Origin of the sequence: Sphingosinicella sp. YJ22 (genome assembly GCF_011320075.1) — a bacterium.
Classification (GTDB): domain Bacteria; phylum Pseudomonadota; class Alphaproteobacteria; order Sphingomonadales; family Sphingomonadaceae; genus Allosphingosinicella.
The window spans coordinates 1-40492 of sequence record NZ_JAANPA010000033.1; the positions used below are offsets into that span (position 1 = coordinate 1).

General features: G+C 69.1%; 37 protein-coding genes, 1 tRNA gene and 3 pseudogenes. 25 read left to right on the top strand and 16 right to left on the bottom strand.

Annotated features, from left to right (window positions below):
* Positions 1 to 952: exodeoxyribonuclease VII large subunit (gene xseA, locus G7B71_RS11715; RefSeq protein WP_207774781.1), on the bottom strand; the 952-nt coding region annotated here is incomplete at its 3' end.
* On the opposite strand from xseA, the gene purD reads away from it, so the two are divergent.
* The 3 genes from purD (at position 951) to G7B71_RS11730 (ending at position 3369) form a co-directional block, all read left to right on the top strand.
* Positions 951 to 2234 (top strand): phosphoribosylamine--glycine ligase, encoded by a 1284-nt coding sequence (gene purD, locus G7B71_RS11720; protein ID WP_166041087.1) that lies wholly within the window; start codon positions 951 to 953, stop codon positions 2232 to 2234. The two genes, xseA and purD, sit on opposite strands and share 2 nt — an antisense overlap.
* 36 nt (positions 2235 to 2270) lie before the next feature.
* Entirely contained in the window at positions 2271 to 2582 is a 312-nt protein-coding gene (locus G7B71_RS11725) for a hypothetical protein (protein ID WP_166041089.1), read from the top strand.
* 256 nt (positions 2583 to 2838) lie between these two features.
* Positions 2839 to 3369 carry a helix-hairpin-helix domain-containing protein gene (locus tag G7B71_RS11730; protein WP_166041091.1) on the top strand — a complete coding sequence of 177 codons (531 nt, stop codon included), beginning with the start codon at positions 2839 to 2841 and terminating at the stop codon, positions 3367 to 3369.
* Here the strand turns inward: G7B71_RS11730 and G7B71_RS11735 are convergent.
* Positions 3366 to 3857 carry an STM3941 family protein gene (locus G7B71_RS11735; protein ID WP_166041093.1) on the bottom strand — a complete coding sequence of 164 codons (492 nt, stop codon included), beginning with the start codon at positions 3855 to 3857 and terminating at the stop codon, positions 3366 to 3368. The two genes, G7B71_RS11730 and G7B71_RS11735, sit on opposite strands and share 4 nt — an antisense overlap.
* A 32-nt stretch (positions 3858 to 3889) precedes the next feature.
* The gene (locus tag G7B71_RS11740; RefSeq protein WP_166041095.1) at positions 3890 to 5218 is read right to left on the bottom strand and encodes a hemolysin family protein; all 1329 of its coding nucleotides are present in this window, start codon (positions 5216 to 5218) and stop codon (positions 3890 to 3892) included.
* Positions 5219 to 5359: 141 nt separating this feature from the next.
* Here G7B71_RS11740 and G7B71_RS11745 point away from each other — a divergent pair, with 141 nt between their 5' ends.
* On the top strand, positions 5360 to 6031 hold the full coding sequence (locus tag G7B71_RS11745; RefSeq protein WP_166041097.1) for an OmpA family protein: 672 nt from the start codon (positions 5360 to 5362) through the stop codon (positions 6029 to 6031).
* Between the two features lie 128 nt (positions 6032 to 6159).
* Here G7B71_RS11745 and cysC read toward each other — a convergent pair.
* The 3 genes and pseudogenes from cysC to G7B71_RS11760 all read right to left on the bottom strand — a co-directional run.
* Positions 6160 to 6696 (bottom strand): annotated as a pseudogene (cysC, locus tag G7B71_RS11750) (adenylyl-sulfate kinase); the annotation flags it as partial.
* A gap of 48 nt (positions 6697 to 6744) precedes the next feature.
* A complete protein-coding gene (locus G7B71_RS11755; RefSeq protein WP_243406223.1) occupies positions 6745 to 7176 on the bottom strand; it encodes a nucleoside deaminase in 432 nt (143 codons plus the stop codon).
* 48 nt (positions 7177 to 7224) lie between these two features.
* Positions 7225 to 7446, bottom strand: a complete 222-nt coding sequence (locus G7B71_RS11760) for a hypothetical protein (protein WP_166041103.1) — start codon at positions 7444 to 7446, stop codon at positions 7225 to 7227.
* 181 nt (positions 7447 to 7627) lie between these two features.
* On the opposite strand from G7B71_RS11760, the gene rpmB reads away from it, so the two are divergent.
* Positions 7628 to 7924: a 50S ribosomal protein L28 gene (gene rpmB / locus G7B71_RS11765; RefSeq protein ID WP_166041105.1), complete on the top strand. Its 297-nt coding sequence runs from the start codon at positions 7628 to 7630 to the stop codon at positions 7922 to 7924.
* A 4-nt stretch (positions 7925 to 7928) separates the two neighbouring features.
* On the opposite strand, the gene G7B71_RS11770 is transcribed toward rpmB, so the two are convergent.
* The 4 genes from G7B71_RS11770 to G7B71_RS11785 all read right to left on the bottom strand — a co-directional run bounded on the left by G7B71_RS11770 (position 7929) and on the right by G7B71_RS11785 (position 12526).
* Positions 7929 to 8900, bottom strand: coding sequence for an esterase-like activity of phytase family protein (locus G7B71_RS11770; RefSeq protein WP_166041107.1), 972 nt, complete (start codon positions 8898 to 8900; stop codon positions 7929 to 7931).
* Positions 8901 to 8907: 7 nt separating this feature from the next.
* The gene (gene cobT / locus G7B71_RS11775; RefSeq protein ID WP_166041109.1) at positions 8908 to 10737 is read right to left on the bottom strand and encodes a cobaltochelatase subunit CobT; all 1830 of its coding nucleotides are present in this window, start codon (positions 10735 to 10737) and stop codon (positions 8908 to 8910) included.
* An 11-nt stretch (positions 10738 to 10748) separates the two neighbouring features.
* Positions 10749 to 11759 (bottom strand): cobaltochelatase subunit CobS, encoded by a 1011-nt coding sequence (cobS, locus tag G7B71_RS11780; protein WP_166041110.1) that lies wholly within the window; start codon positions 11757 to 11759, stop codon positions 10749 to 10751.
* A gap of 62 nt (positions 11760 to 11821) precedes the next feature.
* Entirely contained in the window at positions 11822 to 12526 is a 705-nt protein-coding gene (locus tag G7B71_RS11785) for a winged helix-turn-helix transcriptional regulator (RefSeq protein WP_166041112.1), read from the bottom strand.
* Positions 12527 to 12602: 76 nt separating this feature from the next.
* Between G7B71_RS11785 and G7B71_RS11790 the strand changes: the two genes are divergently transcribed.
* The 7 genes and pseudogenes from G7B71_RS11790 (at position 12603) to G7B71_RS11815 (ending at position 16630) form a co-directional block, all read left to right on the top strand.
* Positions 12603 to 13061 (top strand): VOC family protein, encoded by a 459-nt coding sequence (locus G7B71_RS11790; protein WP_166041113.1) that lies wholly within the window; start codon positions 12603 to 12605, stop codon positions 13059 to 13061.
* 26 nt (positions 13062 to 13087) lie between these two features.
* A complete protein-coding gene (locus tag G7B71_RS11795; RefSeq protein WP_166041115.1) occupies positions 13088 to 13582 on the top strand; it encodes a VOC family protein in 495 nt (164 codons plus the stop codon).
* A gap of 115 nt (positions 13583 to 13697) precedes the next feature.
* Positions 13698 to 14372, top strand: coding sequence for a glutathione S-transferase family protein (locus tag G7B71_RS11800; protein ID WP_166041117.1), 675 nt, complete (start codon positions 13698 to 13700; stop codon positions 14370 to 14372).
* A 36-nt stretch (positions 14373 to 14408) separates the two neighbouring features.
* Positions 14409 to 14756: pseudogene (locus tag G7B71_RS15705) on the top strand (DUF1428 family protein); the annotation flags it as partial.
* Entirely contained in the window at positions 14748 to 15140 is a 393-nt protein-coding gene (locus G7B71_RS15710) for a DUF1428 domain-containing protein (protein WP_279338405.1), read from the top strand. The pseudogene G7B71_RS15705 and the gene G7B71_RS15710, both read left to right, overlap by 9 nt.
* A gap of 13 nt (positions 15141 to 15153) precedes the next feature.
* The gene (locus G7B71_RS11810) at positions 15154 to 15972 is read left to right on the top strand and encodes a VOC family protein (protein WP_166041121.1); all 819 of its coding nucleotides are present in this window, start codon (positions 15154 to 15156) and stop codon (positions 15970 to 15972) included.
* Entirely contained in the window at positions 15962 to 16630 is a 669-nt protein-coding gene (locus tag G7B71_RS11815) for a dihydrofolate reductase family protein (RefSeq protein WP_166041122.1), read from the top strand. Before G7B71_RS11810 ends, G7B71_RS11815 begins: the two co-directional genes overlap by 11 nt.
* A gap of 1 nt (position 16631) precedes the next feature.
* On the opposite strand, the gene G7B71_RS11820 is transcribed toward G7B71_RS11815, so the two are convergent.
* The gene (locus G7B71_RS11820; RefSeq protein ID WP_243406224.1) at positions 16632 to 17222 is read right to left on the bottom strand and encodes a J domain-containing protein; all 591 of its coding nucleotides are present in this window, start codon (positions 17220 to 17222) and stop codon (positions 16632 to 16634) included.
* A 42-nt stretch (positions 17223 to 17264) separates the two neighbouring features.
* Here G7B71_RS11820 and G7B71_RS11825 point away from each other — a divergent pair, with 42 nt between their 5' ends.
* The 13 genes from G7B71_RS11825 (at position 17265) to G7B71_RS11885 (ending at position 28040) form a co-directional block, all read left to right on the top strand.
* The gene (locus G7B71_RS11825; protein ID WP_166041125.1) at positions 17265 to 17552 is read left to right on the top strand and encodes a BolA family protein; all 288 of its coding nucleotides are present in this window, start codon (positions 17265 to 17267) and stop codon (positions 17550 to 17552) included.
* A 22-nt stretch (positions 17553 to 17574) separates the two neighbouring features.
* Entirely contained in the window at positions 17575 to 18474 is a 900-nt protein-coding gene (locus tag G7B71_RS11830) for a pirin family protein (protein ID WP_166041127.1), read from the top strand.
* Positions 18471 to 19364 (top strand): alpha/beta hydrolase, encoded by an 894-nt coding sequence (locus G7B71_RS11835; protein ID WP_166041129.1) that lies wholly within the window; start codon positions 18471 to 18473, stop codon positions 19362 to 19364. The genes G7B71_RS11830 and G7B71_RS11835 overlap by 4 nt, the downstream gene beginning before the upstream one ends.
* A gap of 183 nt (positions 19365 to 19547) precedes the next feature.
* Positions 19548 to 20003, top strand: a complete 456-nt coding sequence (gene nusB, locus G7B71_RS11840) for a transcription antitermination factor NusB (protein ID WP_166041131.1) — start codon at positions 19548 to 19550, stop codon at positions 20001 to 20003.
* Between the two features lie 21 nt (positions 20004 to 20024).
* Complete coding sequence (gene thiL / locus G7B71_RS11845) at positions 20025 to 20996, top strand: thiamine-phosphate kinase (protein ID WP_166041133.1); 972 nt, start codon at positions 20025 to 20027, stop codon at positions 20994 to 20996.
* 99 nt (positions 20997 to 21095) lie between these two features.
* A complete protein-coding gene (locus G7B71_RS11850; RefSeq protein WP_166041135.1) occupies positions 21096 to 23213 on the top strand; it encodes a sodium-translocating pyrophosphatase in 2118 nt (705 codons plus the stop codon).
* A gap of 261 nt (positions 23214 to 23474) precedes the next feature.
* On the top strand, positions 23475 to 25280 hold the full coding sequence (locus G7B71_RS11855) for a prolyl oligopeptidase family serine peptidase (RefSeq protein WP_166041137.1): 1806 nt from the start codon (positions 23475 to 23477) through the stop codon (positions 25278 to 25280).
* A gap of 3 nt (positions 25281 to 25283) precedes the next feature.
* A complete protein-coding gene (locus G7B71_RS11860; protein ID WP_166041140.1) occupies positions 25284 to 25889 on the top strand; it encodes a glutathione S-transferase N-terminal domain-containing protein in 606 nt (201 codons plus the stop codon).
* 76 nt (positions 25890 to 25965) lie between these two features.
* Positions 25966 to 26184, top strand: a complete 219-nt coding sequence (gene infA / locus G7B71_RS11865; protein WP_166041142.1) for a translation initiation factor IF-1 — start codon at positions 25966 to 25968, stop codon at positions 26182 to 26184.
* A gap of 13 nt (positions 26185 to 26197) precedes the next feature.
* On the top strand, positions 26198 to 26773 hold the full coding sequence (locus G7B71_RS11870) for a nucleoside triphosphate pyrophosphatase (RefSeq protein ID WP_166041144.1): 576 nt from the start codon (positions 26198 to 26200) through the stop codon (positions 26771 to 26773).
* Positions 26774 to 26775: 2 nt separating this feature from the next.
* On the top strand, positions 26776 to 27753 hold the full coding sequence (locus G7B71_RS11875; RefSeq protein WP_166041146.1) for a ribonuclease: 978 nt from the start codon (positions 26776 to 26778) through the stop codon (positions 27751 to 27753).
* Positions 27731 to 27940 carry a DNA gyrase inhibitor YacG gene (yacG, locus tag G7B71_RS11880; RefSeq protein WP_166041148.1) on the top strand — a complete coding sequence of 70 codons (210 nt, stop codon included), beginning with the start codon at positions 27731 to 27733 and terminating at the stop codon, positions 27938 to 27940. The genes G7B71_RS11875 and yacG overlap by 23 nt, the downstream gene beginning before the upstream one ends.
* Before the next feature lie 24 nt (positions 27941 to 27964).
* Positions 27965 to 28040: transfer RNA gene (locus tag G7B71_RS11885), tRNA-Phe, on the top strand.
* A gap of 14 nt (positions 28041 to 28054) precedes the next feature.
* Here G7B71_RS11885 and G7B71_RS11890 read toward each other — a convergent pair.
* The 5 genes and pseudogenes from G7B71_RS11890 to G7B71_RS11910 form a co-directional block, all read right to left on the bottom strand.
* Positions 28055 to 28501 (bottom strand): NUDIX domain-containing protein, encoded by a 447-nt coding sequence (locus G7B71_RS11890; RefSeq protein WP_166041150.1) that lies wholly within the window; start codon positions 28499 to 28501, stop codon positions 28055 to 28057.
* A gap of 129 nt (positions 28502 to 28630) precedes the next feature.
* Positions 28631 to 32917: a translocation/assembly module TamB domain-containing protein gene (locus tag G7B71_RS11895; RefSeq protein WP_166041152.1), complete on the bottom strand. Its 4287-nt coding sequence runs from the start codon at positions 32915 to 32917 to the stop codon at positions 28631 to 28633.
* Positions 32917 to 35088 (bottom strand): BamA/TamA family outer membrane protein, encoded by a 2172-nt coding sequence (locus tag G7B71_RS11900; protein WP_243406225.1) that lies wholly within the window; start codon positions 35086 to 35088, stop codon positions 32917 to 32919. Before G7B71_RS11900 ends, G7B71_RS11895 begins: the two co-directional genes overlap by 1 nt.
* A gap of 66 nt (positions 35089 to 35154) precedes the next feature.
* Positions 35155 to 38223 (bottom strand): CHAT domain-containing protein, encoded by a 3069-nt coding sequence (locus tag G7B71_RS11905; RefSeq protein WP_243406226.1) that lies wholly within the window; start codon positions 38221 to 38223, stop codon positions 35155 to 35157.
* Positions 38216 to 40492: pseudogene (locus G7B71_RS11910) on the bottom strand (hypothetical protein); the annotation flags it as partial. The pseudogene G7B71_RS11910 and the gene G7B71_RS11905, both read right to left, overlap by 8 nt.

Consider the following 40492-nt stretch of genomic DNA (forward strand, 5'->3'; position numbering starts at 1 on the left):
TTATTGCATCGGCTTCCTGGCCCAGGCCGTCGCTCTCGCGCTCGGCGCGATGGCCCATCTGGCGCACCTGGGCGAGCAGGTCGGCGCGCACCGGCACCGCGAGCTCGGCGGCGGCGGTCGGCGTCGGCGCGCGCATGTCGGCGGCGAAATCGCACAAAGAGGTGTCGGTCTCGTGGCCGACGGCGGAGATGGTCGGGATCGTCGAGGCGGCAACCGCCCGCACCACCACCTCCTCGTTGAACGCCCACAGATCCTCGATCGAGCCGCCGCCGCGCGCGACGATGACGAGGTCGGGGCGCGGCACCGGCCCGCCGGGCTGGATCGCGCTGAACCCGCTGACCGCCGCGGCGACCTGCTCGGCGGCGCCGTCGCCCTGCACCGGCACCGGCCACAGGATCACCTCGGTCGGCCAGCGGTCGGCGAGGCGGTGGAGGATGTCGCGGATCACCGCGCCGGTCGGCGAAGTGATCACTCCGATCACCTTGGGCGCGAAGGGCAGCGGCCGCTTGCGGTCGGCGTCGAACAGCCCCTCGGCGGCGAGCTGATGGCGGCGCTTGTCGAGCAGCGCCATCAGCGCGCCCTGGCCCGCCAGCTCGAGCCGCTCGACCACCATCTGGTAGCGCGAGCGCGCCGGATAGGTGGTGATGCGGCCCAGAGCGACCACCTCGATGCCGTCCTCGGGGCGGAACTTGAGACTGCCCGCGCTGGTCCGCCAGATCACCGCGTCGAGGCAGGCGTCCTGGTCCTTGAGGGTGAAATAGCAATGGCCGGAGGCGTGGCGCTTGAAGCCGCTGATCTCGCCGCGCACCCGCACCTGGCCGAACGAATCCTCGATCGTGCGTTTGAGGGTCGCAGCCAATTCGGAAACGCTGAGCGCGGGGGCATTGTCGCCGGGCATCACATTTGCCAACAGGCCGGTCGAACTATTCGCGGCGCCTTGAGGATCTGTCATGAACATACTGCTGCTGGGATCGGGCGGGCGCGAACATGCGCTGGCATGGAAGCTGGCGCAATCGCCGAGCTGCGCAAAGCTGTTCGCCGCGCCCGGTAATCCGGGCATTGCCAAGCACGCGCAGCTGGTCCCGCTCGACGCGGCCGACCACGCGGCGGTCGTCCAATTCTGCCGTGCCGAGCAAATCGGGCTGGTGGTAATCGGTCCCGAGCAGCCGCTGGTGGACGGCCTCGCCGACAGCCTGCGCGCCGAGGGCATTCCCGTGTTCGGACCAGGCAAGGACGCGGCGCGGTTGGAAGGCTCCAAGGGCTTCACCAAGCTGCTCTGCGCCCGCGCCGGCATTCCGACGGCGCGCTTCGCCCGCGCCGAGACCCGCGCGGAAGCCGAGGCGGAGCTCGACCTGTTCGGCCTGCCGGTGGTGATCAAGGCCGACGGGCTCGCGGCGGGCAAGGGCGTGGTCATCGCGACCAGCGCCGAGGATGCCGAGGCTGCGGTCGCCGACATGTTCGCCGGCGGCTTCGGCGCGGCCGGCGCGTCGGTGGTGATCGAGGAGTTTATGGACGGCGAGGAAGTGAGCTTCTTCGCGTTGACCGACGGCAAGACGGTGGTGCCGTTCGGATCGGCCCAGGACCACAAGCGCGTCGGCGACGGCGACACAGGCCCCAATACCGGCGGAATGGGCGCCTACAGTCCGGCGAGCATCTTCACGCCGGACCTTCAGCAGCGCGTGCTTGCCGAGATCGTCCAGCCGACCGTGACCGCGATGGCCGCGGCGGGGACGCCGTTCGTCGGCGTGCTCTACGCGGGGCTGATGCTGACCGAAGAGGGCCCGAAGCTGGTCGAGTATAATGCCCGCTTCGGCGACCCGGAATGCCAGGTGCTGATGGCGCGGCTCGACAGCGACCTTGCCGAGCTGATGCTCGCCGCCGCGACCGGGCGCCTTGCCGGGGCCGCGCCGCCGCGCTTCCGCGACGAGGTCGCGCTCACCGTGGTGATGGCCGCCGAGGGCTATCCCGGGACGCCCCGCAAGGGCGGCGCGGTCGCCAGGCTCGAGGCCGCGGAGGCGGAGGTGGAAGGCGTGCGCGTCTTCCAGGCGGGGACGGCGGAGGCCGACGGGCGCCTCGTCGCCAATGGCGGCCGGGTGCTCAATGTGACCGCGACCGGCGGCGACATCGGCGAGGCGCAGGCGCGCGCCTATGCCGCGGCGGAGCGGATCGACTTCGATACCGGCTTCTACCGCCGCGACATCGGCTGGCGCGAGATTGCGCGGCGGGCCGGCTGACGCTTAAGAGTGGGACCGGAGGAGCCGATGTCGCGCATGTCCAAGTTCCTGATCGGCCTCGCCGCCGCCCTTGTGGTGGCGCTGGTCGCCTATTGGCCGCTCGGCATGGGCGTGACGTTCGTCGACCGGCTTGAGGCGGGCGCGAACGTGATGGTCGCGCGGGCCGACGTCGCCGGGGTGACGGTGGCGATGCAGCGCGCGCCGCTCGCTCGCAAGGCTTTGCTCAGCGGCCCGGCCAACCAGTTCCAGCGCGAAGGGATGGGATCGCTGCCCGGGATCAACCAGCGGGTGCTCGCCGTGCCCGGCATGGGCCGGGTCGAGTGGACCAACCCGCCGCCGTCGCAATGAGGCTTTGGGCAACGAGGGAGGCGCGCGCGTGCCGTTGATCGTCGAGACTCTGATCCTGTTCGTCATCGCCTACCTGCTCGGCATCGGCCTCGCGGCGCTGCTGTTCGGCACACGCCGGCGCAACAGCTACCTCGAGGAGTGAGGCGGTGATCGAGCTGATCCAACATTTTCAGGTGCCGCTTGCCATCACGGTGGCGATCGGCTTCGCGACCGGGCTGTGGATGTTCCGCGCCCGCACACAGGGGGACCGCGAACCATGAATTTCGATTCCACCACCACTTTCCTGATCGTCGGCGCGGCGATCGTCGTCCTGCTCGTGCTGTGGGCGGTGCTCCGCGCCGCGTCGCGCGTATCGGTCGCCAAGGAAGCCCGGGACCGCGCCGGCGAGCCTTATGTCGCCAACAAGGAGCGGCCCTACATGAAGGAGGCGGCGCCTGCCGCAGACCTCGCGCCGCCCTCCGCCGATCCCGACGTCGCCCAACCGGCCGTGCCGGTGGCCGAGGATTTCGCCGGCATCGCCTTCCCGCCGCGCGCCACCGATCATGGCGACTTGCTCACCCGCCTCAAGGGCGTCGGGCCCAAGCTCGCCGCGATGCTCAACGACCAGGGCATCACCCGCTACGAGCAGCTCGCGTCGATGGACGATTCCCAGCTCGCGGCGCTCGATGCGCGGCTCGGCACGTTCAAGGGCCGCCTCGCCCGCGACCGAGTCCCCGAGCAGGCCCGCTATCTCGCCAGCGGCGACACCGCCGGCTTCGAGGCGACCTTCGGCAAGCTCGGGAGCTAGTGCCCGGTCGGGACGTCGCCCTCCCGCATCCGGCCTGACCCTGCGAACCACATGTCGAAGGCGGCGACCAGATCGTCAAAAGAGCGATCGGTTCCGGTCGCCACCAGTAAGACCTCGCCATAACCAAGCTTGCGATTGGCGGCCGCGATCTTGCGCTGCCACCAGTTGGCGGCGACAAAGCGCTGCGGCTCGTGGAGGCTCAGTCCCAGCATTCGAGTGCGTGACACCTCGACCACACGCGCCGACCGGATCGCGCTCAGCGGGATCGGCTCGGGACGCCAGCGTCGCCAGTAGACGCCGTCTCCGTCGATCCGGATCTCGACCCGGCGAGAAAATATGCGGGTTCCGATTAAGAATGCGCCGAGCGCGAAGAACGGAGTGCCGAGATAGCCTCCGAGCCAGACCTCGTAGTCGAGCGGGCTCCCGCTCACCGCGATCCAGAAGGCCCCGGCGGCCATGGCGACGGAAAGCAGGAACAGAGCAAGCATCCGCGCTGGCGAATTTCTTGCTTCGAAGGCCCTCAACCCCGGCGCCTCGTCTTGATCTCGCTGGCGAGCAGCTTGTCGATCTTGCGGCCGTCCATGTCGACGATCTCGAACTGCCAGCCGCCGAAGCGGAAGCGCTCGCCGACCTCGGGCAGGTGCTTGAGCACCGACAAGGCGAAGCCCGCGGCGGTCGCATAGTCGCGGTCGGCGGGGAGCGGGATTCCGAGCCGGTCGGCGAGGATGTCCGCCGAGACCGAGCCGGACACCCACCAGCTGCCGTCGTCGCGCTCGACCAGCGGCGGATCGGTGGCGAGATCGGCGTCCGACGCGAAGGCGCCGGCGAGCGCGGTGAGCAGGTCGGCCGGAGTCACCAAGCCGTCGAAATGGCCATATTCGTCATGGACGAACACCATCGGCACGCCCGATTCCTGGAGGACCCGAAGCGCGTCCATCGCGTCCATGCGGTCGTGGATGATCGGCACCTCGCGCATCAGGGCGCGCAGATCGACGGGAGCGCCTTCGAGCGCGGCGGCGATGATGTCGCGCGACTGGACGACCCCGATGACATTGTCGACGGTCCCCTCGGCGACCGGGATCCGGCTGTGCGGGGTCGAGCGCAGAAACTCGCGAATCGCCGCCGCGTCGGCGTCGGCGTCGATCCAGTCGACATCGGTGCGCGGGGTCATGATCTCGCGGGTCGGCCGGTCGGCGAGGCGCACCACGCCTGAAATGATCGCCCGCTCGCTCTCCTCCAGCACGCCGGCATGGGTCGCCTCGGCGACGACCATGTGCAGGTCCTCGGCAGTGACGTGATCGGCCGATTCGCGGTTCATCCGGAGCAGCGAGAAGATGAGGCTGCTGGTGCGGTCGAGGAGCCAGACCAGAGGCGCGGTGATGCGCGCCACCCACTGCATCGGCACCGCCACCACGATGGCGATCCGCTCGGGCGAGCGCAGCGCGAACTGCTTGGGCACGAGCTCGCCGATCACCAGGCTGACATATGTCACGAGCACGATGACGATGGTGAAGCCGACCCGCGCGGCGATGTCCGGATCGAGGCCGAGCGCGGCGATGCGCTGGCCGATCGGCCCGCCGAGGCTTGCACCCGAATAGGCGCCGGCGAGGATTCCGATCAGGGTGATTCCGATCTGCACGGCCGACAGGAAGCGGCCGGGATCGGCGGCCAGCGCAAGCGCGGCGGTGGCGCCGCGGCGCCCGGTCCGCTCCAGCGCCTTGAGGCGCGGGCGGCGGGCGGAGACGATGGCCAGCTCCGACATGGCGAGGACGCCGTTGAGCGCGATCAGCAACAGGATGATGCCGACGTCCAGCCAGGGAATGGGCGCGAGGGTTTCGGGAGACGGCATGGTGCGGCTTCCCAGCCTTTAGCCGCTGAACGGCAGGTGCGACAACCGCCTGTTGTAATGTGACGTTCATGGAACAACCCGCGGCGGAGGGCGGTTCACATGGCGCACGACAGTATTCCAGAGTTCACGAAAGGATGTCGCATGCCTGTAAAACGGCTCCCCACCACCCTCTTCGCCATTGCCCTGATGGGCGGCACCGCCGCCTGCGTCACCAATCCCGAGACCGGCGAACGTGAGTTTCCCGTTCGCACCGCGGTCGGCGCCGGAATCGGCGCGATCGGCGGCTATCTGCTCGGCGACCTGATCGGCGGGCGCAGCGACCGTACCGAGCGGATCGTCGGCGCCGGCATCGGCGCCGTCGCCGGCGGCGCGATCGGCCAATATATGGACCAGCAGGAAGCGCGCCTGCGGCGCGAGACCGCCGGCAGCGGAATCGAGGTCGGCCGCGAGGGCAACGACCTGGTGCTGCGCATGCCGGCCGGGATCACCTTCGCCTTCGACCGGTCCGATATCCAGCCGCAATTCCAGGCGACGCTCGACGAAGTCGCCCAGACGCTGCAGGCCTATCCGTCGACGGCGATCGACGTCTACGGCCACACCGACAGCACCGGCACCGACGCCTACAACCAGAATTTGTCGGAGCAGCGCGCCCGCTCGGTCGCCAACTATCTGATCTCGCGCGGCGTCCAGCCGGTCCGAATCGCCACGCGCGGCTTCGGCGAGAGCCAGCTTCTGGTCAATCCGGAGCGGACGGAAGCCGACCGCCAGGCCAACCGCCGGGTCGAGATTCGAATCTCGCCGGTCAGCCAGTAACTGGCCGTCATTGCGAGCCGAAGGCGAAGCAATCCAGTCCAGCTCCGGGCTGGAGTGCTTCGCTGCTGCGCAGCAGCAGTTTATCCTGAGCGACGCAGGCAGCGTCGAAGGGTTCGCAATGACGATGCTTAGAGCGAAAGGCTCGACAGGATCAGCTCAACCGCCTCGTCGGGGGTCAGCGCCGTGGTGTCGATCCTGAGCTCCGCCGCCTCGGGCCGCTCATATGGACTGTCGATCCCGGTGAAGCGCGGGATCTCGCCGGCGCGGGCGCGGCGGTAGAGCCCCTTGGGATCGCGCGCCTCGGCCACGGCAAGCGGCGCATCGACGAAGATCTCGGCGAACTGGCCCGCCGGGAACAGTGCGCGCACCAGCCGCCGGTCGGCGCGGAACGGCGAGATGAAGGCGGCGAGCACGATCAGGCCCGAATCGACCATCAACCGCGCGACCTCGCCGGCGCGGCGGATATTCTCGACGCGGTCGTCGTCGCTGAAGCCGAGATCGTTGCTGAGCCCCTGACGCATCGCGTCGCCGTCGAGTAGAAAGGTGTGACGGCCGAGATCGTGGAGGCGGCGGTCGAGCCGAGTCGCGATCGTCGTCTTACCGGCGGCCGACAGGCCGGTGAACCACAACAGCCGGGGCTTCTGCCCCATCAGCGCCGCGCGCTCGTTCGGCGCGACGCCGCTGCCCTCCCCGTCTCGAGTCATGGCTCACGTCTAGCCGCGGCGCTCGCGAAAGAAAGCGCGCAGCTGCTCGGCCGCTTCCTCCTCGCCGATGCCGGACATGACTTCGGGGGCATGGTGACAGGTCGGCTGCGAATAAATCCGCGGACCGTGAAGGACCGCCCCTCCCTTCGGGTCCGGAGCGGCGAAATAGAGCCGGCGGATGCGCGCGAAGCCGATCGCGGCGGCGCACATCGCGCACGGCTCGAGCGACACCCACAGATCGCACTCGTCCAGTCTCGAGGTGCCGAGCACCCGCCCCGCCTCGCGAAGCGCCTCCATCTCGGCATGGGCGGTCGGATCGACCGCGCCGCGCATGCGGTTGCGGGTGACGGCAACCATTTCGTCGCCGCGAGTCACCACGGCGCCGACCGGCACCTCGCCCGCAGCAGCGGCGGCGGCGGCTTCGTCGAGCGCAATGCGCATGGGCCGGGGCAGCGGGAATGGCATGGCCGGCGCTGCCCCGAAGAAGGCTTATTGCTGCGGAGCGGGCTGCGCCTGGTTCGCCGGAGCACCCTCGCCCGGGCGCTCGACGACCGGGACGGGGACGACGACATTGCGCTGCTCGACCGAAATGTTGACCGGCTGAACCTCGATGCGGTTGCCGCCCTGGGGAATGTTGATCACGCCGAGCCACACCAGGACCACGGCGAGCAGGACGACAAGAGCGAGGATCATCAGCAAGAGTCGGAGCATTCCGCGTCTCCACTTATATCAGGTTGGCCGACCAACGAGCCGATTGCATAATCGGTTGCACCTGCGCAACGAAATGCCGCTCGGCTTGACGGAGGGCGGCCCTCAAGCTATGCGCCCCATCGCTTTCCGGGAGACCCGCTTCTTGCGGGCTTTCGCCGAACATCCAGGAAGAGACACGATCATGTCGCGCATTTGCGAGCTGACCGGCAAGGGCCGGCAGGTGGGCCACAACGTTTCCCACGCCAACAACAAGACCAAGCGCACGTTCCTGCCGAATCTGCAGAACGTCACGCTGATCTCCGATTCGCTCGGCCGCGGCGTCAAGCTGCGGGTGTCGACCCACGGCCTTCGCTCGGTGGAGCATGTCGGCGGCCTCGACAACTGGCTCGCCAAGACCAGCGACGACAAGCTGAGCCTGCGCGTCCGCCGGCTGAAGCGCGAGATCGCCAAGAAGGGCAGCGAGCAGGCCGCGGCCTGACGCCTCACTCCCTCAGCGCGAACTTCATCAGCAAGGTTCGCTGCAGCGGAAAATAATTGTCGTCGGAGGCGAGCCAGACGATGGTCTGCTCGCCTTCGCGCGTGATGCTCAATGCCTCCATATTGTCGACGGTGAGCGGCGGCGCGAAATGCGCGATCTCCCGCCCCTCGACCGGCCGGCCTGTCCCGAGCGCCGCCACATCCACCACCACCAGCTTGGCCGACGCCCCGTCGAGCAGGGTCAGCCGGCGCTGGAGCAGCAGCAGGCGGCCGTCGGGCAATTGCGCCGCATCGGTGATTCGGTAGCCCTGCGCGGGGCGGACTCGCAGTTGGACCGGATCGCCGCCTGCGGTGGGGTCGCCGGGGAACAGCAAGGCGGGGCTTGTCGAATCCGGATCGAGCGATTCGGAGATGACCAGGAAGCGGCCGTCGGCGAGACGGTGCATCGCCTCGGTGCCGCGGTTGGTCGGCCAGCGGCGCATGCCGGCGGGCGCCACTCGCGCCTCGGCCCGCCAGCCCGGCCTGGTATAGCGCCACACCTCGTTGCGATTCTCGAAGGCGAGCCAGGCGTGGCCGCCGGCGACGAACATCGCCTCGGTGTCGCGGTCGATCTTGCGCGTCGGCGAACCCGGACCGGCTGGAAGCGGAAGCACATCGACCCGACCGGGGCCGCTCCCGGGAACCGCGAAGCCGAGCAGGATTCCTGAATCGCTGATCGCGGTGACGCGGTCGCCCTCCACCGCCATCGCCGAGATGCCGCCGAAGCGGGAATCGTCGCTGGTCAGCGACCAGCCGGCGAGGAAGTCCAGCGCGCCGACGCGGCGCTGGTCGGGATCGTCTTCGTTGAGCAGGACCGGCTCCGCAACGAGCGCGGCGGTGCCGGGGCCGAGCGGCGGCGCAGGCGGTCCGGGAGCGATCGGCGTCGCCAGCGCCGCGAAGGCCAGCGCGGCCAGGCCGGCCCGTCTCCACCGTGCCATGCGCGGGTCAGGCCGCGTCGAACAGGGAGGCGAGCTGCTCGACCATGGTGCCGCCCAGTTGCTCGGCGTCCATGATGGTGACCGCGCGGCTGTAATAGCGGGTGACGTCGTGACCGATTCCGATCGCGACCAGCTCGACCGGCGAGCGCTGCTCGATCCAGCTGATCACCTGCCGCAAGTGGCGCTCCAGATAGGTGCCGCTGTTCACCGACAGGGTCGAATCGTCGACCGGCGCGCCGTCGGAGATGACCATCAGGATGCGCCGCTCCTCGGGCCGGGCGATCAGGCGGTTGTGCGCCCACAGCAAAGCCTCGCCGTCGATATTTTCCTTGAGGAGCCCCTCGCGCATCATCAGACCGAGGCTCTTGCGGGCGCGGCGCCACGGCTCGTCGGCCTGCTTGTAGACGATGTGGCGAAGATCGTTGAGCCGGCCCGGATGCGGCGGGCGTCCCTCGGTCAGCCAGGTCTCGCGCGCCTGGCCGCCTTTCCAGGCGCGGGTGGTGAAGCCGAGGATCTCGGTCTTCACGCCGCAGCGCTCGAGCGTCCGGGCGAGGATGTCGGCGCTGATCGCCGCGATCGAGATCGGCCGGCCGCGCATCGATCCACTATTGTCAAGTAGCAGGGTGACGACCGTATCCTTGAACTCGGTGTCCTTCTCGACCTTGTAGGACAGCGAGTGCATCGGGTTGACGACGACACGGGCGAGGCGGGCGGCGTCGAGCATCCCCTCCTCCTGGTCGAAGTCCCACGAGCGCGACTGCTGCGCCATCAGGCGGCGCTGGAGGCGGTTGGCAAGCTTGGTGACGGCGCCCTGGAGATGGACGAGCTGCTGGTCGAGATAGGAGCGGAGACGTCCGAGCTCCTCCTCGTCGCACAGGTCGCCGGCGCTCACCACCTCGTCGAAACGGGTCGTGTAGACCTTATAGTCGAAGCCCGGCGGCAGGTCGGACAGCGGGCGGTTGGGACGGACCGGCATGATTCCGGCCTCGGCTTCCTCGCCAAACGATTCGCCGTCGTCGCCGAGATCGTCCTCGGGCTGATAGTCCTCCTCGTTGTCGCCTTCGCTCTGCTCCTGCTGGCCGCGGATCTCGGCCTGGCCCTCGCCTTCGCCCTGGTCCTGGTCGCCTTCGTCCTCGTCGCTGTCGTCGCCGGACTCGCCGCCCTCGTCCTCGTCGCCGCCTTCCGCGTCGTCGGCATTGGGCGGGGCGGCCTCGGTCAGTTCGAGGTCGCGCAGCACCTTGCCCATCAGGTCGGCAAAGGCGCGCTGGTCGTCGAGCGTGAGCGCGAGCGCGTCGAGATCGGCGCCGGCCTTGTCCTCGATCCATTCCGCGACGAGGTCGAGTCCCGCCTTGGCAGCGGGCGGCGGCGCGTCGCCGGTCAGCCGCTCGCGCACGAGCAGGCCTACCGCGCTCGACAGCGGCACTTCCTCGCGGGTGCGCGCCCGCACCAGGGGATCGGTGCGCAGCCGCATCTCGGCGAGGCCCGCGAGGTTTGCGCGCACGCCCTCCATCGCGCGCGCGCCAAGCGCCTCGACCCGCGCCTGCTCGGCGGCGTCGAACACGGCACGGGCGATGTCGTCGGCGGGCTGAGCGCGCGCGTGGAGCCGCGGATTATGATGCTTCAGCTTGAGCGCTGCGGCGTCGGCGAAGCCGCGCGCCTCGGCGATGTCGCGCGCGCTGAGAGTGCGGCCCGGCATCGGCGCCTTGATCGACTTGCCCTGGGCGCTCGGCAGGTCGCTGGTGAAGCTGACCTCGGCCTCGGCATCCTCCGCCAGCGCCCGGGCCGCGCTGGCCAGCGCGTGGCGGAAGGTCTCGACCGGATTGTCCTTGTCGGCCACTTCGTCCTTCGTCAGGCCTTCGCGGCGCCGGCGACGCTGTCGGGCAGATCCTTGCCGAACACGCGCTGATAATATTCGGCGACCACCGGCCGCTCCGCCTCGTCGCACTTGTTCAAGAAGGTGAGGCGAAAGGCGAAGCCGACATCGTTGAAGATGAGCGTGTTCTGCGCCCAGCTGATCACCGTGCGCGGGCTCATCACGGTCGAAATATCGCCGTTCATGAAGCCCTGGCGGGTCAGCGCCGCGACCTTGATCATTCGGTCGACTTCCTGGCGGCCGCCCTCATGATCATACTCGCCCGACTTGGCGAGGACGATGCGCGCCTCGGTCTCGGCCGGCAGGTAATTGAGGGTCACGACGATGTTCCAGCGATCCATCTGGCCCTGATTGATCTGCTGGGTGCCGTGATAGAGGCCGGTCGTGTCGCCGAGGCCGATCGTGTTGGTCGTCGCGAACATGCGGAACCAGGGGTTCGGGCGGATGACCCGGTTCTGGTCGAGCAAAGTGAGCTTGCCCTCCGCCTCCAATACGCGCTGGATCACGAACATCACATCCGGCCGGCCGGCGTCATATTCGTCGAAGACGAGCGCGGTCGGAGTCTGAAGCGCCCAGGGCAGAAGCCCCTCGCGAAACTCGGTGACCTGCTGGCCGTCCTTGAGGACGATGGCGTCGCGGCCGATCAGGTCGATGCGGCTGACATGGGCGTCGAGATTGATTCGGATGAGCGGCCAGTTGAGCCGCGCCGCGACCTGCTCGATATGGGTCGACTTGCCGGTGCCGTGATAGCCCTGGACCATCACCCGGCGGTTCTTGGCGAAGCCCGCGCAGATGGCGAGGGTGGTGTCGGGATCGAAGACATAGGCCGGATCGAGATCGGGCACGCGCTCGTCGGCTTCGGAGAAGGCCGGGACCTCGAGGTCGCTATCGATTCCGAACAGCTCGCGCACCTTCACCACCCGGTCGGGCAGCTCCATCACCGTGGAGGCGCGGCTGTCGGGATTGACGTTGGGAATATCGACCATGGTCTTCTCTTGGGATCGCTGTGGGCTGGCTGCGTAAAGCCTCCCCCGCAGGCTAGCAACGCTCAAGAGATGCTTATCGATGCGGGCTCGGGCAAGGGAAAGCAGTCGGGAAGGCGGGACAGGAGAGTGCGGTCGCCCTCCACCTGGAGGTCGCCGGACGCGATCGCGTTGTCGAGCGGACGGCCGGCATAGATGACGCTAGCGATCGCGCTCGGGCTTCCGGTGAGCACCGCGTCGGGCGCGGCGACATCGCCGCGGCCGATGTCCACGACTCCGCCGGCGCGGGTCCAGAAATAGCTCTCCTCGCCCATGCGAAGCTGGATTCGCCCTTCGAGGTCGCCCGCCGCCTCGGCGCTGAACATGGTACGCAACGACAGCATCAGCGAGACCGGGCTGAACGGCCGGGTCGGGTCATGACGCGGGCTGCGCACCGCCCAGCGGCCGAGCGCCTGGAAGATGGGCGCGGCTTCATAGCCCCACGGGGTGAGCTCATAGACCTGCACCGAAGCGGGCGGCGGCAGCTTGCGGCGCGCGAGGATGCCGGCCGCTTCCAGCCCTTCGAGACGCTGGGTCAGCACATTGGCGCTGATCCCGTTGAGGCTGCGCTTGAGATCGCCGAAGCGGCGCGGGCCCATCAGCAGCTCGCGGATCACCGGCATCGCCCAGCGCTCGCCGATCAGGTCCATGCCGTGCGCGGCGGCGCAGGCATCGTCGTAGCGCCTCTTGTCGGACGTTTCGGCTCGGCTGGTCGCCTTTTCAAACTCCATAGTTGCTTTTTATAACTAAGAAGTTCACAAACCACAAGCGCCGAGTCGCTGACTTGGATCAAGCGGGAGCAAAAGCATGAGCCGGATGATCTTCGTGAACCTGCCCGTCACCGACCTCAAAGGGTCGATGGCCTTCTACGAGGCGGTGGGCGCGACCAACGAGCCCAAGTTCACCAATGAGGCCGCGGCGATGATGCGCTTCAGCGAGGAAGTGAACGTCATGCTGCTCACCCACGATTTCTGGCGGACCTTCACCAGCAAGGACATTCCGGACGCACACAAGAGCGCTCAGGTGCTGCTGTGCCTGTCCTGCGAGAGCCCTGAGGCGGTCGACGCCCAGGTCGAGGCGGCCAAGTCCGCCGGCGGAGTCGCGGATCCCACGCCGAAGCAGGACATGGGCGGAATGATGTACGGCCGCAGCTTCGAGGATCCGGACGGCCACATCTGGGAAGTGATGTGGATGGATTCCGGCGCCGCCGAGCAGGGCGCCAGCGCCTTCGAGGAGACTCATCCGCAGCCGCAGCCCGTCGCCTGAACCCGATCGATCGAGGGAGCCGAACGATGACCAAGCTCACCACCTGCCTGTGGTCGAACTACACGGCCGAGGAACAGGCCGAGTTCTACACCAAGCTGCTTCCCGACAGCCGAATCACCCGGGTCCAGCGCACGCCCGCCGACACGCCGTCGCAAAAGGCCGGCGACGTGATCGTCGTCGAGATGGAGCTGATGGGCGAGAAGTTCATCCTGCTGAACGGCGGCCCGATGTTCCAGCACAGCGAGGCGGTGAGCTTCGTGATCCCGACCAAGGACCAGGAAGAGACCGACCGCTACTGGAACGCCATCGTCGACAATGGCGGCGCGGAGAGCATGTGCGGCTGGTGCAAGGACAAATGGGGCGTGAGCTGGCAGGTCACCCCGACTCGCCTCATCGAGCTCAACTTCGACAATCCCGACCCGGCCAGCGCCAAGCGCGCGATGGAGGCGATGATGACGATGAAGAAAATCGACATCGCCACCATCGAGCGCGCCGCCGCCGCCGAGACGGTCGGCGCCTGAATTGATCGAATTGTCATTGCGAGGAGCGTAGCGACGAAGCAATCCAGTCATCGAGCTGCACGTCGGCTCTGGATTGCTTCGCTCCGCACGCAATGACGGCCTGGAGGAAGTGCCAATGCCCGTCGACCCGAATGCGCCGGTGCGCATCAGCGCGTTTCGCTGGGTGCCCGACTTCGCCCGCGGCCAGGTCCGCGACCTCCGAGTCCGCTGGGCGCTCGAGGAAGCCGGAATCCCCTATTCGGTGCGCAAGCTGGACGCGATGGCCGAGCGGCCGTCCGACTATTTCGCCGAGCAGCCGTTCGGCCAGGTGCCGAGCTATCGCGACGAGGACGTCCAGCTGTTCGAATCGGGCGCGATCGTCCTCCACATCGGCGACAAGAGCGGCGCCCTGCTGCCGCCCGACACCGAAGGCCGCGCCCGCGCCACCGCCTGGCTCATCGCCGCGCTGAACAGCGTCGAGCCGCCGATCCTTCAGCTCCTCCTCCTCGACCTGTTCTGGAAAGACCAGCCGGGAGCGAAAGACATTCGGCCGAACGTCGTCGAATTCGTCGAGAAGCGCCTCGATCGGCTGGTCGACTGGCTCGGCGACAAGGAGTGGCTCGAAGACCGCTTCACCGCCGGTGACCTGCTGATGGTCACGGTGCTTCGCGCGCTCGACCACACCGACCTCGTTAGCAAGCGCCCCGTGCTGGCCGCCTACAAGGAGCGCGGAATCGCCCGCCCGGCCTTCAAGGCCGCGCTCGCCGCCCAGCTCGCCGATTTCGAGGAACGTCAGCCCGCCATGGCGTGAGCCGCGGCGACCAGGGATCAACGAGGGAGAAAGACGATGACCTATGTCGAAGGCTTCGTGGTGGCCGTCCCGACCGCCAACAAGGATAAGTATCGCGAGCATGCCTCCGGCGCGGCGCCCCTGTTTCAGGAATTCGGCGCGACCCGGATGGTCGAGAGCTGGGCCGACGATGTGCCGGACGGCAAGGTCACCGACTTCAGGAAGGCGGTCCAGGCCACGGACGACGAGAGCGTGGTCTTCTCCTGGTTCGAATATCCTGACCGCGCGACCCGCGACGCCGCCAACGCGAAGATGATGAGCGACCCGCGCATGGAGCAGATGGGCGCGGACATGCCCTTCGACGGCAAACGCATGATCTTCGGTGGGTTCGAGCCGCTGCTCGACGAAGGCACTCCCGGCCGGGGCGGCTATACCGACGGCTTCATCCTGCCGGTGCCGGAGGGCAAGAAGGACGCCTATCGCGACATGGCGCAGAAGGCCGCCGCGGTGTTCCAGGAATATGGCGCGACCCGCGTCGTCGAAGCGTGGGGCGACGACGTGCCCGACGGCAAGGTCACCGACTATAAGCGCGCGGTGAAGGCGCAGGACGGCGAGAATGTCGTCTATTCCTGGATCGAATGGCCGTCGAAGCAGGCCCGCGACGACGGCTGGGCCAAGGTCATGGCCGACCCCCGCATGCAGCCGACCGAGGAGCATAAGAGCGTCTTCGACGGCCAGCGCATGTTCTGGGGCGGCTTCCAGCCGATCGTCGACACCGCCAAGGGCTGAGGGAGAGGCGACCATGGCGACCCCGCCCGGCAGCTTCATCTGGTACGAGCTGCTCACCACCGATCTCGACGGCGCGCGCGACTTCTATGGCGCGGTCGTGGGCCTAGTCATCCCAGCAGAACCAACGCCGGGTCCGATGGACTATCGCATGATCGGGACGCCCGGCGGCGAGACGGTGGGCGGCACGATGCAGCTCACGCCGGCCATGAGCGAGGGCGGCGCGAGGCCGGGCTGGTTCGGCTATGTCGGGGTGGACGATGTCGATGCGACCGTGACGAAGATCGCGGCCGCGGGCGGGCAGGTGAAAATGCCGCCGACCGACATCCCTCAGGCCGGACGGATCGCCATGGTCGCAGACCCCCAGGGCGCGCCCTTCTACGTCATGCGCCCGACTCCGCCGCCTGGCGCGGAGGACACGGACAGCTGCGTCTTCCATCCCGAGAAGGCCGGCCATGTCGCCTGGAACGAGCTCCATGCCAGGGACGGCGCGAACGCGTTCGATTTCTATGCCGATCAGCTCGGCTGGGAGAAGAGCGACGCGATGGATATGGGCCCGATGGGCACCTACCAGATGTTCAAGGTCGGCGGCACCGACCAGGCGATCGGCGGAATGATGACCAGCCCCGAAATGCCCCAGCCGACGTGGCTCTATTATTTCAACGTGCCCGATATCGACGAGACTCTGGAGCGCATCAAGGCGAACGGAGGCAAGGTGAACTACGGCCCCGGCGAGATTCCCGGCGGCTACTTCATCATCCAGGGCAACGACCCACAGGGCGCGATGTTCGCCGTGGTCGGGCCGCGCAAGGGAGCACAAGCCGATGCCGCGTAAGATCATCGGCGGGGCCTTCCTGTCGATGGACGGGGTGATGCAGGCGCCCGGCGGCCCGGAGGAGGACCCGACCGGCGGCTTTCCTTATGGCGGCTGGCTCACCAAGCTGTTCGACGAGGGACTTGGCAACCAGGTCGACAGCCTGTTCGGCCAGCCGTTCGACCTTCTGCTCGGGCGCCGGACCTACGACATCTTCGCCGCCCACTGGCCGGCCTTCGCCGACGACGGCGGCATCGGGTCCCTGTTCGCCAAGGCCCGCAAATATGTCGTGAGCGGCTCCCACCTCCCGCTGAACTGGGAGGGCAGCCACCGGCTGGGCGGCATCGAGGCGGTCGCGGCGCTCAAGGCGGCGGAGGATGGGCCCAACCTGGTCATCCAGGGCAGCTCGACGCTCTATCCGCAGCTTCTCGCCCACGGCCTGCTCGACCGGCTGGTGACGATGACCGCGCCGCTCGTGCTCGGCCAGGGCAAGCGCCTGTTCGGCGACGGCACGCCGGCCGGGACCTTCAAGCTCATCGAGCATCGGGTCACCGCGGGCGGCACCGCGATGGCGACCTACGAGCCTGCGGGAGAGGTCGAGACCGGTTCGTTCGCGACGCCCGATCCCTCGCCCGAGGAGATCGCGCGCCGCGAGAGGATTGAAGCGGGCACCTGGTAGGTCAGGCGAAGACCGGTCGCGCCTTCAGGGCCTGATAGGCTTCGATCACCGCCTGAAGCGCCTGCTCGTGGCTGCGGTCGCCACCATTGCGGTCGGGGTGGAACTTGCGCACCAGCTCGGCATAGCGGGTGCGCAGCGCCCGGCGGTCGGCGTCGACCGGCAGGCCGAGGACACGCAGATACTTGCGGTCGCCTTCGCTCAGCACGCGGCCGTCAGCGCGCTGCTGATTCTGCCCCGGCGCGGACCGGAAGCGCGCGCCGATCGCGTCCAATGGGTCGGTGAAGTCGGCCCAGCGCGGCGGCGGCGAGCCGTTGGTCGAGAAGGCGCGGGTCTCGCGGTCCCAGCCGGCGAAGGGATTGTGCGCCGACTGGATCTCTTCCTCGCTCATCCCGGAGAAATAATTGTAGCCGCTGTTGAACGCTCGGACATGGTCGAGGCACAGCCAACGCCAGTCGCCGGGACCGTCGAAGGTCGGGCCGCGGCCGGCGGGCGCGCGGAATTCGCCGGCACCGGCGCAGCCGGGATGGTCGCACGATCGCCCCGTCTCCACCCGCCCGTGGAACCGCGTCCGCCTTTCACCCGCACTCGCCAAAAGCCTGCTCCATCTTCGTCCAAGCCGCCATATATAGGCGCGATGACCGACCAGTTCACCGGCCCGATCGCGGCCGAAATCCACCAACGGCTAACGGCCGCCCTCTCCCCGACACGGCTCGTCGTGCGCGACGACAGCGAGAAGCATCGCGGCCACGGCGGCTACAATCCGAATGGCGGCGAGAGCCATTTCACCGTCGAGGTGGAATCGACCGCCTTCGCCGGCCAGTCGCGCCTGGCGCGCCAACGCGCGGTCAACGCGGCGCTCGCCGACCTGCTCAAGGAGCGCGTCCACGCCCTCGCGATTGTCGCGAAGGCGCCGGGCGAGTAGCCCCCTGGGTGAGGAGACGCTGATGACCGACGACCCGTTCCTGCTCACCCTCCACCCGACCACACACGATCTCGGCGGGTTCAAGGTCCACCGCACCTTGCCGCACCGCGAGCGGACGACGATCGGGCCGTTCATCTTCTTCGACCAGATGGGTCCGGCGAGCCTCGCGGTCGGCCAGGGCATCGACGTTCGGCCGCATCCGCACATCAATCTCGCGACGGTGACCTATCTGTTCGCCGGAGCGATCGACCATCGCGACTCGCTCGGCACCTTCAAGACGATCGAGCCGGGCGCGGTGAACCTGATGACCGCAGGGCGGGGGATCACCCATTCGGAGCGCTCGCCCCAGGGCGAGCGGGTGAAAGGGCCGCAGCTTTCCGGAATCCAGACCTGGATCGCCTTGCCGAGCGACAAGGAGGAGCTGGACCCCGCCTTCGAGCATGTGCCCGAGGCGGCGCTGCCGCTGATCGAGGACGGCGCGGCGCGGGCGCGGGTGATCATGGGTAGCCTGTGGGGCGCGACGTCGCCGGTGACCCAGCACAGCCCGATCATCTATGCCGACATCGCGCTTCAGCCGGGCGGAACCATCGCCATCGACGACGAGGCGGAGGAGCGCGCAGTCTATCTCGCCGAGGGCGAGGCGAGCCTCGACGGGCAGCGGCTCGCGCCGGCGACGCTCTACGTGCTTCGGCCGGGCTACCGCGCCACCTTGCGCTCCGAGCTCGGCGCCCATGTCATGCTGTGCGGCGGAGCGCCGCTCGACGGGCCGCGCCACGTCTTCTGGAATTTCGTCTCGTCGCGCCGCGACCGGATCAACCAGGCCAAGGACGACTGGCGCGCCGGCCGCTTCGCTCTGCCGCCCGACGACGACCGCGAGTTTATCCCGCTGCCCGAGGTGCCGAAGACGGTCAGCTATCCGTGACCGCGGTTGAGACGACGCGAGTCAGCCTGGACACGGGCGTCACGCTCAAGGTTGCTTTCGGCGGGCCGCAGGACGGCGAGCCGGTCATCCTGCTCCACGGTTTCCCCGAATCGCACCGCACCTGGCGGCACGTTGCGTCCGATCTCGCCCGCGACCATTGCGTGATCGTGCCGGACCAGCGCGGCTTCGGCGGCTCGGACAAGCCGGAAGGCGTCGAGCATTACAGGGTCGAGGAAACGATCGCCGACATCTTCGCGCTCGCCGACGCGTTCGGGATCGAGCGGTTCACCTTGGTCGGCCATGATTGGGGCGGCGCGATTTCGTGGACCGCGGCGCTTCGCCAGCCCGAGCGGCTCAGCCGGCTCGTCATCATCAACGCGCCGCATCCGCTGATCTTCCAGCGCAGCGTCGTCGACGACCCCGCCCAGCGCGCCGCCTCACAATATATCCGCGCCTTCCGAAGCCCGATGATCGAGAAGGGCATCGACGCGATGGGGCTGGAGACCTTCTTCGCGAAGAGCTTCGGCGGTCATGTCGACCTCGCCTTCGTGCCGCCGGAGGAGCGCCAGGTCTATTTCGACGACTGGCGCCAGGAAGGCGCGCTCACCGCGATGCTCAACTGGTATCGCGCCAGCCATCTCGACGTGCCGGCGATGGACGAGCATGCGATCGGCCCGGCCTGGACCCGCGCCCCGTTCCCCAAGGTGAGTGTGCCGACGCTCGTGGTCTGGGGCATGCGCGACAAGGCGCTGCTGCCGCTCCAGCTCGACGGACTCGACGAGTTGGTCGACGACCTCACCGTCGTGCGCATCGAGGAGGCCGGCCATTTCGTGCCGTGGGAGCGCCCCGCGCCGGTCGTCGCCGCGATCCGCGCCTTCCTCGACCGCTAAGATCCTCCCTGTCGCGGAGCGATGGGGAGGGGGACCGCTCGCGAAGCGAGAGGTGGAGGGGTAGGCGTCGGATCCGATTGCCCCTCCACCGCCTTCGGCGGTCCCCCTCCCCATGAAGCTGCGCTTCACAGGGAGGATGAAAACGCCTTCACCTTCTGCCTCGGCATCGCTACCTCGCGCGCCATGGCCAAGGGCTCCAACCGTTCCACCGCGCGCTCCGCCGCGCGCCTCGCCGCCGTCCAGGCGCTGTACCAGCAGGAGATGGAGAAGACCCCGGTCCCGCTCCTTCTGCACGAATTCCATCATCACCGGCTCGGAGCGACGATCGACGAGGTCGAATATGCCGACGCCGAGGTCGATTTCTTCGACGACGTCGTCAAGGGCGTCGCCGCCCGGAGCGAGGAGCTCGACTCCATGATCCAGGCCAAGCTCGCGCAAGGCTGGACGCTGGAGCGGCTCGACAAGCCGATGCGCCAGATCCTGCGCGCCGGCGCCTATGAGCTGGTCGCCCGCATCGACGTGCCGACGGCGAGCGTCATCTCCGAATATGTCGACGTGGCGAAGGCCTTCTACGACAAGCGCGAGTCCGGCTTCGTCAACGGCCTGCTCGATGCCATCGCCAAGGACGCGCGGCGCTAGAAGCGCTATGCGGGAGCGGCGATGACCTCCGCCGAATCCGCCTTCATCGAGGCCCTGCGGCCGATCGCCACCGATCCGGGCGCGCGGGCCCTGCTCGACGATGCCGCGCTGCTGACCGTTGGCGGCCGCACGCTGGTCCTCACCAAGGACATGATCGTCGAAGGCATCCACTACCGTGCCGACGATCCCCCCGAGGACGTCGCGTGGAAGCTGGTCGCGGTGAACCTGTCGGACTTGGCCGGCAAAGGCGCGCGGCCGCTCGCCGCCCTGCTCGGCTACACTTTGGGCGATGCCGAATGGGACCGGCGTTTTGCCGCCGAGCTTCGGCTCGCGCTGGCCACGTTCGAGCTGGCCCTGATCGGCGGCGACACCGTGTCGCCCCCGCCCGGCGCCCCGAGGACGCTCAGCCTCACCGCGATCGGCGAAGCTCAGGAGAAGGTGCCGGCCCGGGCCGGCGCCAGGCCGGGCGACCTGCTGTGGGTGTCCGGATCGCTCGGCGACGGCGGCGCAGGGCTGCGCGTGCTGCAAGGAGAGCTGCAGGGCGACGAAGTGCTGGTCCGCCGCTACCGCGCGCCGCGGCCGAGGCTGGAGGCGGGGCAGGCGCTGGCGCCGACCGTCAGCGCGATGATGGACGTGTCGGACGGCCTCCTCATCGACGCCAAACGCATGGCGGCGGCGAGCACGCTCGCCATCGAGATCGATCTCGACCAGCTCCCGCTCAGCGCCGCCTTCCTCGCCGCGCTTGGAGACGACCGCGACGCGCGCCTGTTCGCCGCCACCGCAGGCGACGATTACGAATTGCTGTTCACGGCGCCTCACGAGGCCGGACCCGACGTCCTCCATCTCGCCGAGCATCTCGGCCTGCCGCTGTCGAGGATCGGGCGCTGCAGCGAGGGCGCGGGTCTGGTCCTGCGCGACCGCGGCGAAGAGCTTCCGCTGCCTGAAAAACTTGGCTTCGAGCACGACCCACAGGCACGTCGTTCAGGCAGTTGAAAGATTTCAAACCGCCGCTAGCATCCCCTCCACTTCGGGTCCTCCGTTCCGGGGTAATGACGCCCGAACCAGCGATAAACGACAGGGGAAGGGATTTCGATGACCGTGGTGCTTATCGCCATTGCATGCGGCGTGCTCGCCGTACTCTATGGCATCATAACGAGTAGCCGGGTTCTCGCCGCTCCGGCCGGCAATGAGCGCATGGTCGAGATCGCCGGCGCCATCCAGGAAGGCGCCAAGGCCTATCTCGGCCGCCAGTACACCACCATCGGCATCGTCGGAATCATCGTCGCCGCCCTCGTCTTCTACTTCCTCGGCTCGACCGCGGCGATCGGCTTCGTCATCGGCGCCCTGCTGTCGGGTGCGGCCGGCTATATCGGCATGAACATCTCGGTGCGTGCCAACGTGCGCACCGCGGAAGCCGCCCGCACGAGCCTGCAGAAGGGCCTCACCATTTCCTTCCAGTCGGGCGCCATCACCGGCATGCTCGTCGCCGGCCTGGCGCTGCTCGCCATCTCGGTGCTGTTCTACGTGCTCGTCGGCGTGCTCGGCCACGAAGCGACCGAGCGCGAAGTGATCGACGCCCTCGTCGCGCTCGCCTTCGGCGCTTCGCTGATCTCGATCTTCGCGCGTCTCGGCGGCGGCATCTTCACCAAGGCCGCCGACGTCGGCGCCGACCTGGTCGGAAAAGTCGAGGCCGGAATTCCGGAGGACGACCCCCGCAACCCGGCGGTGATCGCCGACAACGTGGGCGACAATGTCGGCGACTGCGCCGGCATGGCGGCCGACCTGTTCGAGACCTATGTCGTCACCGTCGGCGCCACCATGGTGCTCATTGCCTTGCTCGTCGCCGGTGCGCCGGAGGACATCCTTCAGCTGATGAGCCTTCCGCTGATCATCGGCGGCGTGTGCATTGTCACCTCGATCATCGGCACCTTCTTCGTTCGCCTCGGCCGCAGCCAGTCGATCATGGGGGCGCTCTACAAGGGCTTCCTGGCGACCGCCTTGCTGTCGATCCCGGCGCTCTATTTCGCCACCCAATACACGCTCGGCGATCTTGACAGCGTCATCGGCTCGTTCGGCCGGCCCGGCGCGGTCGGCAGCTACACCGGCATGGACCTGTTCTGGTCGATGCTGGTCGGCCTAGGCGTGACCGGGCTGATCGTGTGGATCACCGAATATTATACCGGCACCAACTATCGCCCGGTGAAGTCGATCGCCAAGGCGTCGGTCACCGGCCACGGCACCAACGTCATCCAGGGCCTTGCGATCAGCCTCGAGGCGACCGCTCTTCCGACCCTGGTGATCTGCGCCGGCATCATCGTCTCCTACATGCTCGCAGGTCTCATCGGCATCGCCTTCGCGGCGACGGCGATGCTCGCGCTCGCCGGCATGGTGGTGGCGCTCGACGCTTATGGTCCGGTCACCGACAATGCCGGCGGCATTGCCGAGATGGCCGGGCTCGAGGACGAGGTGCGCACCCGCACCGACGCCCTCGACGCGGTCGGCAACACCACCAAGGCGGTAACCAAGGGCTACGCGATCGGCTCCGCCGGCCTCGCCGCGCTGGTGCTGTTCGGCGCCTACACGACCGACCTCGGCATCTTCTTCCCGGGCGTTGCGGTCGATTTCAGCCTGAGCAACCCGTACGTCATCGTCGGCCTGCTCCTTGGCGCCCTCCTCCCCTATTTGTTCGGCGCGTTCGGAATGACCGCGGTCGGCCGGGCGGCGGGATCGGTGGTCGAGGACGTGCGCGCGCAGTTCCGCGACAACCCCGGCCTGATGGAAGGCACGGTGCGTCCCAACTATGCCCGTACCGTCGACATCGTCACCCGCGCCGCGATCAAGGAGATGATCATCCCGTCGCTGCTTCCGGTGGCGGCGCCGATCGTCGTCTACTTCCTGATCGAGGCGGTCGCCGGCCAGGCCGACGCCTTCGCGGCGGTCGGCGCGCTTCTGCTCGGTGTCATCGTCTCCGGCCTGTTCGTCGCCATCTCGATGACCTCGGGCGGCGGCGCCTGGGACAATGCCAAGAAGTATATCGAGGACGGCAATCACGGCGGCAAAGGCTCCGAGGCGCACAAGGCCGCGGTGACCGGCGACACGGTCGGCGATCCCTACAAGGATACCGCAGGTCCGGCCGTGAACCCGATGATCAAGATCACCAACATCGTCGCCTTGCTGCTGCTCGCGGCACTGGCCGGCGGCGGCGCGTGATCGGCAAGCCCCTCCTTCGGGAGGAGGCTTGCATCCCTATTGTAACCGCATATCCTCCCCCGAGCTGCTGCTCGGGGGATTTTTTTCATGCGCGCTTTCAAAGCTTTATTTATTGGCGCGGCGCTTTTTGCGACAGCTGGCGCCACAGCCCAGACCCTGGTTCGACCGACCGTGGCGGCCCCGGCCGAGCCCATTCCCGCAGCAATATTCGGCCGCCTCCCGCAAACCGAGGGTCCCCGCATCTCGCCGGGCGGTGCTGTCATGGCCGCCAAGGTGCGCGCCAACGGCCGCCAGGCGCTGGCCATCATCCCGCTCGACGTCGCCGATCCTCGACCGGAGGTAATCGCCCGCGACGAGGACGACAATTTCGACCAGCGCGGCGGCCGCCGGATCGTCAGCTGGGACTGGATCGACGACGACAACTTGCTGATCTGGCTCACGGCACGCTCAACCCTTCAGGGCCAGGACGTCACCGAAAGCCGCGTCGTCGCCTATAACCGCCGCACCCGCCAGACCACGCAGCTCGGCTGGCGTGATGCCTTGGTCAACGCCGGCAACGTGATCTGGCGATCGCGCGAGGGCCGGCCGCGGATCCTGATCTCGCGCAACGCCAGTGGCCGCGGCTTCGAACGGATCAACAACCAGGAAGTCATCGAAGTCGACGTCGAGAGCGGCCGCCAGGAAGTCGTAATCTCACCGCAACGCGGTATTCAGAACTGGTATGCGGACGGCGCCGGCAACGTTCGGCTCGGCACGAGCTTTGACCCGCAGACGGGCGTCGTCACAGCGCGCTACCGCTCAGAGGCCGGCGGCAATTTCCGGACCATCATCAGCGAGCGCATGCAGCGCTATCGCGATCCGCCGGTGCCGATCATCTTCCTGCCCAACGACCGGGCGATCGTTCTCAGCCGCCACGAGAATTTCAGCGGCGTTTACGAGATGGACCTCAATCGCATGGAGTTCGTCCGGCGGGTCTACGGCGTCGACGGCTATGACGTGGCCGACGTCACGCCGAACGTCGACCGGACCGGTATCGGCCGGATCAGCGTCGTCGAGGACCGACTTCGGCAACATTATGAGGAGCCGCGGCTGCGCGAGATCCAGCAGATCCTCGACGAGACTTACGGGCCCGGCAACGCCTTCATCGTGTCCGCCGACCGGGCGCGCGAGAAGCTGATCATCCGCGTCGGCGCGCCGAACCAGGCGGGCGGCTTCTACCTCTACGAGACGGAGACCGGAAACCTGCGCCACATCGGCTGGGTGAACACGGAGCTTCGCGACATGCCGCTCAATCCCGTGCGGACCATTCGCTACCGCACCACCGACGGGAAGACCATCGCCGCCGTCCTCACCCTGCCGCGCCGCCGCGAGCACCGCAATCTGCCACTCATCGTGATGCCGCATGGCGGCCCGTGGGCGCGCGATGACGAAAGCTTCGACATGTGGGCGCAGCCGCTCGCCGAGATGGGCTATGCCGTTGTCCAGCCGAACTTCCGCGGCTCTTCCGGCTATGGCTATGAATGGGAGGCGGCGTCGGACGGCAATTGGGGCCTGCGCATGCAGGACGACCTCGTCGATGCCATTTCCCATCTCGCCAATGAAGGCATCGCGGACCGCGGTCGAGTCTGCATCATGGGTTGGTCCTATGGCGGCTACGCGGCCTCGCGCGCGGCGCAGCGGGACGGGCAGCATTATCGCTGCGCGATCAGCGGCGCCGGTGTTCACGATCTCCCCACCATGGTCGCCTACGACCGCGACTATCTCGGCCGCCACGGCTCGCAATATCTGGGAAGCGCGGCGTCGCGCCTAGCCGAGGTCTCGCCGGCCCGCTTCCCGCAACAATATTCGATCCCGATCCTGATCGTTCACGGCGCCCGCGACGAGCGCGTGCCGGTGGCGCAGTCGCGCGACCTGGTCGCTCGCCTCAGGAACGCCGGCAAGGTCGAGGGACGCGACTTCGTCTATCTCGAGCAGCCGCGCAACACCCACAATCTGCCGCTCGAGGAAGACCGCGTGCAGTTCATCGAGGCGGTCCAGCGATTCCTCGCCGAGCACAATCCGGCTTGAGCCGTGCGCCTGATTGTCACCCGCGCCAGCCCCTATGCCCGCAAGACTCGGGCTGCGGTCATCGAGCTCGGGCTCGAGGACCGCGTCGAGATCGTCGAAGTCCCGATCCGGCTGCCCCAGCAGTCCAAGCCCGATGTCGAGGCGGTCAATCCGCTCGGCAAGATCCCGGTTCTCGAGCTGGACGACGGCCGGCTGATCGCCGACTCGCCCGTCATCGTCGCCTATCTCGACGATCTGGCCGGCGGCGGTCTCATCCCGAGGGGCGCGGACAAATGGCGCGTGCTGACGCTAGAGGCGCTCGCCGACGGCTGCATGGACGCCGGCTTCGTGCTGCGCATGGAGCAATTGAAGGCCGAAGAGCGGCGCGATCCCGCCGAGGTCGCCGCCTACACCGCCAAGATCGAACGGACGCTCGACCGCATCGAGCAGGAGCCGCACTGGCTCGCCGGCGACTTCAATGTCGGCCAGCTCGCCCTGGCCTGCGCGCTCGACTGGATCGTGTTCCGAGGCCTCGTCGCCGACCCGCTCGCCGGCCGCCCGCGCCTGCGCGACTGGCTTGCGGCGACGCGGGGGCGGCCTTCGCTTGCGGCGACCCGTCCCAGTACGTGACCCGCCGCCTTCCCTTTTTCAGTTCCAGGCGATAAGCCACCGCGTCTTTTTCGCCTTGAGAACCCGCGAGGATTGTTTGGCCAAGGAAGAACTTCTCGAGATGCGCGGCACGGTGGTCGAGCTGCTGCCCAACGCCATGTTTCGCGTGAAGCTGGAGAATGGCCACGAGATCCTCGGCCACACCGCCGGCAAGATGCGCAAGAACCGCATCCGCGTGCTGACCGGCGACGACGTGCTGGTCGAGCTGACGCCCTACGACCTCACCAAGGGGCGCATTACTTATCGGTTCAAGTGACGGGCTGCCGCCGATGAGCGGCGCGCGCCTGATCCTCGCTTCGGCATCGCCCCGGCGGCTCGAGCTGCTCGGGCGGCTCGGCGCCGTGCCCGACGAGGTCGTCCACGCAGACATCGACGAGTCCCCCCGCAAGGCCGAGCTGCCGACCGTCTATGCCGCGCGCATGGCGGCCGAGAAAGCGGTGGCGGTGGCCCGTCCCGGCGACGTGCTGGTCGCCGCCGACACGGTCGTCGCGGCGGGGCGGCGGATCCTGCCCAAGGCGGAGACCGAGGCGGAGGCGCGGGCATCGCTGCGCCTGCTGTCGGGGCGTCGGCACCGAGTCCATTCGGCGGTCACCGTCGTCGACGCCGACGGCAAGGCGCGCCACCGCCTGTCGACCAGCATCGTCGCGTTCAAGCCATTGAGCGAGGACGAGATCGACGCCTATCTCGCCAGCGGCGAGTGGCACCGCAAAGCCGGCGGCTATGCCATCCAGGGCCGCGCCGAGGCCCTGGTGCGGATGCTCCAGGGCAGCCATTCCGGCGTGATGGGCCTGCCGCTGTTCGAGACGCGGGCGCTGCTCCGCGCCGCCGGCTGGCCGGTCGGCTGAGCATGGCGGCCTGGCTCTACGAGGAAGGGATAGGCGAGAACCGCGCGATCCGCGTCGAGCAGGGCGAGATCGTCGAGGCCGTCATCGAGCTGCCCGGCACGGCCGGGCCGGGCGCGGTGGTCGAGGCGCGCCTCATCGACGTCCAACAGCCCGGGCGGCGCGGCCTGGTTCGGCTCGACAGCGGCGACGAGGCGATCCTCACCCCGATCCCCGCGGGCGTCACCGAAGGCGCGACCTTGCGCGTCGAAGTGGTTCGCGAGCCGTTGCCGGAAACGGGACGCGCAAAGCGGGCCAAGGTGCGCCCGAGCGACGCGCCGCTGCGCCCCGCCCCGCCGCTGGCCGAGCGGATCGGCGGCTGGGTGCCCAGCGCACCGGGTCGGATCGACATGTTCGAGCAGGCGGGCTGGAGCGAGCTGATCGAAAGCGCCGAGACCGGCGAGATCTCGTTCGCCGGCGGCGCATTGCGGATGAGCCTGACCCCAGCCATGACCCTGTTCGACGTCGACGGCGTGCTGGAGCCGGCGGCGCTGGCGGTGGCGGGCGCGCGCGCGGCTGGGCAGGCGATCCGCCGCTTCGCCATCGGCGGCTCGATCGGCATCGACCTCCCTACGCTTCCCGCCAAGGCCGACCGGTTGAAGGCCGCCGAGGCGCTCGACGCGGTTCTCCCACAGCCGTTCGAGCGCACCGCGGTCAACGGCTTCGGCTTTCTCCAGGTGGTGCGCCGGCGCGAGCGGCGCTCGATTCCTGAGATCGTCCAGGCGGATCCGGTCGGCTCCGCCGCGCGTGCGCTGCTTCGCCGGGCCGAGCGCGCCGGGCCCGGCGCTCTGCTCCTCGTCGCCGCGCCGGCGGTGACCGCGCGAATCGAAGCGGAGCAGGCCTGGGTCGAGGCCCTGCAGCGCCGAATCGGCGGCGCGATCGCCTTGCAGGCGGACGCCGGCCAGCCCATATCCGCGGGATATGTCCATCATCGGCAAAGCTAGGCGCGGCAATGGCTGCCCCCTGTGCGGCAAGACCATCGAGGCGGCATTCAAGCCGTTTTGCAGTCAGGGATGCCGCGACCGCGACCTGCTCAATTGGCTCGGCGATTCCTATCGCGTGCCCGGCGCGCCGGCCGGACCGGAAGAGCTCGCCGAAAGGCTGGACATCAGGCCGGAGCCGCCTCTATAGGCCCACTTCCCGCTCGCCGGGCATGCCCAGGTAGCTCAGTTGGTAGAGCACGTGACTGAAAATCACGGTGTCGGCGGTTCGATCCCGTCCCTGGGCACCACCGCCTGAATCGCGTCAGGCGACGCTCTCCAATCCGTTGCGCAACGCCGACATGACGACCGCCCGGTCGCCGGGGCGGTGAAGCAGGTCGAGAGCTTCGGCGGACGTCACCCACATCAGCTCGTGCTCGCCGCTTTCGCACTGGGGCTCGCCCAGCCGCGCGCGCCAATAGGTGGTATCGAGCTCGACGCTGCCTTCCATGATCCTCTGCCGCGCCTTGCCGAGCCGCGCCTCGACCACTGCCGAGCAGCCGCATTCCTCCTCGATCTCGCGCGCCAGCGCGGCGCGGGCGTCCTCGCCCGGCTCGATGCGTCCGCCCGGCAAGTAGCAGCGCCCACTGTCCGTCCGGACAAGCAGGACTCGGCCGGACCGGTCGCCGATCACCGCATAGGCGCCGCTCTGGCGGACGGGTTCGGGACCGAAGACGAGGCTGGCGGAATGGACTTGGGCTGAACTTGCCAAAAGCAAACCTACTCGAATGAACGGACCGCCGGACGGCGACGCGGGAGTGCTAACGCGCGACCAGGCCATCCCGGTTGCAGCGGTTCGTCATTTACCGTCGGTTGGACGCCGGCTGTGGCCGATGGGCCACTAATAATCGCGCGAATAGCGCAGGTTGACGTTGGTGCCGCTCATCGTGCCGAACTGCGAGAGCAGGCTCAGCGAGCGCGACAGAGCGATCTCGATCTGGGTCGCGGTGAAGCCCTCGGCGTCGGTGATGATCTCGATGTAGATGTCGTCGCTCAGGTAGAAGCCGGCGGCGATGGCGGTGCCGCGGCCGACCGTGTCGTCCTCGCCAAGGATGCGGATGCGGTCGATGCCGGTCGCCTGCTGGAGCTCGCCCAGAGGATTGAGGCCGCCGCTGCCGCCGCGCAGCGAGTTCAGCGATGCGGCGAGCTGGATCGCCTGGATCGCCGAAATCTCGGTCACGGAGCTGCCGAACAGGATGCGGCTGACGATCTCGTCCTGCGGAAGGCCCGGATTCGACGCGAACTCGATGCGCGGATTGGCGCCGCTGCCGCCGATCAGGATGATGACCTCGACATCGTCGACGTCTGCGGCGGCGCGGATGTCGAGCTGCGGGCTCACCCGCGCGCTGCCGGTGTCTACGAAGTCGATACGGCTCTGCTGGTCGAGGATGAAGCGGCGGCCGGCGAGGCCGAGCACCCCGCGCACGAGGTTGATTCGGCCGCTGAGCTGCGGCGCGTTGGTGCGGCCGGTGACGCGCAGATTGGCGGCCCATTCGGAATCGAGGCCCATGCCGGTGACGTAGAGCTGGTTGTCGGAGACCAGGCGAAGGTCGAGATTCCACTGGCTCGGCACCGTGCCACGCTGCGCCTGGCGCTGGCCCGGCTCCGGCAGCGGCTCGCCGCGGCGGCGTACCCCGGCGAGCTGCGGAATGCGCGCGGCGCCCTGGGTGACGATCTGGTAGCGAGTCTCGCCGAGCTCGAGCCGGCCGCGGATCACCGCCGGCTCTGCCGCGCTGTTGCGGATCTGGAGGTTGCCGGTCGCGGTCGCGGTGATGTCGTCGCTGCGCGCGAGCCGGGCATTGGCGAGCTGGGCGTCGATTCGGACCGGGTAGCCGGCGGCGCTCGACAGGCCGATCTCGCCCTCCGCCTGAATGGTACCCTCGCCGGCGCGACCGGTCAGCCGGACGATGTCGAGCTGGGAGCCGTTGAAATTGCCGTCGATCGTCAGGTTGGTGATGCGCGTGCCATATTGCCCGTTGGTATAGGTGAGGTTGGTCGAGCGGACGATTCCGCGGAACTGTGGATTGTCGAGGCGGCCGGTGAAGTCGGCGCCGATTCCGACCGGTCCCTCGATCTGGTGGCCCGCCATGCCGACCAGGGAGCTCAGCACGCCGGCCGGCCCGTTGTAGCGAATGCCGCCCGCCAGCGGCGCCGAGGCGAGGCGCTGGGTCCAGGTGCCGGCGCCCGGCGGCAGCGGCTGGAGCCGCGCCTGGATTCGACCGACGATCGCGCCTTCCTCCCGGACCACCGCGCTCAACGACCCGCCTTCCGGCACGAGATTGCCGGCCAAGGCGACGTCGACCGGCACCGAGCGCATGGCGATTCCGGTCCGGGTAAAGTTGGCGATGTTGAGCCGAGCCTCGGCGCGCGGGAAGGCGCCGCCCGCGGGGAGGAAGAAATCGAGGCTTCCGGTCGCCTGGCCGCCGAGGCCGAGGCCAGGCCCGACTGTGTTGACCACCGACAGGTCGAAATTGTCGAGACGGGACTGGACGATGAGGCCGTCGCCGTAACGCCCGGCGAGGCGCAGCCGGCCCTGTCCCTCGCGGAACAGGACGGTCGTCGGGCGCAGCAGCCAGGCAGTGTCGACCCGCTCGATCAACGCCGGCTGGGCGAAGCGGAACGGGATACCGTTGGCGGTGCCGCGCATCGCCATGCGGATGCGGGTGGGGCTGAGGTCGGCATTGCCGGCGACGTCGAACGGCACGCCGCTCGCGCCCGTCGCGACGAAGCGGGCGTTGCCGGCATTGTCCCGGTAGGTGAACATCGTGCGGCCGCGGTCGATCTGCAGCGAGCCGCTGGTGAGACCGGCAACCTGGACGTCGCCCTCCGCCTCATAGACCGCGAACGGATCGCCCGCGATCGGGAGGGTCAGGCCGACGTCGACGATCGCCCGCGCGATGGTGATCGCGTTCTGGCCGGCGATGCTGCTCGGGATCACCGCGTCGTTGGCCGTGGCGGCGACGTCGATCCGCTGGCGGCGGCCGGCGGCGGCGAGCGCGACATTGCCGTCGATGCCCTGGCCGGTGACGCTGAGCGAGCCCGCGAACGGCCCGGCGGCGGTCTGGGTGACGCGGCCCGCGAAGGTCAGGCCGGCGAACAGCAGGCGGTTGACCTGGATGGTCATCGGCCCGGCACGCGAGAGGACCAGGACGTCGGCCGAGAAAGGTCCGTAATCCGATTCGCCGGTCGCCTGGATCGCATAGCCTTGGCCGGTCGAGCGCACGGACGCGCGGACGTTGCGCAGGCCGACGCCGAAGCCCGGATCGGCGACGGTCAGCTGAATCTGCGGCGCCGAGATGCTTCCGCCGATCTCGACCCCGACCGCGCCGTAGCGGCGGCTGGTGCCGGACAGGCGCAGTGCGATTCGGCCGTCGGGATAATAGACTCCGCCGCCCTCCGTGATTCGAAGCGCCGGTGCGCTGACACGGACGTCGCCGATGCGAATGATGCCGTTCGGGGCGACGTTGACGCTGGCGGTGGCGACCGCGTTGCCGCCAAGCAGATCGGCGGCGGTGGCGTTGAAGATGCGCCGGCTGCGCACCGACACGCGGCCGTCGACGCCGAACCCGCCGGCCTGGTTCACAAGGTCGAAATCGCTGGTGATGTCGAAGACGCCGATGCTCTCGACCAGGTAATTGTTCACCGTCCCCTGGACGCCGACATTGTAGCGGCCGCGGCCGACGTCGAAGGCGAGGGTCAGAACCGCGTCGGCGCGGTCGGAGCGGAGGCGCAGATTGTCGGACAGGATGTTCGGCCAGTCGACGAGGATGTCGCCATTGATCCGCACATTGGTGAGCAGCCCACCTAGCGTCGGCGGCAGGCCCGTGATCCGGCCGATGCGGCCATTGACCGGAACGACGATTCGGTCCGGGTCGACGCGCGCGCTTCCGGTCGCGCGGAAATTCTCGAGCGTCCGGCTGCCGAGGGCGAGCCTCGCGGCGGTGAGATCATAGACGATGCGCGGGCGGCGGATGGAGCCGTCGAGGACCAGCGCCAGGCGCACGTCGCGGCCGTCGAGATTGGGCGCGATCGCGCCCGGGCGCATCAGCCGGGCGGCGACGCGCATCTCCTCGAACTGGCTGGCGCGGAGGTCGACCACGCCCTCCGCGGCGATGGCGAGGGCGCGGCTGTTCAGGCGCAGATTGACGTCGGCGCGGCGGTTCGCCCAGGTCGTGGTGAGATTGAGATAGGTCAGCGGCTCGGTGAGCCGGTTGGCGGGGCCGGTGACGAAGATGTCCGGCCGCATCGGTCCGGTGACCCGGAAGGTGCCATCCTCGGCGCGGATGTCGAGATTGGCGAAGGGCTGGCCTTCCATCGCCGCCTGCATCCGGCCGCGCCAGTTCGCCCAGGTCCCCCGGCCGGCGACCGCGATCTCGAGCGGCTTGGCGATGCTGGTCATGCTCGCGACGAAGCCGTTGGCGGGCGCCTGGACCCGCATCTCGATGTTGAGCCGGTCCTGCTCGGGCGCCGCCTCGAAGCGAAGCGCGAGCCGGTCGCCGCCGGCGATTCCCGGTCCCTGAAGCGCGTTGACGTCGAGATTCGCGCGCGCCGCACTGTTGGCGAGATGCAGGTCGCCGCCGATCGACAGGAGGTGGCGCTGCCCGGTTACCGGCGGATCGAGGATCAGCCGGCCGATGCGCAGGTTGGCGATGTCGAGGTCGATATCAGGGATGAGCGGCGCGTTGGGATCGGTGCTGCGCAGTTCGGGCAGCCGCGCCAGCCGCGCCTCCGGAATGACCAGCGAGCGGATGTCGATATGGTTGCGGCGGATGTAAGCGAGCGGCCGATAGTCGACCTCCGCCACCGGCGCGGCGAAGAAGGCGCCCCTGGGATCGGACAGGACGAGGCCGCGAAGGGTCATCCGGCCCCAGATCGATCCGTCGATCGAATCGACATGGACCTTGAGGCCCGACGCCGTCTCGATGCCGTTGATCTGGCCGACCACGAAACGGCGGCCGGAATCGCTGTTCAGCCAGATGAGGAAGGCGGCCGCGGCGGCGACCAGCACGCCAAGGACGATGGCGAGCCACTTGGCGAAGGTGAGCGCGGGACGGCGGCGGCGGACGACGACCGTGTCGGTCGGCTCGATCGGGGGCGGGGTGCCGCCGCTGTCCGCCACGCTCGCCATCAGAAGGCCTGCCCGATCGAGACGTAGACGGAGATCAGGCCCTCGCCCTCGCGGCGGCCGATCGGCGTGGCGATGTCCAGGCGAAGCGGCCCGAAATTGGTGTAGAGCCGCCCGCCGACGCCGATGCCGAAGCGCATGTCGTCGAAGCCCGGATATTCGTCCTCGGTCACGCTGCCGGCATCGATGAAGGCGACCACGCCGTAATTGCCGAAGCGGTAGCGCCCCTCGACGGCGAATTCGGTGAGGCCGCGGCCGCCGACCGGCAGCGACAGGGTCGGCGGCACCTCTTCGGGGTCGTCCTCGATCGGATCGAAGTCGGGATTGGGCACGGTGATGCGCGGGCCCAGCTCCTGGAAGCCGAAGCCGCGGACCGAGCCGCCGCCGCCGGAATAGAAGCGCCGCGACGGTGCCAGACGGTCGCGCTCGATTCCGAAGATCGAGCCGAAGCGGGCGCGGGCGGCGATCACGAAATCGTCGCGGATCGGCTGGTAGTAGCTGCCGTCGAGCTGGGTGCGCAGATAGACTTCGCTGCCGTCGCGAAGCGAGGCCTCGGGATTGACTCGAGCCGCGAGACGGAAGCCGCTGGTTGGGTCGAGCAGGCTGTTCGACCGGTCATAGCCCACCGAGCCGATCAGGCCGCCGATGAAGAAGGCGTCGCCGACCGAGATGCGCGGAGCGCCGACTTGGCTCTCGTTGGTGGCGAGGATCTCGGCGCCGTAGGAATAGGTCCACACCTTCTGCCAGATCGGCGTCGACTCGCGGGTGACGAGGCCGAGCAGGCGCACGGTATAGCCCTCGAACGCCGCGAAGTCGCGGCGGCCCGCGTCGAGCTGCAGCAGCAAGGCCTGGTCGCGCAGGTTCCAGTTGTTGAACCGGAGGCGCGCGCCGGCCGACTGCTCGTTGGTACCGAGGACCGCCGCGACCCGAACCGCGCCTTCGGGCCGGAACATGTTGCGGTGCTCCCACGCGCCTTCGACGCGGAAGCCCTCGCCGGTCGAATAGCCGACATTGGCGTCGAGCGAGCGCGCCGGGCCGGCGTCCTGGCGGACAAGGATGTCGACATATTCGGTGCCGTCGCCCGCCGAAACGCCGGTCCGCACCGGCTCGGCGGCGACTGTGCTGAACAGGCGGGTGGCGACCATCGCCTCGCGCAGATCGTCCATCATCCGCCGGTCGAACAGCTGGCCTTCCTCGAAGCGCGCAAGCAGGTCGATATGGTCGGTCTCGAAGGCGGCGTCGCCTTCGGTGAGGATTCGGCGGAAGCGCGCGCGCGGGCCCGGAACGACCTGAAGCGTATAGTCGCCGCGGCCGGTATCGGGGTCGAGCAGGATATCGCGCGGCGGCTGGTCGCTGCCCTCGACCCCGACCGTCGCGAACGGATAGCCGTTCTGCGGCAGGCGAAGCAGGACGTTGGCCTCGGCCGCCTCGACCTGCGCGGCGACGATCGGATCGCCGCTGTCGAGCTCGAGCGCCTCGCGGGCAATCACTTGCGCATCGCCTTCGGCGCCGGCGAGCGTGATCTCGCCGAACGCGTAACGCTGGCCGGGTACGATCGTGATGGTGACCGGCAAGCGCCCTTCCGCATCGGCCGTGGTCGTGATCGAGTAGGTCGCGGCCACGTCATAATAGCCTTCCGAGCGAAGCAGCCGCTCGGCGAGAGTCACGTCCTCGCGGGCGCGCGCCTCCAGCATCGCGCCGTTGACCGCCTCGCCGCGCGCATCCTCCAGCGCGGAGAGCGAACGGAACTGGCCCTCCAGCCCGACCTCCTCGAGCCCGCGCACGACCAGGGCATAGCGGACCCGCGGCGCCTCATCGGAATCGCTGGACCGGACCTCCTGGAGCGGCTGGGTGACGAAGGTCTCGAGCGGCGGCAGCGGCTCGGCGAGCGCGGGATCGCCGAGCGGTGCGTCCTCGACCGGGCCCGGCTCGGGCGGGAACGGCCGCTGGGGGACTCCCGGCGTCGCCGGAATCGGCTCCAGCGGTGCGAGCGGCGCGTCGAGCTCCGGATCCAGCTCAGGCACTTCCTGCTCGAACTGGCTGTCGGGGATGATCGGGTCGCTGCGCGCGGGATTGGGCGTCGGCGCCGGCGCCGACTGGGCATGAGCCATCGCCGGCGCCGCGAGGATGCCGCTCGCCAGCGCCGTCAAGAGGAACAAGGATTTCTTACTCAACCGCCCCCGCTCAGCCGCCCGCACGCCCTGGGCGACTCCGCTTCAACCCGCATGTTAGCAGAAAGTTCAATCCCTTGCGGCGGTTCGCACCGGTGCCGCGGGGACCACCGGATTGGTGCCGTCGCCAATCACCGCGAAGCCCGCCCAATAATAAGGATGCGACGTCGCCGGCTCATCCATGAGCCGGTGCTGGGACTGACGCAAGGCCGAAGCGGTGCCGGTGCCCGGCGCCGCGGTGAACAGGCCGGAGATCAGCCGTTCGGTCGCCTCATAGGCGTCAGGCACCGGCCAGTGGCTCGCCACCACGAGCCGGCCGCCGGCGCCGACGAAGGCGCGCACCAGGCCGTCCAGAGCGAAGTCGCCGCCGCTGGTCAGGCCGACCTCCTCGGTCGCGGTGAAGTCGGCGCGGCCGGCGGTGTCGCAGGCCGACAGGATGATGAGGTCGGCGTCGAGGCGCAGGTCGAAAATCTCGCGGAAGCTCAGCAGGCCGTCCGATTCCGGCCCGCCGAAGCTGGTCAGCAGCGACGGCCGCGACGGGCATTCGGGGCGCGGCGGCGTGACCAGGCCATGGGTGGCGAAATGCATCACCCGGAACTGGTCGAGGTCGCCGCGTTGCTTGATCGCGGTGTCGGTGAAGTCGGCGCCGGTGACGATGTCGGTTGCGCCGCCGTCGGGGCCGGACAGTGCCCGGCTGGCGGTGATCAGCTCGTCGTCGGGAATCGGCCGGTTCCACGCGGTGAGCGCCCAGGAGCATTCCGGCCCGCCTTCGCCGCCGCGGACGTTGAGGCTGGCGAGGGTGAGACCGGAGGCCGGCGCGTTCTCGCCGAAGCCGAGATACTGGTTGGCGGCGCGTGACGGCGCCAGCTGCCGAACGTCGCGGAAGGCGAGCGGCGCGACCGAGGTCGAAATGTCGCGGTCGCGGCCGAACCAGGCAATGCCGGTGAAATCGAACACGTCGGCGCCCGGCTGAGCGGCGCGGCGGCGATAGGTCTCGACGCCCGCCTCATCCTCGACCAGCAGGTTGGGCGGCAGGCGAAGCATGGCGCCGTCGCCTTCGAATATGAGGTGGCGTACTCCGCCAAGCTCGCTCGCGACCGGGCCGAACAGGGTGCGGTAGAGGCCGTGCGCGGTCTCGACGTCGAACGGGTAGGTGAGGATGTCGCCGTCCTCGACCAGCGAGATGGTCGCGCGCAGCCCATCGACCGCCTCGTCGAGCTGGAGCGGCGTGGTGCCGAGCCGGAAGGCGCGCGCCGAGGTCGGCGTCGCCATCACCGCATAGGACGACCCGCCGAGCACAATCATCTTGTAATAGGCCTCGCCGGGGCGAAGCAGCTGCTGCAGCTCTGCCAGCGGCAGCGCATTGGTGGCGACCGCTCGGTAACGCGGGAAATCGGCGAGCCGCGCCTGCGTCGCCGCCTGGACCTGCCGATATTCCTCGAGACGCGTCTCGGCGGCGGCGATGGCGGCGACGGCCTCGGCGCTCTGCTCGCCCGCCCGCAGGCGCGAAATCTCGACCCGGGTGCGCTCGACGTCGCGGGTCAGCGCGACCGCCTGGCGGAACAGGCGCGAGCCTTCGTCGCTGCCCGCGCTGAGCTCGCGCGCGAGCACCGCCTGGGTCTGGGCGACTCCGGGCCGCATCGCCACCTGCGAGGCGAGGAACAGGTCCGCGGCCGCGTCGGGGCCCGCGTCGGCGGCGGTGAGCAGCTCGAAATAGGGCTCGAGCGACCGGCGCACGACCGACGAGCCGGTGCCCGCCTCGACATTGGCGGCGATGATCGTCCGGTAGAGGTCTCGCGCCGCCTGCGCCTGGCCGGAGCGGGCGAGATAATGAGCGAGCCGCGCCTGGGCGCTGAGCAGGGCCGCCGACCCGGGATAGTCGACCTCGAGCAGAGCGACCGATTCCCGCAGCAGCCGCTCCGACTCGGCCGGCTGCTGTCCCGCCTCGGCGATCGACGCCAGCTCCTGCAGGATCTGGGCGCGCATCCACACGGTCGAGGCGACCACGCCGCCGCGCACGCCCTGCAGGTCGGTGAAGGCCTGGCGGAGGATCGGCACCGCTTCCTCGCCGCGCCCCTGAAGGCGAAGGATCGTGCCGCGCAGCTGCTGCGCCTGCGCGTCGAGGATCTGGATCTTCTCGGCCGGGCGCAATGTGCCGCTCGCCGCGTCGATGGACGTGCGCCCCGAGGCCTCGGCATTGAGCCGGTCCGAGGCGAGCCGGTCGATGACCGGCGCCTGGGCCGCGCCGCTCCCCGCCCGCCCGGTCATCGGCCGGTCGAGTTCGGCGAGTGCGCCCGCCGCCTCGCCCTGGTTGAGCAGGTGAAGAGCGACATAGTTGCGCAACCGGCGGCGAAGCACCGGGTCGTCGCCGGCGAGGGCGGCGGCGCGGGCGAACTCGGCCTCGGCCTCGGCGTAGCGGCCGAGATTGGAGCTTTGCAGTCCCTGGTTGACCAGGGCCTCGGCACGCGTCGCATTCTCCTCGATCTCGTTGAGGCTGCCGAAGAATTCCGCCGCCTCGGCATAGGAGCCGGCATTGTTGCGGCGATAGGCTTCGAGCAGCGCCCGGCGCGGGTCGAGCGAGCCGGCCTGGGCGCGGGCGAAGGCGGCGGGATCGCCAGCACCGGTGGTCGCGACTGCGACTTCGCCGGGCACCGGCCGGTCGGCGATCAGCGACCTTAGGCCGAGCCGGAGCGCGCTGTCATAGCCGGCCAACCCTTCGGCGACGTAGAGGGTGTCGCCGCGCCGCACGAGATAGGCGCGGTGGCCGACATCGGCGCTTCGCCAGCGGCAGTTGAGGAGAGTCGTAGTGCCGGCGCCTTCGATTTCCACCCGCTCGGAGGTCGGGCAATCAACCCGCTCGGCGCGCAGCCGCGCGAGCCGCGCCGCGGGGTCGCCGCCGCGCAGGCGCAACGCATAGAGCTGGCCGACCGCCGCGTCGGCGTCGCGGCAGGTGATCGAATAGCCGCGGTCGAACATGTCGCCATAAGCGGCGTCGAGCGCGCTCACCTGGGCGGTGCACAACAGGCCGCTTCCCGAGCCGATGTTGAAGCTGTCGCGCAGGCTGAGCGGCTGCGCCGACGCGGGCTGCGCCGCGAGCGCGCCCAGGCTCACGGCGGCGAGCAGGATCATCCTATTCATCGCCCGGCTCCTCGGCTGGAGGCGCGCATATCGGTTCTCTGCCCTCCGCCCGGGCCCGATCCAGCTCGCCGGGCTGGCACTGGTGGCCGCCGATTTCGGTCCAGCTGCTGCTGTCGCCGCCGCTGGTCACCGGCTCCTCGATCAGCGGCTCGGCCGCCGCGGTGTCGATCAGCTCGTCCTCCTCGGCGATAACCGGAAGCGGCGTGTCGCTCTGACCCCCGACCGGGTCTTCCACCTCCTCGGACGTCGGCGTCGGATTGGGCAAGGCGGGCAGTTCGGGCTCGACCGGCGGCGGCGCAGGGCAGGTGCGGGCCGGGATGTTGCACAGGTTGAGCTCGGACCCCGGCGTATAGGTGCCGTTATACACCGCCTCGAAGAAGAAGGCGCTGCCGGTACTCATCGACCCGTCGGCGCGGATTCCGCGGGCGAAGACGGCGACGTCGGCGGGCTCTCCCTGGCCGCCGGCATTGATCGTCAGCGTGCTGCTGCCGACGGTGATTCCGCCGAAGTCGGTCGCGGTGCCGCTGTTCTGGACGTAGAGGCTGAGCGCCGGGCTCAGCATGACATCGAAACCCTCGACATAGCCGCGCGGCTCCAATGTGCCGTTGTTGACGAGGAGCGCGGCGTTGCGGCCGGCGAAATTCGGATCGGCGATCAGCTGGGTGAGGAGGTTCTGGTCGGTGACCCAGATATGGTCGCTTTCCAGCCGCACCGTCCCCGCCGGGCCGCCGGCGGCGTTGCGGATGCGGATGCTGCCGGCCGGCGTGATCACCTGGATTCGCTCGGCCCCGCCGTCGCCGGTCATCTCTATGAGGCTGGTCGCGCCGGCGTTGCTGAGCAGAAGCGCGCCCTCCACCTGGATGATGCCCTGGCTCTGGATGCTGAGCCGGTCGATTCGGGCCGCGTCGATGGTGACTCCGCGGATGACGATGTCGGGCGGGCGATCGGCGGCGCCGCTCGAACCCGGCCCGAGGAACAGCAGGCGCCCGGTCTGGATGCGCCCGATCTCGGCCGCGCTCAGCACATAGCCCGGGCCGACATTGTCGCCGCCGAAGCGCGCGGCGCCGTCGGACTGCCCCGCGTCGAGGCGCACCTCCTCGGTATTGGAATCGCCGATCCGGCCGGCATCGGGGACTTCGATGTCGCCGGATCGGATGGCGATCAGCCGGCCGAGCAATTGGTCGCCGATGGTCGCGAGCAAAGGCGTCTCGATCGCGACCGAGTTGGTGCCGCGAATGAGAGTCCCCGCCGACGAGGTGAAGGTCCCGCCGGCACGCATGAACAGGTCGGTGACGTCGATCGTGCCCTGGCCGGCCGCGCGGTTGGTGTGTTCCACCGTCACGTCCTCGTTGGACAATAGGCCGACATCCGCCCCGACCAGGCGGCCGCCGTCGCTCGCGGTGAAGCGCAGGTCGCCGTCGCTCTCGAACTGGCCGGAGCCGGTAACCGTCACCACGCCGTCGCGCAGGTCGATGTCGGAGGGCTGCCGCATCGCCGAGCCATCGCTGCCGCCGGTCGTGATGACGGCGTCACCGAAGGTGATCGGGGCGCCGTTGGCGATGATCCGGAAATAACCGCCCTGGGTATTGCTCGACGGGCCGCCCGAGGCATTCAGCGTCGCGTCGAGCTGGCCGATGGTGAGCGACCCGGCATTGCCCGCGCTGTCGCGTGACGCGGCGATGACGATCTCGCCGCCGGTGCCGACACCCTGCTCGCGCGGATCGCTGCCGCCCGCCGATCCGCCGGCGCCGCCGGTGCCGGTCGCGTCGATCGTCACGCTGCCGGTGATGGTGGTCGGCGCCGCCTGCGATGAGAGAAAGACCGCGCCGCCCTGCCCGCGTCCCGCCGAGACGACCGGCGCTGCGATTCCGCTGCCGTGCGTGCCGCTGGCGCCGCCCGTGCCGCTCACGTCGATACCGAGCGAGGCCAGAAGCAGCTCGCCGGTGCTCGCGATCGAGGTCGGCGAAGCTTCCCCCATCGTGCCCACGGTGACGAAGCGGCCGAAACCGTCGCCGCCGAAGCCGCCCTGCTGGCCGGCGTCGCCGAAGCCGCCGCGGCCGCCGACGCCGCTCGCGTCGATCGACACCGCGTCGAACTGCACGCGGCCGTTGCGCCGGCCGGCCTGAAGGGTGACCATGCCGCCGGTGCCGCTGCCGCCATTGCCGGCCGCCGTCGCCGAAGCGGCCTGTCCGCCGCCGCCATTGCCGCCGGCGCCGCGCGTGTTGAGCGCCAGGCCGCCGCCGGTGATCGACGAGGCTTCGGTGCCGGT

What these genes read in the sequence shown, in the direction of transcription:
- G7B71_RS11870 (WP_166041144.1), top strand. Translation starts at nt 26,198, where the DNA reads ATGAGCGGCGCGCGCCTGATCCTCGCTTCGGCATCGCCCCGGCGGCTC.
- G7B71_RS11810 (WP_166041121.1), top strand. Translation starts at nt 15,154, where the DNA reads ATGGCGACCCCGCCCGGCAGCTTCATCTGGTACGAGCTGCTCACCACC.
- G7B71_RS11790 (WP_166041113.1), top strand. Translation starts at nt 12,603, where the DNA reads ATGAGCCGGATGATCTTCGTGAACCTGCCCGTCACCGACCTCAAAGGG.
- G7B71_RS11735 (WP_166041093.1), bottom strand. Translation starts at nt 3,857, where the DNA reads ATGCTTGCTCTGTTCCTGCTTTCCGTCGCCATGGCCGCCGGGGCCTTC.
- thiL (WP_166041133.1), top strand. Translation starts at nt 20,025, where the DNA reads ATGACCTCCGCCGAATCCGCCTTCATCGAGGCCCTGCGGCCGATCGCC.
- rpmB (WP_166041105.1), top strand. Translation starts at nt 7,628, where the DNA reads ATGTCGCGCATTTGCGAGCTGACCGGCAAGGGCCGGCAGGTGGGCCAC.
- G7B71_RS11825 (WP_166041125.1), top strand. Translation starts at nt 17,265, where the DNA reads ATGACCGACCAGTTCACCGGCCCGATCGCGGCCGAAATCCACCAACGG.
- nusB (WP_166041131.1), top strand. Translation starts at nt 19,548, where the DNA reads ATGGCCAAGGGCTCCAACCGTTCCACCGCGCGCTCCGCCGCGCGCCTC.
- G7B71_RS11740 (WP_166041095.1), bottom strand. Translation starts at nt 5,218, where the DNA reads ATGCCGTCTCCCGAAACCCTCGCGCCCATTCCCTGGCTGGACGTCGGC.
- G7B71_RS11815 (WP_166041122.1), top strand. Translation starts at nt 15,962, where the DNA reads ATGCCGCGTAAGATCATCGGCGGGGCCTTCCTGTCGATGGACGGGGTG.
- purD (WP_166041087.1), top strand. Translation starts at nt 951, where the DNA reads ATGAACATACTGCTGCTGGGATCGGGCGGGCGCGAACATGCGCTGGCA.
- G7B71_RS11855 (WP_166041137.1), top strand. Translation starts at nt 23,475, where the DNA reads ATGGCCGCCAAGGTGCGCGCCAACGGCCGCCAGGCGCTGGCCATCATC.
- G7B71_RS11795 (WP_166041115.1), top strand. Translation starts at nt 13,088, where the DNA reads ATGACCAAGCTCACCACCTGCCTGTGGTCGAACTACACGGCCGAGGAA.
- G7B71_RS11770 (WP_166041107.1), bottom strand. Translation starts at nt 8,900, where the DNA reads ATGGCACGGTGGAGACGGGCCGGCCTGGCCGCGCTGGCCTTCGCGGCG.
- G7B71_RS11875 (WP_166041146.1), top strand. Translation starts at nt 26,776, where the DNA reads ATGGCGGCCTGGCTCTACGAGGAAGGGATAGGCGAGAACCGCGCGATC.
- G7B71_RS11755 (WP_243406223.1), bottom strand. Translation starts at nt 7,176, where the DNA reads ATGCGCATTGCGCTCGACGAAGCCGCCGCCGCCGCTGCTGCGGGCGAG.
- G7B71_RS11730 (WP_166041091.1), top strand. Translation starts at nt 2,839, where the DNA reads ATGAATTTCGATTCCACCACCACTTTCCTGATCGTCGGCGCGGCGATC.
- cobS (WP_166041110.1), bottom strand. Translation starts at nt 11,759, where the DNA reads ATGGTCGATATTCCCAACGTCAATCCCGACAGCCGCGCCTCCACGGTG.
- G7B71_RS11800 (WP_166041117.1), top strand. Translation starts at nt 13,698, where the DNA reads ATGCCCGTCGACCCGAATGCGCCGGTGCGCATCAGCGCGTTTCGCTGG.
- G7B71_RS11895 (WP_166041152.1), bottom strand. Translation starts at nt 32,917, where the DNA reads ATGGCGAGCGTGGCGGACAGCGGCGGCACCCCGCCCCCGATCGAGCCG.
- G7B71_RS11745 (WP_166041097.1), top strand. Translation starts at nt 5,360, where the DNA reads ATGCCTGTAAAACGGCTCCCCACCACCCTCTTCGCCATTGCCCTGATG.
- G7B71_RS11850 (WP_166041135.1), top strand. Translation starts at nt 21,096, where the DNA reads ATGACCGTGGTGCTTATCGCCATTGCATGCGGCGTGCTCGCCGTACTC.
- G7B71_RS11830 (WP_166041127.1), top strand. Translation starts at nt 17,575, where the DNA reads ATGACCGACGACCCGTTCCTGCTCACCCTCCACCCGACCACACACGAT.
- G7B71_RS11760 (WP_166041103.1), bottom strand. Translation starts at nt 7,446, where the DNA reads ATGCTCCGACTCTTGCTGATGATCCTCGCTCTTGTCGTCCTGCTCGCC.
- yacG (WP_166041148.1), top strand. Translation starts at nt 27,731, where the DNA reads ATGTCCATCATCGGCAAAGCTAGGCGCGGCAATGGCTGCCCCCTGTGC.
- G7B71_RS11785 (WP_166041112.1), bottom strand. Translation starts at nt 12,526, where the DNA reads ATGGAGTTTGAAAAGGCGACCAGCCGAGCCGAAACGTCCGACAAGAGG.
- G7B71_RS11905 (WP_243406226.1), bottom strand. Translation starts at nt 38,223, where the DNA reads ATGAATAGGATGATCCTGCTCGCCGCCGTGAGCCTGGGCGCGCTCGCG.
- G7B71_RS11725 (WP_166041089.1), top strand. Translation starts at nt 2,271, where the DNA reads ATGTCCAAGTTCCTGATCGGCCTCGCCGCCGCCCTTGTGGTGGCGCTG.